The 55,177-nt window shown below is 71.4% G+C and carries 53 protein-coding genes and 1 riboswitch (2 of these 54 cut by a window edge); of the genes, 32 read left to right on the top strand and 21 right to left on the bottom strand.

Annotated features, from left to right (window positions below; translation table 11 throughout):
- The 4 genes from JOE48_RS15675 to JOE48_RS15660 form a co-directional block, all read right to left on the bottom strand.
- On the bottom strand, nt 1-233 hold the start of the coding sequence (locus tag JOE48_RS15675) for a MucR family transcriptional regulator (protein ID WP_210031229.1). It extends 316 nt beyond the left edge of the window; the window shows 233 of its 549 coding nt (coding positions 1-233); the start codon lies at nt 231-233; its stop codon lies beyond the left edge, outside the window.
- A 422-nt stretch (nt 234-655) separates the two neighbouring features.
- Nucleotides 656-1,867 carry an ABC transporter permease gene (locus JOE48_RS15670; RefSeq protein ID WP_210031227.1) on the bottom strand — a complete coding sequence of 404 codons (1,212 nt, stop codon included), beginning with the start codon at nt 1,865-1,867 and terminating at the stop codon, nt 656-658.
- Between the two features lie 247 nt (nt 1,868-2,114).
- Nucleotides 2,115-2,609 (bottom strand): DUF4112 domain-containing protein, encoded by a 495-nt coding sequence (locus JOE48_RS15665; RefSeq protein ID WP_210031224.1) that lies wholly within the window; start codon nt 2,607-2,609, stop codon nt 2,115-2,117.
- A gap of 90 nt (nt 2,610-2,699) precedes the next feature.
- The gene (locus JOE48_RS15660) at nt 2,700-3,854 is read right to left on the bottom strand and encodes an aminotransferase (RefSeq protein ID WP_210035817.1); all 1,155 of its coding nucleotides are present in this window, start codon (nt 3,852-3,854) and stop codon (nt 2,700-2,702) included.
- 365 nt (nt 3,855-4,219) lie between these two features.
- On the opposite strand from JOE48_RS15660, the gene JOE48_RS15655 reads away from it, so the two are divergent.
- The 5 genes from JOE48_RS15655 (at nt 4,220) to JOE48_RS15635 (ending at nt 14,636) form a co-directional block, all read left to right on the top strand.
- Nucleotides 4,220-4,390 (top strand): hypothetical protein, encoded by a 171-nt coding sequence (locus JOE48_RS15655; protein ID WP_210031222.1) that lies wholly within the window; start codon nt 4,220-4,222, stop codon nt 4,388-4,390.
- Nucleotides 4,391-4,686: 296 nt separating this feature from the next.
- A complete protein-coding gene (locus tag JOE48_RS15650; protein ID WP_210031220.1) occupies nt 4,687-6,078 on the top strand; it encodes an MdtA/MuxA family multidrug efflux RND transporter periplasmic adaptor subunit in 1,392 nt (463 codons plus the stop codon).
- Between the two features lie 238 nt (nt 6,079-6,316).
- A complete protein-coding gene (locus JOE48_RS15645; protein WP_210031218.1) occupies nt 6,317-9,445 on the top strand; it encodes an MdtB/MuxB family multidrug efflux RND transporter permease subunit in 3,129 nt (1,042 codons plus the stop codon).
- Nucleotides 9,442-12,900: an efflux RND transporter permease subunit gene (locus tag JOE48_RS15640; RefSeq protein WP_210031217.1), complete on the top strand. Its 3,459-nt coding sequence runs from the start codon at nt 9,442-9,444 to the stop codon at nt 12,898-12,900. The genes JOE48_RS15645 and JOE48_RS15640 overlap by 4 nt, the downstream gene beginning before the upstream one ends.
- A 197-nt stretch (nt 12,901-13,097) precedes the next feature.
- Complete coding sequence (locus tag JOE48_RS15635) at nt 13,098-14,636, top strand: efflux transporter outer membrane subunit (RefSeq protein WP_210035815.1); 1,539 nt, start codon at nt 13,098-13,100, stop codon at nt 14,634-14,636.
- A gap of 27 nt (nt 14,637-14,663) precedes the next feature.
- Here JOE48_RS15635 and dmeF read toward each other — a convergent pair whose 3' ends face one another.
- A complete protein-coding gene (dmeF, locus tag JOE48_RS15630) occupies nt 14,664-15,647 on the bottom strand; it encodes a CDF family Co(II)/Ni(II) efflux transporter DmeF (RefSeq protein WP_210031207.1) in 984 nt (327 codons plus the stop codon).
- Between the two features lie 116 nt (nt 15,648-15,763).
- On the opposite strand from dmeF, the gene zwf reads away from it, so the two are divergent.
- Nucleotides 15,764-17,290 (top strand): glucose-6-phosphate dehydrogenase, encoded by a 1,527-nt coding sequence (gene zwf, locus JOE48_RS15625; RefSeq protein ID WP_210031205.1) that lies wholly within the window; start codon nt 15,764-15,766, stop codon nt 17,288-17,290.
- A gap of 339 nt (nt 17,291-17,629) precedes the next feature.
- On the opposite strand, the gene JOE48_RS15620 is transcribed toward zwf, so the two are convergent.
- The 3 genes from JOE48_RS15620 to JOE48_RS15610 all read right to left on the bottom strand — a co-directional run bounded on the left by JOE48_RS15620 (nt 17,630) and on the right by JOE48_RS15610 (nt 20,669).
- Complete coding sequence (locus JOE48_RS15620; RefSeq protein WP_210031204.1) at nt 17,630-18,595, bottom strand: homoserine kinase; 966 nt, start codon at nt 18,593-18,595, stop codon at nt 17,630-17,632.
- Between the two features lie 91 nt (nt 18,596-18,686).
- Complete coding sequence (ispH, locus tag JOE48_RS15615; protein ID WP_210031202.1) at nt 18,687-19,691, bottom strand: 4-hydroxy-3-methylbut-2-enyl diphosphate reductase; 1,005 nt, start codon at nt 19,689-19,691, stop codon at nt 18,687-18,689.
- A gap of 132 nt (nt 19,692-19,823) precedes the next feature.
- Complete coding sequence (locus JOE48_RS15610; RefSeq protein ID WP_210031200.1) at nt 19,824-20,669, bottom strand: C40 family peptidase; 846 nt, start codon at nt 20,667-20,669, stop codon at nt 19,824-19,826.
- Nucleotides 20,670-20,955: 286 nt separating this feature from the next.
- Here JOE48_RS15610 and JOE48_RS15605 point away from each other — a divergent pair, with 286 nt between their 5' ends.
- Nucleotides 20,956-21,288: a hypothetical protein gene (locus JOE48_RS15605; protein WP_312893237.1), complete on the top strand. Its 333-nt coding sequence runs from the start codon at nt 20,956-20,958 to the stop codon at nt 21,286-21,288.
- A 35-nt stretch (nt 21,289-21,323) separates the two neighbouring features.
- Here the strand turns inward: JOE48_RS15605 and JOE48_RS15600 are convergent, their stop codons facing one another.
- Entirely contained in the window at nt 21,324-22,010 is a 687-nt protein-coding gene (locus JOE48_RS15600) for an SDR family oxidoreductase (RefSeq protein ID WP_210031196.1), read from the bottom strand.
- A 481-nt stretch (nt 22,011-22,491) separates the two neighbouring features.
- Nucleotides 22,492-22,770, bottom strand: a complete 279-nt coding sequence (locus JOE48_RS15595; protein WP_210031195.1) for a hypothetical protein — start codon at nt 22,768-22,770, stop codon at nt 22,492-22,494.
- 274 nt (nt 22,771-23,044) lie between these two features.
- Here JOE48_RS15595 and JOE48_RS15590 point away from each other — a divergent pair, with 274 nt between their 5' ends.
- Nucleotides 23,045-23,254, top strand: a complete 210-nt coding sequence (locus JOE48_RS15590) for a cold-shock protein (protein ID WP_210031194.1) — start codon at nt 23,045-23,047, stop codon at nt 23,252-23,254.
- Nucleotides 23,255-23,390: 136 nt separating this feature from the next.
- Here JOE48_RS15590 and JOE48_RS30350 read toward each other — a convergent pair whose 3' ends face one another.
- The 3 genes from JOE48_RS30350 to JOE48_RS15575 form a co-directional block, all read right to left on the bottom strand.
- The gene (locus JOE48_RS30350) at nt 23,391-23,606 is read right to left on the bottom strand and encodes a hypothetical protein (protein ID WP_245252842.1); all 216 of its coding nucleotides are present in this window, start codon (nt 23,604-23,606) and stop codon (nt 23,391-23,393) included.
- 461 nt (nt 23,607-24,067) lie between these two features.
- On the bottom strand, nt 24,068-24,223 hold the full coding sequence (locus JOE48_RS15580; RefSeq protein WP_210031193.1) for a hypothetical protein: 156 nt from the start codon (nt 24,221-24,223) through the stop codon (nt 24,068-24,070).
- A gap of 433 nt (nt 24,224-24,656) precedes the next feature.
- Nucleotides 24,657-25,367, bottom strand: coding sequence for an MgtC/SapB family protein (locus JOE48_RS15575; protein ID WP_210031192.1), 711 nt, complete (start codon nt 25,365-25,367; stop codon nt 24,657-24,659).
- A 254-nt stretch (nt 25,368-25,621) separates the two neighbouring features.
- Here JOE48_RS15575 and JOE48_RS15570 point away from each other — a divergent pair, with 254 nt between their 5' ends.
- The 10 genes from JOE48_RS15570 to crcB all read left to right on the top strand — a co-directional run bounded on the left by JOE48_RS15570 (nt 25,622) and on the right by crcB (nt 34,820).
- Nucleotides 25,622-26,626 carry a MoxR family ATPase gene (locus JOE48_RS15570; protein WP_210035812.1) on the top strand — a complete coding sequence of 335 codons (1,005 nt, stop codon included), beginning with the start codon at nt 25,622-25,624 and terminating at the stop codon, nt 26,624-26,626.
- 236 nt (nt 26,627-26,862) lie between these two features.
- Nucleotides 26,863-27,717 (top strand): DUF58 domain-containing protein, encoded by an 855-nt coding sequence (locus tag JOE48_RS15565; RefSeq protein ID WP_210035811.1) that lies wholly within the window; start codon nt 26,863-26,865, stop codon nt 27,715-27,717.
- 24 nt (nt 27,718-27,741) lie between these two features.
- Complete coding sequence (locus JOE48_RS15560; RefSeq protein ID WP_210031190.1) at nt 27,742-28,215, top strand: DUF4381 family protein; 474 nt, start codon at nt 27,742-27,744, stop codon at nt 28,213-28,215.
- 7 nt (nt 28,216-28,222) lie between these two features.
- Nucleotides 28,223-29,260 carry a VWA domain-containing protein gene (locus JOE48_RS15555; RefSeq protein ID WP_210031187.1) on the top strand — a complete coding sequence of 346 codons (1,038 nt, stop codon included), beginning with the start codon at nt 28,223-28,225 and terminating at the stop codon, nt 29,258-29,260.
- Between the two features lie 124 nt (nt 29,261-29,384).
- Nucleotides 29,385-30,314 carry a vWA domain-containing protein gene (locus JOE48_RS15550; protein WP_210031184.1) on the top strand — a complete coding sequence of 310 codons (930 nt, stop codon included), beginning with the start codon at nt 29,385-29,387 and terminating at the stop codon, nt 30,312-30,314.
- A gap of 13 nt (nt 30,315-30,327) precedes the next feature.
- Nucleotides 30,328-31,248: a tetratricopeptide repeat protein gene (locus JOE48_RS15545; RefSeq protein ID WP_210031182.1), complete on the top strand. Its 921-nt coding sequence runs from the start codon at nt 30,328-30,330 to the stop codon at nt 31,246-31,248.
- A 20-nt stretch (nt 31,249-31,268) separates the two neighbouring features.
- Nucleotides 31,269-32,690, top strand: a complete 1,422-nt coding sequence (locus JOE48_RS15540; RefSeq protein WP_245252841.1) for a hypothetical protein — start codon at nt 31,269-31,271, stop codon at nt 32,688-32,690.
- Nucleotides 32,691-32,923: 233 nt separating this feature from the next.
- Nucleotides 32,924-33,355 (top strand): EF-hand domain-containing protein, encoded by a 432-nt coding sequence (locus tag JOE48_RS15535; protein ID WP_210031178.1) that lies wholly within the window; start codon nt 32,924-32,926, stop codon nt 33,353-33,355.
- Between the two features lie 180 nt (nt 33,356-33,535).
- Nucleotides 33,536-34,045 (top strand): hypothetical protein, encoded by a 510-nt coding sequence (locus JOE48_RS15530; protein WP_192710462.1) that lies wholly within the window; start codon nt 33,536-33,538, stop codon nt 34,043-34,045.
- A gap of 214 nt (nt 34,046-34,259) precedes the next feature.
- Nucleotides 34,260-34,346, top strand: a riboswitch (Fluoride riboswitch).
- An 84-nt stretch (nt 34,347-34,430) separates the two neighbouring features.
- Entirely contained in the window at nt 34,431-34,820 is a 390-nt protein-coding gene (gene crcB / locus JOE48_RS15525) for a fluoride efflux transporter CrcB (protein ID WP_210031177.1), read from the top strand.
- A 118-nt stretch (nt 34,821-34,938) separates the two neighbouring features.
- Here the strand turns inward: crcB and JOE48_RS15520 are convergent, their stop codons facing one another.
- Nucleotides 34,939-35,769 (bottom strand): pyruvate, water dikinase regulatory protein, encoded by an 831-nt coding sequence (locus JOE48_RS15520; RefSeq protein WP_210035809.1) that lies wholly within the window; start codon nt 35,767-35,769, stop codon nt 34,939-34,941.
- A 463-nt stretch (nt 35,770-36,232) separates the two neighbouring features.
- On the opposite strand from JOE48_RS15520, the gene JOE48_RS15515 reads away from it, so the two are divergent.
- The 3 genes from JOE48_RS15515 to JOE48_RS15505 all read left to right on the top strand — a co-directional run bounded on the left by JOE48_RS15515 (nt 36,233) and on the right by JOE48_RS15505 (nt 38,259).
- The gene (locus tag JOE48_RS15515; RefSeq protein ID WP_210031175.1) at nt 36,233-37,390 is read left to right on the top strand and encodes a uroporphyrinogen decarboxylase; all 1,158 of its coding nucleotides are present in this window, start codon (nt 36,233-36,235) and stop codon (nt 37,388-37,390) included.
- A gap of 7 nt (nt 37,391-37,397) precedes the next feature.
- The gene (hemJ, locus tag JOE48_RS15510) at nt 37,398-37,829 is read left to right on the top strand and encodes a protoporphyrinogen oxidase HemJ (protein ID WP_210031174.1); all 432 of its coding nucleotides are present in this window, start codon (nt 37,398-37,400) and stop codon (nt 37,827-37,829) included.
- 82 nt (nt 37,830-37,911) lie between these two features.
- Nucleotides 37,912-38,259: a lysozyme inhibitor LprI family protein gene (locus tag JOE48_RS15505; protein WP_210031172.1), complete on the top strand. Its 348-nt coding sequence runs from the start codon at nt 37,912-37,914 to the stop codon at nt 38,257-38,259.
- 388 nt (nt 38,260-38,647) lie between these two features.
- Here JOE48_RS15505 and hisG read toward each other — a convergent pair whose 3' ends face one another.
- The 5 genes from hisG to JOE48_RS15480 all read right to left on the bottom strand — a co-directional run bounded on the left by hisG (nt 38,648) and on the right by JOE48_RS15480 (nt 43,597).
- A complete protein-coding gene (gene hisG / locus JOE48_RS15500) occupies nt 38,648-39,640 on the bottom strand; it encodes an ATP phosphoribosyltransferase (RefSeq protein WP_210031167.1) in 993 nt (330 codons plus the stop codon).
- Nucleotides 39,637-40,779 (bottom strand): ATP phosphoribosyltransferase regulatory subunit, encoded by a 1,143-nt coding sequence (locus JOE48_RS15495; protein WP_210031165.1) that lies wholly within the window; start codon nt 40,777-40,779, stop codon nt 39,637-39,639. The genes hisG and JOE48_RS15495 overlap by 4 nt, the downstream gene beginning before the upstream one ends.
- Nucleotides 40,780-40,936: 157 nt before the next feature.
- Complete coding sequence (locus tag JOE48_RS15490; protein WP_210031163.1) at nt 40,937-41,179, bottom strand: hypothetical protein; 243 nt, start codon at nt 41,177-41,179, stop codon at nt 40,937-40,939.
- Nucleotides 41,180-41,246: 67 nt separating this feature from the next.
- Nucleotides 41,247-42,809, bottom strand: a complete 1,563-nt coding sequence (hisS, locus tag JOE48_RS15485; protein WP_210031161.1) for a histidine--tRNA ligase — start codon at nt 42,807-42,809, stop codon at nt 41,247-41,249.
- A 284-nt stretch (nt 42,810-43,093) separates the two neighbouring features.
- Nucleotides 43,094-43,597 carry a DUF3429 domain-containing protein gene (locus tag JOE48_RS15480; RefSeq protein WP_210031159.1) on the bottom strand — a complete coding sequence of 168 codons (504 nt, stop codon included), beginning with the start codon at nt 43,595-43,597 and terminating at the stop codon, nt 43,094-43,096.
- A gap of 391 nt (nt 43,598-43,988) precedes the next feature.
- On the opposite strand from JOE48_RS15480, the gene rho reads away from it, so the two are divergent.
- From rho to JOE48_RS15435, 9 genes are all read left to right on the top strand, one after another.
- The gene (gene rho, locus JOE48_RS15475) at nt 43,989-45,338 is read left to right on the top strand and encodes a transcription termination factor Rho (protein ID WP_210031158.1); all 1,350 of its coding nucleotides are present in this window, start codon (nt 43,989-43,991) and stop codon (nt 45,336-45,338) included.
- Between the two features lie 387 nt (nt 45,339-45,725).
- Complete coding sequence (locus tag JOE48_RS15470) at nt 45,726-46,337, top strand: Maf family protein (RefSeq protein WP_210031156.1); 612 nt, start codon at nt 45,726-45,728, stop codon at nt 46,335-46,337.
- A 12-nt stretch (nt 46,338-46,349) separates the two neighbouring features.
- On the top strand, nt 46,350-47,336 hold the full coding sequence (locus JOE48_RS15465; protein WP_210031153.1) for a cation diffusion facilitator family transporter: 987 nt from the start codon (nt 46,350-46,352) through the stop codon (nt 47,334-47,336).
- The gene (locus JOE48_RS15460; RefSeq protein WP_210031152.1) at nt 47,333-48,199 is read left to right on the top strand and encodes a shikimate dehydrogenase; all 867 of its coding nucleotides are present in this window, start codon (nt 47,333-47,335) and stop codon (nt 48,197-48,199) included. Before JOE48_RS15465 ends, JOE48_RS15460 begins: the two co-directional genes overlap by 4 nt.
- Nucleotides 48,196-48,834 carry a dephospho-CoA kinase gene (gene coaE, locus JOE48_RS15455; RefSeq protein WP_210031151.1) on the top strand — a complete coding sequence of 213 codons (639 nt, stop codon included), beginning with the start codon at nt 48,196-48,198 and terminating at the stop codon, nt 48,832-48,834. The genes JOE48_RS15460 and coaE overlap by 4 nt, the downstream gene beginning before the upstream one ends.
- A gap of 65 nt (nt 48,835-48,899) precedes the next feature.
- Nucleotides 48,900-49,130 (top strand): hypothetical protein, encoded by a 231-nt coding sequence (locus JOE48_RS15450; protein WP_210031149.1) that lies wholly within the window; start codon nt 48,900-48,902, stop codon nt 49,128-49,130.
- Between the two features lie 333 nt (nt 49,131-49,463).
- Complete coding sequence (gene dnaQ, locus JOE48_RS15445; protein WP_210031147.1) at nt 49,464-50,186, top strand: DNA polymerase III subunit epsilon; 723 nt, start codon at nt 49,464-49,466, stop codon at nt 50,184-50,186.
- Between the two features lie 204 nt (nt 50,187-50,390).
- Nucleotides 50,391-51,617 carry an alpha/beta hydrolase family esterase gene (locus tag JOE48_RS15440; protein WP_210031145.1) on the top strand — a complete coding sequence of 409 codons (1,227 nt, stop codon included), beginning with the start codon at nt 50,391-50,393 and terminating at the stop codon, nt 51,615-51,617.
- 144 nt (nt 51,618-51,761) lie between these two features.
- The gene (locus JOE48_RS15435; RefSeq protein WP_210031142.1) at nt 51,762-52,640 is read left to right on the top strand and encodes a TIGR01459 family HAD-type hydrolase; all 879 of its coding nucleotides are present in this window, start codon (nt 51,762-51,764) and stop codon (nt 52,638-52,640) included.
- A gap of 14 nt (nt 52,641-52,654) precedes the next feature.
- Here JOE48_RS15435 and JOE48_RS15430 read toward each other — a convergent pair whose 3' ends face one another.
- A complete protein-coding gene (locus tag JOE48_RS15430; RefSeq protein WP_210031140.1) occupies nt 52,655-53,398 on the bottom strand; it encodes a dienelactone hydrolase family protein in 744 nt (247 codons plus the stop codon).
- Nucleotides 53,399-53,585: 187 nt separating this feature from the next.
- Between JOE48_RS15430 and JOE48_RS15425 the strand changes: the two genes are divergently transcribed.
- The gene (locus JOE48_RS15425; protein ID WP_210031138.1) at nt 53,586-54,410 is read left to right on the top strand and encodes a 2-keto-4-pentenoate hydratase; all 825 of its coding nucleotides are present in this window, start codon (nt 53,586-53,588) and stop codon (nt 54,408-54,410) included.
- 120 nt (nt 54,411-54,530) lie between these two features.
- Nucleotides 54,531-54,770 (top strand): hypothetical protein, encoded by a 240-nt coding sequence (locus JOE48_RS15420; protein WP_210031137.1) that lies wholly within the window; start codon nt 54,531-54,533, stop codon nt 54,768-54,770.
- 305 nt (nt 54,771-55,075) lie between these two features.
- On the opposite strand, the gene JOE48_RS15415 is transcribed toward JOE48_RS15420, so the two are convergent.
- Nucleotides 55,076-55,177 carry the 3' portion of an ABC transporter substrate-binding protein gene (locus JOE48_RS15415; protein WP_210031135.1) on the bottom strand. Its footprint extends 888 nt past the window's final position, so only the last 102 of its 990 coding nucleotides appear in the window; its start codon lies beyond the right edge, outside the window; it ends in the stop codon at nt 55,076-55,078.

Here is a 55,177-nt window from a genome sequence, read left to right as displayed (position 1 = left end):
ATCAGGCCGTCCGGGCGGATCGACTTGCGGATCTGGGCCGGTGTCGGCCGCTCGACAGTCTCGGAAGCGGGCGCCGCGGGGCCGGCGCCGATCGAATTCAGCGCGTCGTGGATGCTGGCGATCAGCGCCGGTAATTCGGCCGAGGGAAGCGAGTTGTTGGAGACGTAGGCCGCGACGACGTCCACGGTCCGTTCGATGTAATCCTGTTGGTATGTCGGCACGGCGTCAGACATTCTCTCTTTCCTTGGCTTCAAAGCCTGATGAGGTCCCCTCTTTTCGCGAGTTAAGACGTGGCCTGGAAAAAGCAAGGCGATCGTTTTAATTCTCTGTGACCAACCAAAAGTCTAAGTATGCATAGACCCGTTCTGTATACAGGGTAAGGTTGCATTCGCGGCACTTCGAGGGCTCTTCCGGATTGCGTTAGCGTGTCCGGAAGCGCGAATGCTGCGCCGGTTCGGCGGGCGGGTTTTCGTTGACGGCAGAGACCTTTACACCCGAGCACAGCGGGTGTTTTCGCTGGTCCTTCATCGCGGCTCCCCGGTCTCAACGAGGATCTGCGCAGTCGTCACGCAAGATTTCGCGAGGAGCGCCGGACCCCGCGTCGTTTCGTCCGGTCCCGCGCCGCATGCGCGGCCCGGAAAACTTCAGGTTCCCGTCAGGCGAAGGTCTTGCGTGGGTCGAACGCGTCCCGCACCGCCTCTCCGGCGAAGACCAGCAGGCTCAGCATCACGGCGATGACCAGAAAGCCGGTCAGCCCCAGCCAGGGGGCCGTCAGGTTGTCCTTGCCCTGGGCGAGGAGTTCGCCGAGCGAAGGCGAGCCCGGCGGCAGGCCGAAGCCGAGGAAATCCAGCGAGGTCAGCGTGGTGATCGAGCCGTTCAGGATGAACGGCAGGAAGGTCAGCGTCGCCACCATGGCGTTCGGCAGCAGGTGGACGGCCATGATCCGGATATTCGACAGGCCCAGCGCCCGGGCGGCCCGGACATATTCGAAGTTCCGGGCGCGCAGGAACTCGGCGCGCACGACGCTGACCAGCGACACCCAGGAGAACAGCAGCATGATCCCGAGCAGCACGAAGAAGCCCGGGGCGATGAAGGCCGAGATGATGATGATCAGGTAGAGCGTGGGGATGCCGCCCCAGACCTCGATGAAGCGCTGGAAGGCGAGATCGACCCAACCGCCGAAATAGCCCTGCACGGCGCCGGCCACCACGCCGATCGCCGAGGAGATCGCCGCCAGGATCAGGCCGAACAGCACCGAGATGCGGAACCCGTAGATCACCCGCGCCAGCACGTCCCGGGTCGTGTTGTCGGTGCCGAGCCAGTGCCAGGGGATGTCGGCGCAGCTCGATCCGCCGAGCTTCTCCGCCACCGGCCGGCACTGCGCATCCGAAAGCATCCAGGTCGGCGGCGACGGCGAGGGCGTCGGCAGGTCCTCGTTGATCGTGTCGTAGGAGAACCGGATCGGCGGCCACAGCGCCCAGCCGTTCTCGGCGATCTCCTTGCGGATCTCGGCGGAACGGTAATCGGTCTGCGCGAGGAAGCCGCCGAATTTCTCCTCCGGATAATCGACCAGCACCGGGACGAGCCATTCGCCCTTGTAGGACAGCAGGATCGGCCGGTCGTTGGCGATGAACTCGGCGAACAGGCTGAGGATGAACAGGGCGGCGAAGATCAGGAACGACCCATAGCCGAGGCGGTTGCGGCGGAAATTGTCGAGGCGCCGCCGGTTGAGCGGCGACAGGCCGCGGCGTCCGGCCGGGGCGGGCGGCGGGGACACGCCCTCATCCGGACGCAGGACGATCGGCTGGGCGCCGGGCATCGGCGCGGGCACGACCTCGCTCTCGCCGGGACGGGCGACTTCGTTCATCGCTGGGGTCTCCCGAACCTCGCAGAGCGCATCCGCCCTTCCCCCTCTGCCGGGGAGGGTGGTCCGGCCGTCAGGCCGGGTCGGGCCGGGACGAAGTCCCGCAAGCGGGGAGCGACGTTGCCGGAGAGGTCGCAGCGGGCGCCAAGACCCGCAGCGTCGCGCCGCCCCTCTCCCCCCCTGCTGCGCAGGGTACCCGCCCCCGCAAAGGGGAGAGGGCAGGTGCCGAGATCTGAGAGCCCTGAGATGCTCAGCCGTCGATCCGCGTCGCGATGCCGTCGATCTCGGTCGGGCGCACGCCGCCGCTGCGCTCCAGCCAGCGGCGCAGCAGACGGACGTTGCGTCGGTTCGCCTTGAAGGCGGCATCGAACAAGTCGCCCGCAACCGGCACCGCGCCGATCAGCCCGTCGAACGCGACATTCAGCCCCATCCGGGCCAGCAGCCAGCGCGGCGCCCCGAGGCGCTTGGCCTCGTAGACGATGTACGACGAGATCACCATGCCGGCCACGTCGCCGATCACCGGCACGAGGCCGATCAGCGCGTCGAACCCGACCCGCCGGTTGATGCCCGGGATCACGAAGGCCGTGTCCATCAGGTGCGCCAGCGTCTCGAGCCGGGCGAGGCTCGCCTCCTGGCTGAGATCGGCCGACAGGAAGGGCGGCCGCGCGCCGGAGGGCGCCTTGCCGCCGGGAAAGGTCTCGGTCCGGGTGAAGTGCCCGGCCCGGGGAGCCTGGGTGAAATCCATGGTCGGGGTCCGTCGGGAAGCCATCCTGCCCAACGATGTGGCCCCCGCACCGGATCCCCGCAAGGAACGCGTCCGTCAGGAACCGCCGCGTCACGCCGCCCTCCCGGGAACGCCGCGCAGCCGGTCGAGGGCCGCGTCCAGGGTCGCGTCCGCCTTGGCGAAGCACAGGCGCACGAGGCTGCGCACGGAGGCGTCCGGGTAGAAGGCGCTGACCGGAATCGCCGCCACCCCGTGGCGGGTGACCAGCGCCTCGCAGAAGGCCGTGTCGTCGGCGTAGCCGCGGTCCGCGATGTCGATGTTGAGGAACCACGTGGCCTCGGCCGGCAGCACCCGGAAGCCGAGATCGCGCAGGCCGCCGGCCAGCCGGTCGCGGGAGGCGGCATAGCCCGCCCGCATGGCGTCGAACCACGCGGGCGGCTTGGCCAGGCCGTAGGCCACCGCCTCCTGGAGGTTCGGCGGCGTCGTGAAGGTGAGGAACTGGTGCGCCTTGGCGAGCCCGCGCATCAGCCGGGCATCGGCCATCACGAAGCCGACCTTCCAGCCGGTGAGCGAGAAGATCTTGCCGGCCGAACCGATCTTGACCGTCCGCTCGCGCATCCCGGGCAGCGCCATCAGCGGCCGGTGGCGGGCGCCGTCGAACACCACGTGCTCCCAGACCTCGTCGCACAGCGCCGTGACGTCGAAGCGCCGGCAGTAGCGGGCGAGCAGGTCGAGGTCCTCCGGGACGAACAGGGTGGCGCTCGGATTCAGCGGATTGTTCAGCACCACGACCCGGGTACGATCCCCGAACGCGTTCGCCAGGGCGGCCTCGTCGAGGCGGAAGGCAGGGGGCTGCAGGGCGACGATCCGCGGCACGCCGCCGGCACGCCGGACCAGCGGCAGGTAGGCGTCGTACATGGGCGCGAACAGCACGACCTCGTCGCCGGGCTCGATCAGGGCCAGCAGCGCGCCGGCGAGCGCCTCGGTGGCGCCGGAGGTCACCATCACCTCGGTCTCGGGATCGAGCGTGAGCCCCTGATGCTGCGCGTAATGGGCGGCGACCGCCTCCCGCAGGGACGGCAGCCCCATCATCGGCGGATACTGGTTCCAGCCGTCCAGGAGCGCCCGCGCGCCCCGTTCACGCACGTCCTCCGGCCCGGGATCGTCCGGAAAGCCCTGGCCGAGATTGATCGCGCCGTGAACCCGTGCCAGCCGCGACATGGTCTCGAACACGGTCGTGGGCAGGGTGTCGAAGACCGGGTTCATGCGGCGCGGCACGGCAGGTCGAGTGCGGCGGGAGATGTCGCGAGGGATCTCGGCATCGTCGGCCTGTAGCATGCGACGGAGGATGGACGGAATCCGGGCCCGTCACGCGCGGAACGTGCGCATCCGCACAGACGCCATCCGGCGGGCCCAACAACCGGCTGACGAATGTTGACTTTCATCACTCGTATCGTAGGTTGAGAACACGGTCGGAGCGGCGCTCTCGCCGGCGGGGCTTCGCCCCCTCGCCCCGTCAGCGGGGTGCCGCTCCGGTCCTCACGAAGGGCCATCGACTTGCGGGTCGGTGGCCCTTTCGTCATGTCCGGAGCCGGCCGTCCCGATCGCCGGAGCGGCATTCGGGAGCCGACATGCGGATGACGGCGCGCGACGTTCTCAGCTGCCTGATCCTGGCCGTCCTGCTCGGCGGTGCCGGGCTCGGCCTGCGCCGCGCCCTGCCGGTCACGCCCGTGGATGCGGCGTTCCGCGCGGTGCTCAGCGCCTACGCGGCGCCGGCCGGCGGCCCCCAGCAACACGATTGAAACCTCGCCGCCCTAGTGACGGCGCATTGGGCAGGCACCGAGGAGCCCGCACGATCGAGGCCGCCCGGTGGCCATGTCGCCGCGGTAAGGAGCCGTTCGGGTCCCGGACAGCTTTATGGGCTTACGCTCCTCCTGCGGGATCGGCGCCGCCGCCGTCCCGACGGGAGGGTGGGCTTCGGCGAGGTCTTCGGGCCGCGGCAGCATGCGGCACCGCGGAGACCGGACATGGGGGTTTGGACAGTGAGGGATAGGGTGCAATCGGTCGCGCACGTGACCGTCCTGTGCTCTAGTCAGGCATGAACGAGAGTTCACCGATCCGGACCGACACCGCCCGCGCCTACCAGCCCGGCGAAGCGCCCGCGCGCGACGTCCGCAGGCGGCGGTTCCGGCCGATCCGCTGGCTCGTGATCCTGGTGCTGGTCGCCGGCGCCGGGGCGATCGGCCATCGCTGGTACGAGGCCCGCACCGACAAGGGCGCGGAGCCCGCCACGGCCCACAAAGGCGGCGGCCGCGGCGGCCGGCATGGCGGCGCCGAGATGCCGCAGGCGGTGGGCATCGCGCATGTCACGACCGGCGACATGCCGGTGATTCTCCAAGGCCTCGGCACGGTGACGCCGCTCGCCACCGTGACGGTGAAGTCGCAGATCAGCGGCTATCTCACGCAGGTGAAGTTCCGCGAGGGCCAGACCGTCAAGGCGGGCGACGAGCTCGCGCAGATCGATTCGCGGCCCTACGAGGCGCTGCTCGCCCAGTACCAGGGCCAGCTCGCCCGCGACCAGGCGCTGCTGCAGAACTCGAAGCTCGACTTCCAGCGCTACCAGACCCTGAACCGGCAGGATTCGATCTCGAAGCAGAACGTCGACACGCAAGGCGCCCTCGTGAAGCAGAACGAGGGTACGGTCGCGGCCGACCAGGCGCTGGTCGATCAGCAGAAGCTCAATATCGCCTACACGCACATCACGTCGCCGGTGGAGGGCCGGGTCGGCCTGCGCCAGGTCGACCAGGGCAACTACATCTCGGCCGCCTCGACGGCGATCGTGGTGGTGACCCAGCTTCACCCGATCTCGGTGGTGTTCACCCTGCCGGAGGACGACGTGGCGCGGGTGATGCGGCAGGTGCGGGCGGGCGCCAAGCTGACGGTGCGGGCCTATGACCGCGGCGACGCCCACGAGATCGCCAACGGCCGGCTCGACACGGTCGACAACCAGATCGACACGACCACCGGGACGGTGAAGCTGCGCGCGCTGTTCGACAATGCCGACGAGGAGCTGTTCCCGAACCAGTTCGTCAACGCCAAGCTGACCGTCGACACGGTGCGGGGCGCGACGCTGGTGCCGAATTCCAGCCTGCTCCAGGGCACGCCGGGCACCTACGTCTACCTGATGGACGGGGACAGCAAGGTCACGGTCCGGCCGATCAAGACCGGCGAGACCGACGGGACCAGCACGGTGGTGGCTTCCGGTTTGAACCCGGGCGACCGAGTGGTCACGGACGGCACCGACCGGCTGAAGGACGGCGCGCCGGTGCGGATCACCGAGGGCGCGCAGGCGGCCGGGGGTGACAAGGCCGCCGAGGCCAAGCCGGACGGCAAGGGTGAGGTGAAGCCCGGCGCGCCGGCCGACGCGGCGGCGGATTCCCAAGGGACAGCGGAGGGCGGTCGTCGGCACCGGCGCCGTCAGGCGCAGTGAGCGCGGTTCTGGCGCGCGATAGCCGCCTCACTCCCTCCCCCCTCTGCGGGGGAGGGTGGCCCCTGCGTCAGCAGCGGTCGGGTCGGGACGAAGTCCCGCGAGGGGGGAGCGACGCTTCCGAACTGGGCGCGCCCCTCATGAAGGGCGGTACCCTCTCCTGCACCGGCGCGCCCCTCTCCTCCCCTGCTTCGCAGGGTACCCGCCCCCGCAGGGGTGGGAGGGAGAAGGCGCGCCTGTCATGAACCCGTCCCGCCTCTTCATCCTCCGCCCGGTCGCCACGACGCTGCTGATGCTGGCGATCCTGATCGTCGGCGGCGTGTCGTACCTGAACCTGCCGGTCTCGGCGCTGCCGGCGGTCGACTATCCGACGATCCAGGTCCAGACCTTCTATCCGGGCGCGAGCCCCGAGGTGATGACCTCCTCGGTCACGGCCCCCCTGGAGCGGCAGTTCGGTCAGCTCGCCAACCTCAACCAGATGACCTCGCAATCCTCGGCGGGCGCCTCGGTCATCACCCTGCAGTTCAGCCTGGACCTGTCCCTCGACATCGCCGAGCAGCAGGTCCAGGCGGCGATCAACGCCGCCGGCAACCTGCTGCCCTCCGACCTGCCGGCGCCGCCGATCTACGCCAAGGTCAACCCGGCCGACGCGCCGGTCCTGACGCTGGCGCTGACCTCCAAGACCCTGCCGCTCACCCAGGTGCGCGACCTCGCCGAGTCGCGGCTCGCCCAGAAAATCAGCCAGGTGGCGGGCGTCGGCCTCGTGAGCATCTCCGGGGGGCAGCGCCCGTCCGTGCGGGTCCGGTTCAACGCAAGGGCGCTCGCCGCCTACGGGCTGAACATCGACGACCTGCGCACGACCATCACCAACCTCAACGTCAACACGCCCAAGGGCACGATCGACGGGCCCAAGCAATCCTACGCGATCAACGCCAACGACCAGATCCGCGACCCGAAGGCCTACGATTCGGCGATCATCGCCTACCGCAACGGCGCCCCGGTGATGCTCTCGGAGGTCGCCGACGTGGTCGAGGGGCCGGAGAACACCAAGCTCGGCGCCTGGGCCGACGCGACGCCGGCGGTGATCCTCAACATCCAGCGCCAGCCGGGCGCCAACGTCATCGCCACGGTCGACAAGATCAAGTCGCTGCTGCCGCAGATGCAGGCGAGCCTGCCGGCCGCCGTGGCGGTGGCGCCGCTCACCGACCGGACCACCACGATCCGCGCCTCCGTGGAGGACGTGCAGTTCGAGCTCGGCCTCGCCATCGCCCTCGTGGTGCTGGTGATCTTCCTGTTCCTGCGCAGCCTGTCGGCGACCCTGATCCCGAGCCTGTCGGTGCCGCTGTCGCTGGTCGGCGCCCTGTCGGTGATGGACCTCTACGGCTTCTCCCTCGACAACCTGTCGCTGATGGCGCTGACCATCGCCACCGGCTTCGTGGTCGACGACGCCATCGTGGTGATCGAGAACATCGCCCGCCACGTCGAGGCCGGCGACTCGCCGCTCGAAGCGGCGCTCAAGGGCTCCCGCGAGATCGGCTTCACCATCATCTCGCTCACCGTCTCGCTGATCGCCGTGCTGATCCCGCTCCTGTTCATGGGCGACGTGGTCGGGCGGCTGTTCCACGAATTCGCCATCACACTGGCGGCCACGATCATCATCTCGGCGGTGGTGTCGCTGACCCTGGTGCCGATGCTGTGCGCGCGGCTCCTGAAGCACGTGCCCGAGGCCGAGCCCCGCCACCGCCGGGAGGGCGCGATCGCCCGCCTCGGCCGCCGCGCCATCGACGGCACCATCGATTCCTACGGCCGCTCGCTGCGGGTGGTGCTGGACCACCAGGGCCTGACGCTCCTGGTGGCCCTGGGCACGCTGGCGCTCACCGCCTACCTGTTCGTCGTGATCCCCAAGGGCTTCTTCCCCGTGCAGGACACGGGCGTGATCCAGGGGATCACGCAGGCCGACCAGTCGGTCTCCTACGCCGCGATGGCCGAGCGCCAGCAGCGCATGGCCGAGATCGTCCTCAAGGATCCGGACGTCGCCAGCCTGTCGTCGTTCATCGGGGTCGACGGCCAGAACGTCACGCTCAATTCCGGCCGGATGCTGATCAACCTGAAACCCCGGGAGGAGCGCACCGCCTCGGCCAGCGCGATCATCCGGCGGATCTCGGCAGCCGCCGCCAACCAGCCCGGCATGCGGCTGTACATGCAGCCGGTCCAGGACCTGACCATCGACACCGCGGTCTCGGCGACCCAGTACCAGGTGATCCTCGAGAGCCCGAACATCGACGATTTCGAGACCTGGGTGCCGCGCTTCACCGAGGCGCTGGCGAAGTCGCCCGTGGTCACCGACGTGGCCAGCGACCACCAGGGCCAGGGGCTCGCCGCCTACGTGACCATCGACCGGCCCACCGCCGGCCGCTACGGCATCACCCCGGCGACCATCGACAACGCCCTCTACGACGCCTTCGGCCAGCGGATCATCTCGACGATCTTCACCCAGTCGAACCAGTACCGGGTGATCCTGGAGGCCGACCCGAAGCTGCACACGACCCTGCGCAGCCTCGAGGCGATCTACCTGCCCTCCTCCACGGCGGCGAACGGGCAGGTGCCGCTCTCCGCGGTGGCGCGGATCAGCGAGCGGCGGGCGCCGCTGCTGATCTCGCATCTCGGCCAGTTCCCGGCCACCACGGTGTCGTTCAACCTCGCCCCGGGCGCCGCCCTCGGGCAGGGCGTCGAGGCGATCGACCAGGTCAAGGCCGAGATCGGCCTGCCGCCCTCGTTCCGGGTGGTGCCGCAGGGCTCGGTCTTCGCCTTCCAATCGGCGCTCGGCAACGAGCTGTTCCTGGTCCTGGCGGCGATCGTGACCGTCTACATCGTTCTGGGCGTGCTCTACGAGAGCTTCATCCACCCGATCACGATCCTCTCGACCCTGCCGTCGGCGGGGATCGGGGCGCTGCTCGGCCTGATGCTGTTCGGCCTGTCGCTCGACATCATCGCGGTGATCGGCATCGTGCTCTTGATCGGCATCGTGAAGAAGAACGCGATCATGATGATCGACTTCGCGCTCCAGGCGGAGCGCGAGGACGGGCTGGAGCCGCGCGAGGCGATCTTCCAGGCCTGCCTGCTGCGCTTCCGGCCGATCCTGATGACGACGCTGGCGGCCCTGTTCGCCGCGGTGCCGCTGATCCTCGGCACCGGCGTCGGCTCGGAATTGCGCCAGCCGCTCGGCATCTGCATCGCGGGCGGCCTGATCGTCAGCCAGGTGCTGACCCTGTTCACGACGCCGGTGATCTATCTGGCGTTCGACCGGCTGGAGCGGCGGATTTCCGGGCGGCGGGGGCCCGACCTCGCGGCCGGCGAGGCGCTGCCGTGAACATCTCCGAGCCGTTCATCCGGCGGCCGGTCGCGACCACGCTGCTCACGATCGGCGTGCTGCTCGCCGGCCTGTTCGCGTTCCTGAAGCTGCCGGTGGCGCCGCTGCCGCAGATCGACTTCCCCGTCATCCTCGTCCAGGCGCAGATGGCCGGCGCCTCGCCCGACACCATGGCGGCCACCGTGGCGGCGCCCCTCGAGCGGCGGCTCGGCGCCATCGCGGACGTCAACGAGATGACGTCGACCAACACCCTGGGCTCCACCCGGATCGTGCTGCTGTTCGGCCTCAACCGCGACATCGACGGGGCGGCCCGCGACGTCCAGGCGGCGATCAACGCGGCGCGCGCCGACCTGCCGGCGGCGCTCCGGCAGAACCCGACCTACCGGAAGTTCAACCCGGCCGACACGCCGATCATCATCCTCGGCATGACCTCGCAGACCCTGACCCGCGGCCAGGTCTACGATTCCGCCGCCACCGTGGTGCAGCAGAAGCTGTCGCAGCTGCCCGGCGTCGGCAATGTCGATATCGGCGGCTCGTCCCTGCCGGCGGTGCGGGTCGAGCTCGATCCCACGGCGCTGTTCAACTACGGCATCGGCCTCGAAGGCATCCGAGCGGCTCTGGCCTCCGCCAATGCCAACTCGCCCAAGGGCGAGATCGACGTCGGCGACCGGCGCTACCAGCTCTACGCCAACGACCAGGGCCGCAAGGCCGCCGACTACCGCGACATCATCGTGGCCTACCGCAACGGCGCGGCGGTGAAGCTCACCGATGTCGGCCAGGTGCTCGACGGGGTCGAGGACAAGCGCAACCTCGGCATCGTCAACGGCGAGCCGGGCGTGCTGCTGTTCGTCTACAAGCAGCCCGGCGCCAACGTGGTCGAGACCATCAACGCCGTGAAGGAGGCGCTGCCGCAGATCACCGCGGCGCTCCCCGGCGGCATCGACATCAAGCTCACGGGCGACCGCAGCGCCACGATCCGCGCCTCGCTCTCGGCCACCGAGGAGACGCTGCTGGTGGCGGTCGGCCTCGTGATCCTGGTGGTGTTCGGCTTCCTGCGCTCCTGGCGGGCCACGCTGATCCCGGCGGTCGCCGTGCCGATCTCGATCATCGGCACCTTCTCGGCGATGTACCTGCTCGGCTACTCGCTCAACATCCTGTCGCTGACCGCGCTGATCATCGGCACCGGCTTCGTGGTCGACGACGCCATCGTGGTGCTGGAGAACGTCCAGCGGCACATCGAGGAGGGCAAGCCCCGGCTCCAGGCGGCTTTGATCGGCGCCCGGGAGGTCGGCTTCACGGTGATCTCGATGAGCCTGTCGCTCATCGCGGTGTTCCTGCCGATCCTGCTGATGGGCGGCCTCGTCGGCCGGATCTTCCAGGAATTCTCCGTCACCCTGTCGCTGTCGATCCTGATCTCGCTGGTGCTGTCGCTCACCACGACGCCGATGATGTGCGCCCGGCTGCTGCGGGCCGAAGGTCACGGTCCGGACGGCGCCCCCGCCGCAGGGCGCCGGCCGAACTGGCTGATCCGGATCCTGGAGGGCGGCTTCAACCGGCTGCTCGGCGCCTACGCGCGGACCCTCGCGGTGGCGCTGGCCCATCCGCGCCTCGTGCTGCTGAGCCTGCTCGCCACGGTCGGCCTCAATGTCTACCTCTACGTGATCGTCCCGAAGGGCTTCTTCCCCGAGCAGGATACCGGCCAGATGATGGGCGGCGTCCAGGCCGACCAGCGCATCTCGTTCCAGTCGATGGAGAAGAAGCTCAAGCAGGCGACCGCGATCGTCGGCGCCGATCCGGCGGTCGAGAGCGTCGTCGGCTTCACAGGCGGGCGCGGCACCAACTCGGCCAACGTGTTCGTCGGGCTGAAGCCGCTGGGCGAGCGGGCGCCGATCTCCACCGTGATGGCGCGGCTGCGGCCGAAGCTCGCCCAGGTTGCGGGCGCGCGGCTCTACGTCTTCCCCCGCCAGGACCTGCAGATGGGCGGCCGCCAGAGCTTCGCACAGTACCAGTACACCCTCCAGGGCGACACCGCCGAGGAGTTGTTCGCCGCCGCCCCGAAGCTGCTCGCCGCCCTGCAGAAGGACCCGACCTTCGCGGACGTGACCTCCGACCAGCAGGAGGGCGGGCTGGAGAGCCGGGTGGTGATCGACCGGGCGACCGCGTTCCGCTACGGCATCACCCCCAACAAGATCGACAACACCCTCTACGACGCCTTCGGCCAGCGCCAGGTCTCGACGATCTACAACCCGCTGAACCAGTACCACGTCGTGATGGAGATCGCGCCGCGCTACCTGGAGACGCCGGAGACGCTCAAGCAGATCTACGTCTCGACCTCCGGCGGCAACGCGGCCGGCTCGGCGACCACCAACGCGGTCGCCGGCACGGTCGCGGCGGGCGGCAGCGTCAACACCAACGCGGCAACCGGCACGAGCAGCCCGGGTAGCGCGTCGTCCGCCACCAGTGCGGGCGCCGCCACCGGCACCGGCGCGGTCGGCGCCGCCTCCGGCAGCACCGGCGCGGCGGCCGCGGCGGCTTCGGCCAGCACGGCCGACACGGCGTCGAATGCCGCCGCCATCGCCTCCGACTCGGCCCGCAATGCCTCCTCCAACGCGATCGCGGCCTCCAAGGGCGGCGCCTCGTCGAGCGCCCCGGTCTCGGCCGCCAAGGAGACGATGGTGCCGCTCTCGGCCTTCGCGCGGATCGAGCCGGGGAACGCCCCCGTGCAGGTCAGCCACCAGGGCCTGTTCGTGGCGACCACGATCTCGTTCAACCTCGCGCCGGGCAAGAGCCTGTCGGACGCCACCGAGGCCATCGACCGGGCGATGGCCTCCCTGCATCTGCCGGCCACGATCCACGGCGAGTATGCCGGCGCGGCCAAGAACTACGTCGCCTCGGCCTCGCGGCAGCCGCTGCTGATCCTGGCGGCGATCCTGGCGGTCTACGCCGTGCTGGGGATCCTGTACGAGAGCTTCGTGCACCCGCTGACGATCCTCTCGACCCTGCCCTCGGCCGGCGTCGGCGCGGTGCTCGCCCTGCTGGTGACCGGCACCGACTTCACCATCATCGCGCTGATCGCCGTCTTCCTGCTGATCGGCATCGTGAAGAAGAACGCGATCATGATGATCGACGTGGCGATCGACGCCGAGCGGACCCGGGGCGCGAATCCCGTGGACGCGATCCGGGACGCCTGTCTCCTGCGCTTCCGGCCGATCATGATGACGACGCTGGCGGCCATGCTCGGCGCCGTGCCGCTGATCCTGGCCAACGGCGAGGGCGCGGAGCTGCGCCGGCCGCTCGGCATCGCCATCGTCGGCGGCCTGATTGTGAGCCAGATCCTGACCCTCTACACCACCCCCGTCGTCTACCTCACCCTCGATCGCCTCCGGCACAGGGTGCTCAACCGTCGCAGGCGCGCCGGACGGGGCGGAGAAGCGGCGCTGCCGGCCGGGGAATGATGGTTAAGGTTTCACGTGAAACAGCGGCGGCGATGAGCGCGCGCGCGCTCACCCCTCCTCCCCCCTTTGCGTGGGAGGGTGGCCCGCGCGTCGGCGAGGGTCGGGCCGGGATGCAGTCCCGCAAGAGGGGAGCGACGGTGCCGCAAAGGTCGCCACAGGCGCCGAAACCTGCCCCGTCGCGCTGCCCCTCTCCCCCCCTGCCGCGCAGGGTAGCCTCCCCCGCAGAGGGAGGTTGGAAAGCGTCGCGCACCTTCGCATCCCTCCTCCTCGCTGCCCCGCTCCTCGCCGGCTGCGTGGTCGGGCCCGATTATGCCCGGCCCTCCGTGGAGACGCCGTTCGCCTACAAGCAGGGCGGTGTCCGGGAGGACAGCCCGGCCTATGTCGCGGCGCGCAAGAAGGGCTGGCGCGAGGCCCGTCCGAGCGATGCGGTCGAGCGCGGCGACTGGTGGCGGGTGTTCCGGGATCCGACGCTCGACCGGCTGATCCGGCTGGTCGATGTCGACAACCAGTCGCTCCGGCAGGCGGTGGCGAATTACCGGCAGGCCCGGGCGCTGGTCGCCTCCGCGCAGGCCGCCCTGTATCCGACGGTGATCGGCGCGCCGAGCATCACCCGGACCGGCAGCGGCACCACGACGCGGACCAACGTGGCGCTGATCGGCCAGGCGAGCTGGGAACTCGACCTGTTCGGCGGCACCCGCCGCAACATCGAGAGCGAGGCGGCGCTGGCGCAATCCGACGCCGCCACGATCGCGCTGACCCGCCTGTCCATCCAGGCCGAGATCGCGGCCGATTACCTGACGGTGCGCTACGCGGATGCCCTGCAGAAGGTGCTCGACGAGAATGTCGAGAACTTCAAGAAGACCCTGGCGATCACCGAGAACCAGTACGCCGCCGGCGTGGCGGCCCGCTCCGACGTGATCACCGCCCAGACCCAGGTCCAGACCATCCAGGCCCAGGCCATCGCGGTGCGGCTGACCCGGGTGCAATACGTCAACGCCATCGCCACCCTGATCGGGCGGCCCCCCTCCGAGGTGTCGATCCCGGTGGCCGGCATCGGGCGCAATCCCCCCGGGGTACCGGTCGGGATCCCGGGCGATCTCCTGGAGCGCCGGCCGGACGTGGCCCAGGCCGAGCGGCTCGTCCAGGCGCAGAGCGAGCGTATCGGCGTGGCGGTGGCGGCCTTCTTCCCGACCGTGACGATCTCGGCCCAGGGCGGCATCTCGGGGGCGACCCGCAACGGCCTGCTCTCGGCGGCCAATCAGGTCTGGTCGGTGGCGGCCTCCGGCAGCGAGGTGCTGTTCGACGGCGGCGCCCGCACGGCGGCCTTGCGCTCGGCCGAGGCCGGCTACGACGCCGCGGTGGCCAATTACCGGCAGGTGGTGTTGGCCGCCTTCGCGGAGGTCGAGAACCAGATGGCGGCGTTGCGCATCCTCGGCCAGCAGCAGGGGGCGCAGGACACCGCCGTGGACCTGTCGCGCAAGGCCGTGGAGATCACCCTCAACGAGTACCGGGCCGGCACCCAGAACTTCACCACCGTTGTGACCGCGCAGAACCTGCTGGTGACCAACGAGGTCAACGCCCTTCAGGTGCGGCTGAGCCGCTTCACCGCGGCGGTGACGCTGATCCGGGCGCTCGGCGGCGGCTGGGACGTGCGCGCCTTGCCGAGCGATTCCGAGCTGAAGGGCCCGAGCCTGCCGATCGACCGGGGCGGTCAGGCGGTCCGCCCGGACGAGTAGGGCAGACCGGGACGGCGCGGACGGTTCTCAGGCCAATGCCGCATGCCCCGGGCAGGGCTGGACCTCCACGGTGACGTGGCTCAGTCCCCTCACCCCGGCGAGCCGGGCCTTGTAGTGGGCCGGCGGCCGGGGATCGTCGCTGACGAGGGCGATCACGGCGGCGCGGTGGCCCGGCCCGACCTGCCAGAGATGCAGGTCGCTGATCCGGTCGCCGTCAATCTCCAGCCGCTCCCGGATCTCCCGGGTGGCGGCGGGCGAGGGCCGGGCATCGAGAAGCACGAGGCCGGCCGTGCGGAGCAGGCTCCACGACCATGCCAGGATCACCGCCGTGCCGACCAGCCCCATGGCCGGATCGAGCCAGGCGAGGCCGAGATAGCGCCCGCCGAGCAGGGCCGCGATGGCCAGGACCGAGGTGAGCGCGTCGGCGAGCACATGGATGTAGGCGGCCCGGAAGTTGGTGTCGTGCCCGCCGTGTCCGCCATGTCCCCCGTGAGCGTGTCCCCCGTGGGCGTGTCCCCCGTGGGCGTGGTCTCCGTGACCCTCGTCGTCGTCGTGATCGTCGTGGAGCAGCCAGACGCTGGCGACGTTCACGGCGAGCCCCAGGATGGCGATCGGGATCGCCGGCCCGAAGCCGATCGCCACCGGGTGCAGCAGACGGTCGAGGCTCTCGGCGCCGATCAGCAGCGCGATGAGCCCGAGGATGATCGCGCTGGCGAAGGCCGCCAGATCCCCGAACTTGCCTGTGCCGAAGCTGAAGCGGGGATCCTCCGCGTGCCGTCGGGCGAAATGATAGGCGAGGGCGGCGATGCCGAGCGCGGCCGCATGGGTCGACATGTGCCAGCCGTCGGCGACCAGCGCCATCGAGCCGAACCACGTGCCGCCGATGATCTCGGCGACCATGGTGGCGGCGGTCAGCCCGACCACCGCCCAGGTCCGGCGCGCGTGCCGCTCGTGCCGGTTGCCCAGGAAGACGTGGCTGTGAGCCCAGGGTTCGAGGGAATGGGTATGCATGCGGGGTTCCTTGATCCTAGACTCGGCGCAGCATAGCCCAACGGGCACCGGAACGGCCCTCGCCGCGGCGGGTTGTCAGGCCGGTTTGCTGCACCGCAGCCACACGGGAGTCAGGGATGGCCGAGCCGACGACAGCCCTCAAGGACACGGCAGCCTGCGGCACCGAGCCGGCGCCGCCCTGCACGCTGGTGATCTTCGGGGCCGGCGGCGACCTGACCAAGCGCCTGCTGATGCCCTCGCTCTACAACCTCGCGGGCGCCGGGCTCCTGGCCGAGGGCTTCTCGATCCTCGGCATCGACCACAACGACGGCACCGACGAATCCCTCCGCGAAAACCTCACCCAGACGCTGGAGGCGTTCAGCAAGGACCCGACCTCCGAGTTTCACGCCGACCATATCGACCCGACGAGCTGGGGCTTCATCCGCGAGCGCCTGCACTACCTCAAGGGTGATTTCGAGAAGCCCGAGACCTACGCCGCCGTGAAGCAGCGGGTCACCGGCAACGCGGTGTTCTACTGCGCGGTGGCGGCCCGCTTCTTCGGGACGATCGTGGACGGGCTCGGGCAGGCCGGGCTGCTCCGCCAAGAGGGCGACAGCTTCCGCCGCGTGGTCATCGAGAAGCCGTTCGGCTCCGATCTCGACTCGGCCCGGGCCCTCAATGCCCGGATCCTCAAACAGGGCGACGAGAGCCAGTTCTTCCGGATCGACCATTTCCTCGGAAAGGAGACGGTGCAGTCGATCATGGCGTTCCGGTTCGCCAACGGGCTGCTGGAGCCGGTCTGGCGGCGGGAATACATCGACAGCATCCAGATCACCGCCGCCGAGACGGTCGGCGTCGAGGAGCGCGGTGGCTTCTACGAGCCGACCGGGGCGCTGCGCGACATGGTGCCGAACCACATGTTCCAGCTGCTCTGCATGGTCGGCATGGAGCCGCCGAACTCCTTCGACGCCGAGGCCGTGCGCACCGAGAAGGCGAAGCTCGCCGAGGCGGTGCGGCCGATCCCACCGGAGGATGCGGTGCGCGGCCAGTACACGGCCGGCACCTCGGAGGGACGCGACGTTCCGGCCTACCGGGACGAGCCGCACGTCGCCAAGGATTCGGTCACCGAGACCTACATCGCGTTGAAGCTCAACATTGAGAACTGGCGCTGGGCCGGCGTGCCGTTCTACATCCGCACCGGCAAGCGCATGACCGGGCGGCGCACCGAGATCGCGATCCTGTTCAAGCCGGCCCCGTTCAAGATGTTCGAGGACACGCCGACCGCCGACCTCGGGCCGACCGTGATGCGGATCCTGATCGATCCCGACCACGGGGTCAGCACCGAGTTCAACGTCAAGGTGCCGGGGCCGCAGATGAAGATCGGCCGGGTACGCTCCGGCTTCCGCTACAAGGACTTCTTCGCCGACCGGCCGAATGTCGGTTACGAGACGCTGCTCTACGATTGCATGACCGGCGACGCGACGCTGTTCCAGCGCGCCGATAACATCGAGGCCGGCTGGGCGGCGGTGGAGCCGCTGCTCAAGGGCTGGCCGCAGGCGGATGTCGCGTTCTATCCGGCCGGAAGCCCCGGCCCGAAGGAGGCCGACGACCTCCTGGCCCGGGACGGGCGGCACTGGCTGGGGTTGGACGGGGAGACGGATTGAGCGGCCGATTCGTTCGGTCGAGAACGGGAGCAATCGGCTCCGCGCCGCTCCCTTCCCGCGCTCCCTTCCCGGCGGACGAAGGACTGCGCACAGTGCAGTTTTCATCGCCCGTGCGCGCAGATCGCCTGGTCGTCGTCTCTGTAGGAAAGCATCGCAGTCGCGAACCCCGTCATTCCGGGCTCCGCTGCGCGGCCCCGGAATGACGGGGTGGCCTCCTTCAAACCGGTCGCGGCAGATGGATCCGTGCTCGCCGCCGCTTGAACGGCTTCATCAACCCGGTTGTCCAGCGGTTCGCCAGTTCGGCTGGAAGGGCTCGGCCCCCGCGGGGCTCATTCGGTCTCAGCCCGGCCGCCCGTAATCCCGGGCGTCCCGCGCCTGCCGGTGGAAGGTGAGCCGACGATCGAATTCCCGCGGGTCCTTGGGCTTCACCAGGGCGCCCGGCGGCACGTTCAGCCAGTCGACCAGGCGGGTCAGCATGAAGCGCAAGGCCGCGCCCCGGCACAGGATCGGCAGGGACGCGACCTCGGCGGGCTCGAGCGGCCGCACCGCCTCGTAGCCGGCGATCAGGGCCGCCGCCCTGTCGCGGTGGAAGGTGCCGTCGGGGTCGAAGCACCACGCGTTGAGGCAGACCGCGAGGTCGTAGGCGAACGCATCCGTGCAGGCGAAGTAGAAGTCGATCAGGCCCGACAGCGCGTCGCCGATGAAGAACACGTTGTCGGTGAACAGGTCGGCATGGATCACGCCGCCCGGCAGGTCCAGCGGCCACTGCGCCTCGAGAACGGCGAGGTCGGCCCGGGTGCGCGCCGCGAGGCCGGGCTCGACCGAATCGGCCTGGGCCTCGGCCTGCGCGAACAGCGGCCGCCAGGACGAGACCGAGAGGCTGTTGTCCCGCACCATGGCGAAGTCCCGGCCGGCTTCGTGGAGCGCGGCCAGCGCCCGGCCGAGCTCTCGGCAATGCTCCGCGCCCGGTGCCTTGACCGAGACGCCCTCCAGGAAGCTCACGATGGCGGCGGGCCGGCCGCAGAGCTGCCCAAGGGCCTGACCGGCCCGGTCCCGCACCGGCTGCGGGCAGGCGAGGCCGCGGGCCGAGAGATGCTCCATCAGGCCGATGAAGAACGGCAGGTCCTGTTCCCGGACCCGCTTCTCGTAAAGGGTCAGGATGTAGGAGCCGCCGGTGGTGTGCAGGAAGAAGTTCGAGTTCTCGACGCCCTCGGCGATGCCCTTGTAGGAGAGCAGGCCGCCGATCGCGTAGGCCGACAGGAAGTCGGCGAGCGCAGCGTCGGATACCTCGGTGTAGACGGCCACGTGTTCGCGCTCTGAATTTTTGGAACTTCGATACGACGAGGGGCGCCGAAGCGCCCCCGCATAAAGCCTGCCACGCCTGTGTCCAGGCCGCCTACTCGGCGGCCTCGCTGCGCAGCTCCCGCGGCAGCGGGAAGACCATGTCCTCGATCACCGTCGAGACGGTGTCGACGATCACGTCGTAGCGGGCCGCGAAGGCGTCGATGATCTCCTCGACCAGCACCTCGGGGGCCGAGGCGCCGGCGGTGAGGCCGAGCTTGCGGATGCCCTCGAAGGCCGGCCAGTCGATTTCCTCGGCGCGGAGCACCAAGCGGGTGATCGGGCAGCCGACGCGCTCGGCGACCTCGCGCAGGCGCTGCGAGTTCGACGAGTTCGACGAGCCCACGACGATCAGGGCGTCGACCAGCGGCGCCACCTGCTTCACCGCCTCCTGGCGGTTGGTGGTGGCGTAGCAGATGTCGTCCTTGTGGGGCCCGGTGATGTTCGGGAACTTCTTCTTCAGCGCCTCGACGATGTGCCTTGTGTCGTCCACCGACAGGGTCGTCTGGGTGACCCAGGCGAGGTTGTCGGGATTGGCCGGGGTCAGGGCCGCGATCTGCTCGAGATCTTCCACCAGGGTGATCGAGCCCTTGGGCAGCTGGCCCATCGTGCCCACCACCTCCGGATGGCCGGAATGGCCGACCAGCAGCACGTGGCGGCCGCGCTTGTGGTGGATCTCGGCCTCGCGGTGGACCTTGGTGACCAGCGGGCAGGTGGCGTCGATCGTGGTCAGCCCGCGCGAATCAGCATTCGCCGGCACGGTCTTGGCAACGCCGTGGGCCGAGAAGATCACCGGGGCGGCGCCGTCCGGCACCTCGTCGAGCTCGCGGACGAACACGGCGCCCTTCCGCTTCAGGCTCTCGACCACGTACTTGTTGTGCACGATCTCGTGGCGGACGTAGACGGGCGGCCCGTAGATGGCGAGCGCCCGCTCCACCACGTCGATGGCCCGCACCACGCCGGCACAGAAGCCGCGCGGGGCGCAGAGCAGGATCTCCAGCGGCGGCTTGCCGGCGGCGGTGCCCGGAACGGGCTCAGAAATCGCGATATCGGCGGTCATGCTGGGGATGTGGCGAGGGCGGGGCTGTCCTGTCAACATTCCTGGCCCATGAACAGGGCAGGAACCGGGCAGGAAGACGGCCGCGGGGCGCCTCTGTAGCACGATTGCCGCGCGAATTGGACCCCGGCCGGGTCAAAGGCGCCGGAAGCCGGTCACGGCACCGAAACTGTTGGCCTGGATCCGGGCCCTGGCCTCGGCCAGCGGCTCGGCCGCCACCGCCATGTGGTGGCCGTTGGCGTGGATCAGCGTCTCGGCATCGAGCATCAGCCCGACATGGCCGCGCCAGAACACGAAGTCGCCCCGGCGCAGGGCCGCGCCATCGCGGGGCAGCGCCTGGCCGAGGTCCCGCTCCTGCAGGTCGGCATCGCGCGGGCAGGGTAGCCCCGCCGCGTCGAGGCAGAGCTGCACGAGGCCCGAGCAATCGAGCCCGAGGCTGGTGCGCCCGCCCCACAGATACGGCGTCCCGAGAAGCCGGGCGGCCGTGGCCGCGTAGTCCGGCTCGCGAGCCGTCACCGGCGCGCAATGGCGGGCGAAGACGAAGCCGCCGGGGGTCTCCAGATATCCGTCCGTCTCCCCGGTCACCACGAGGCGCGCCCCGAGGCTTATATGGGCGCGGACCGGCCGCTTCAGGTCCGGCTCGGGATACAGGAAGGTGCGCAGGGCCGTGACCCGGTGGGTCGGCTCCGGCGCGGCCGGGCCCAGGCTCGCGGCCGGCAAGTAGCCGACATAGCCGTCGCGCACGAGCTGCACGAAGGCGAAGCCGTCCGCCTCGTCGTAGAGGTCGACGGCGTCGCCGAGGAGCGCCTCGGTGTCGAGCCCGGCCGCTTGGGATGGCGCCCGCCGCAGCGGCGCCGCCGGCGCCGTCACCCGGCGCGGCGCGGCCGCCACGTAGCGCGCCGCGGCGACCCGGCCGCGCAGGCGCAGATCGGCGAGGTCGGCACGCGCCGGGGTGAGCCGGGGATCGAGAATCGCGGTCATCGGGCGATGCTAGCACGGGCGGCCTTAATGACGGCCTCGCCGGTGAGACGGTGGCGACGGACGTCGCACGAAGTGTGCTGCGCTCCTATGCCGCATCCTGTGCGAGGCCGGAAGGATTCTGCCGAAGGATTGTTCGTGTGCTTGAGCCGGCCGCTCCCGCCCTGCCCATTCCTGCAGCAGGCGCCCCCCAGGCATGTGTCCGGCACGGCGGTCAACGGTTTTTGATGCACTGCACAACCCGGCTGGAAAGCGCTATGTCTTCCGGATGAAGACCGCGAGTCGCCCCGTGAAGAAGACGCAGAAGAGCTTCGCCGACCTGCCCCCGATCCGGGTTCGCCGCGAGCCGCCGACCGTGAACGAGGCGGTCGCCGCCGCGCAGGACCTCGCCGACGATGTCGAGCAGCAGGTCGAGATCGCCGCGGGCCTGATCGGCCTGCCCGCCGACGAGGTCCGCCCGCACGTCCTGGCGGCCAAGAGGGCCAAGCCCGAGCGCGTTTCTGAGCGGATCCTGACCCATGCGAGCCCGAGCCGGGCGCCCCGCACCGTCGTCGTCGAGCGGCGCACCCGCCCGACCGTGGTGATCGAGCGCCGGGTCCGGCCTCTCGACCCGCGCCGCTGAGCGACCCGGCCCGGGGCCGCGTCACCACAGCCGTGTCACCACGGCAGTGTCTTGCCCGTGTAGTCGAGGTAATGGGCGCCCGGCCGGCCGAGCCGGTCCGCGATCACGTCGGCGAGCCCCGTGACGCTGGTCTCCACGTCGATGTCGGCCTCCGCCCCGCCCATCTCGGTGCGCACCCAGCCCGGGTGCAGGATCAGCACCGACAGGTTCTCGGCCCGGTGGCGGATCTCGAAGCTGCGCGCCAGGGTGTTCAGCGCCGCCTTGCTGGCCCGGTAGGTCTCCCAGCCGCCGCTGTCGTTGAGGCCGACGCTGCCGAGGACCGAGCTCATCAGCGCGAGGCTGCCGCCGGGGGCAAGGCGGTCGAGGAACGCCTCGGCGAAGCGGATCGGGCTGACCGCGTTGGTGAGGAAGACCTGCGCGGCCACCGCCCGGGGCACCGCGTGGAGCGGATCGTGCGCCTGCGTGGCGACGCCGGCCACCACGAAGATCAGGTCGAAGCACTGGCCCGCCAGGCGGTCGTGGAGGGCGGCGACGCCCGCATCGTCGTCGATGTCGGCGGTCTCGATGCGCAGCGCCTCCGCGCTCAGGCGGCCGAGCTGGGCGGACGGCGTGCGCTGGGTTGCGGTGACGCGCCAGCCGCGCGCCAGGAAGGTCTCGACGAGGCCGAGCCCGAGGCCGCGGGAGGCCCCGACGATCAGCGCGCTCTTCTGGGACTGGGTCATGGTCGGTCTCCGGACATCGGCCGGATAAGGTCCGATCGGGCCAGGAGGTTTCGTGACCCGGCAGGCCCCGGCTTGGGCAGGCCCCGATCGGGCCGCGTTCCAGGGTTCGAACGCAGCCGGCTTGACCGGGGAAGGTCCGGGTCGCGTGGATGTCCGCCGGTCCGCTTCGGAACGCCCGGTGCGTTGAAGCGGACGTCACCGTCACGTGGGGAGAAGCGTGAAGACTGGCCCGGCCATCGAGCGGCCGAGGCTGACCGGAAGCGCCGCTTGCGTCCCGCCGGCGCGCCGATGCGGGCCTGTCTGCGCGATGGCGTCCGAGACGGGATATCGACGGCCCGCCGTTGACGGGCGCGCGTCCCGGGTCAGGCACGCGCCGGACGCCGCCATCCCGATGGGCGAGATCCGGCCAACCGGCGGCCGCGCGACTTCTCAGTCGCCGCGATCCTGTTGTCCGGTCGGCCTCGCCGGCGGAAGGCCGCGCTCAGGGATCGGGGGTTGGCTCCTCCTCGAGCAACGCGATCGAGGCCGCGATCGGACCGTCGAGCGGTCCCACATGGGCGACGAAGCGGGCACGGGACCAGAGTTCGACGCGGTCTCCGTCGCTCAGATGAAAGGCGCATTCCGCAGCTTCCGCGTCGGTGGCGGCCTCGATCGGTATGGTCGCGCTGACGCTGCCATCCGGCGCGAACCGGTAGGCCCGGTAGGGTGTGAGTGCGCAGGACGAACGGCGGCCGGCTGGAAAGCTCACGACGTCTGCCATTCGCGTGCCTGTTCGCTGCAGTCGAGAACACGAGCCCCGGCGGCGCGCGCGCGGCACGGAAACCGCCGAGGCCGACATCCTGCGCCTCGGTGCGCCGCAAAGATAGCTCGGATGATGCGGCAGCCGGAACGAAGGCCGGTCGCGCTGTCAAGGTTCCTGCAATCATCCCTTCGGCGTCATCTGATCTGGGCCATGCATGGAACGGGCAGACGACCCAGGGGGTTCGAACTTCACGGCACGCCGCGTTGGCGTGCTGGCGACCAGGGTTACCGCTATGGCTACCGGTACTGTGAAGTGGTTCAACGAGACCAAGGGCTACGGATTCATCCAGCCCGACGACGGCGGCAAGGACGTGTTCGTCCATATCTCTGCTGTCGAGCGCGCTGGGATGCGCAATCTGATCGAGGGTCAGAAGGTCGACTACGATGTCGAGGCTGACCGGCGTAGCGGCAAGGAGAGCGCTGCCAACCTGAAGAGCGCCTGAGGCTTTCGTTGTCGGGATGGCGCGTGTGCGTCATCCCGCTTCGTCCGAACGGATCTGACATCCGCGCCGCGCGCCGCGTCGCGTATCAGCGCGCCGGTGACGTTGACGTCCCCCTCGACCCCGCTCACCAGCGCCGTCAGCGGGCCGGGATCTCCGGGCCGGGGTTCAGCAGGGTGGCCTCGCCGTCGGACGCCTTCCAAACCTGCAGCGATCCCTCGCGAACGAACATGGCGAACGCCTCGATCACCTCCCATCGATCGAAGGCCTGCGCTCCGTCCACGGCACGGCCCACGATGCAGGCCGCGTCGGGAGCCCCTGCGACCGGTGCTCGGCTCTCCAACGAGAAGATCACGCCCGAGCGATCGGGCCTCAGCGCGGCCGGCAGCGCTTCGATCCGGCGCCAGAGGCAATGCCATCGGGCACAGATCTCCGGGCGCTCGGGGTAGATCCCGCATCCCGTTCCGGTGTTGTGGCGGCACAGGATTCCCGCGGGCTTGTCGAGGACCGGGATCTCCAGAACCCGGCAACACAGCGTGCACGAACCGCAGGATCGATCCGAAACCGAGGGCGGGGCCGATCGCGGTGGCGCTGCTCGTCCGCCGGCGCGGTCGCCTGTTTCGATCGTGATCGGCCTGCTCTCACTGTCGGGTTGCGGCACGTTGGGGTGCGGAACGTCCTGCGCGCGGTGATGCTCAGGGCGCCGGCCGCGAGCATCGCGTCACCGGCGCTCCTCGAAGGCGCGGGCCTCGGAGGGGATCAGAGCGCGACCGATCGACGCCCGCGATCCGGGCAGACGCCGCCCGGGACGCGACCTCAGGCCTTCGGCGGTTGCCGGTTGGTCTTGAAGTTTCTGGTCTTCGGTTCAGGCCTGAGAAGCTCAGGCTTGTTGGCCAGGAGTCGCTTCACCCGCTCGTTGAAATCCTCGGGGGTGACGGCCTGCGCTTTGCCGGTCGTGAATTCGCGTGCCATCTCGGCTCCGTTTCGTCGCCCAGGGCACGGATTTGCGCGGCGGGATCGTGGGGCTATGCGCCTTCTTGCGCCGGAACACCACTGCCCGTTCGGGGTCGCAGGGCGGTCTGCCGAACGCGACAGGCGCCCATCCGACGGGTCGTGACGTCCGAGCGGGACGCGAAAAGCGTGCGCCTCAAGGTCTCCGGGGGCGGCCCGCGAGGATTGAAGCCCCGCGCGAGCGTTCAACAGGCGCGCGTTTCAGAACCCGGACGTCCGAAGTCGGGAGCGGCGCGACCGCGACGGTATGGAGGCGCGTGGCCAGGTCCCGTGCTCACCGTCCTCGGAGGTGCGTGACCTTGACCGACATTGGACGGTCGTCGCGCCGCGTGGACGACGCTTGAGGTGATATGCGCGCAGATACCGGGCCGATCGGGCTTCGACCCTGGAAACGTCAGTCGGCGGTCTGGATCGACCATGTGGCGTGGCGGATGCCCGGGGCGCGGGCGAGCTCGGCGGTGACGGCGTCGAGCTCCTCCGCCTTCACGGCGCTGGCCGTGAGGGTCGCCACCACGTCGACCGCGCGCTCGCCGCGCTCCTCGACCGCGACGCTGCTGACCGGGTAATGGGCCGCCTCCAGGCGCTCGACCAGCAGGTCCTGGGCCGGCCCGGCCTCGCCGGGTGCCGTGGTGACCTGGACCTCGTAGGTCGCCTCGGTGGCGGATTCGCGGATCGGCGCGCGGTTGATGGCGTTCACCAGCGGCCGCAGCGCCGTGTTGCAGGCCAGCACCGTCACCATCACGAACACGGCCTCCAGCGGCAGGTCGGCGCCGCAGAACGCGCCGACGGCGGCCGAGCACCACAGCGTGGCGGCCGTGTTGAGGCCGCGGACGTTCATGCCCTCCTTCATGATCACGCCGGCGCCGAGGAAGCCGATGCCGGAGATCACGTAGGCCACCGTGCGGACCCCCCCGTCCGGGCCGGTCAGCCGCATGCCGAGATCCACGAAGGCGCTCGCGCCCACCGCCACCAGCACGGCCGTGCGCAGGCCGGCCGTGCGCTGCCGGTACTGCCGCTCGGCCCCGATGATCGTGCCGAGCACGAAGGCCACGAGCAGGCCGATGCCGGATTTCAGTTCTTCGGGGAGGGCGGCGTAGCTGGTCATCCGCGGTCTCATGGGAGCGGGGAGGTGACGGAACCGTGACACCATGGCCCGGCCCGGACCGGACAGCGTGTCCGAAGCGGGATTGACGGCCGCACCGGGCAGCGGGCACACCGGCAAGAGCCTGAGGATCCCTTAAGAATTCGGGACCCGGCCGAGGAGACGTGCAGGATGCAGCACACGGCCCACACGATGGCCCGGGAAACGGCCGCGGCAGCGGATTCGATCCGCGTCGGATCGTTCGCCGCATGAGTGGGATGCTGAGCGGGGCCCTTGCCGAACGCCGGCCCGAGAGCCTCCCGGATGCGGATCTGCACGGCCGCGTCATGGCGTTGCGCGAGGGGCTGGAGCGCGGCCTGATCGGCAGCGCCGGCCTCGTCGAGCGCCTGCTGATCGGGCTCCTGACCGGCGGCCACCTGCTGATCGAGGGCGCGCCGGGGCTGGCCAAGACCCGCGCGGTCAAGCGGCTCGCCGACGGGCTCGACGGCTCCTTCGCGCGCATCCAGTGCACGCCGGACCTGATGCCGGCCGATCTGACCGGCACCACCGTCTGGCGGCAGGACAGCGGCACGTTCGAGTTCCTGCCGGGGCCGCTGTTCCACGCCCTCGTGCTGGTCGACGAGGTCAACCGCGCCCCCCCGAAGGTGCAGTCGGCGCTGCTCGAATCCATGGCCGAGGGGCAGGTGACGGTCTCAGGGACCACCCATCGGCTGTCCGACCCGTTCATGGTCGTGGCGACCCAGAACCCGATCGAGCATGCCGGCACCTTCCCGCTGCCGGAGGCGCAGCTCGACCGCTTCCTCCTCCACGTCGTGGTCGACATGCCCGACGAGGCCACCGAGCGGGCGATCCTCGACCTGGTCGAGGGCGAGATCACCCACCATGTCGATGCCATGACCATGCGGTTGTCGCTGGCCGACGTGCGCGCCGCCCGGGAGGCCGCGCTCGCCACCTACGTGTCGCCGGCGCTCAAGGACTACCTCGTCCGGCTGGTGGCGGCGACCCGCACCGACGCGGCCGCCCCGGACCTGCGGGCGATGATCGAGCACCCGGCCTCGCCGCGCGGCACCCTGGCGCTGATGATGGCCGGCAAGGCCCGGGCCTGGCTGCGCGGCCGGGACCACGTCATCCCGGAGGATGTCACCGAGCTCGCCCGCGACGCCCTCTCCCACCGCATCGGCCTGACCTGGCGGGCGGCCGCCGAGGGCAGGACCGCGCGGGGGCTCGTCGGCGAGCTGGTGCAGCGGGTACGGGCGCTCTGACGGTGTTCGGCTTCGCGCGCCGCCGATCCCCTCCCCCCGCCACGGGAGCGGGTGGCCCCCGCGTGAGCGGGGGTCGGGAGCGGGGCGCGACGGTGCCGAATGAGGCTGCGGCCTTTCCATCAGGCGCGACCGTGCCTGAAACGGCGCTCGCCTCTTCCCCCCTGCTCCGCGGGGTACCCTCCCCCGCAGAGGGGGGAGGGATCAGCGGCGGCATCCACCTCTCCGGCGAGGCGCTGATGGGCCTGCGCCACCTCGCCCGGCGCGGCTCCGCGCCCGCGACCCGGACGCTGGCGGGCCTGCCCGGCGGCATCGTCACACGGCGCCGCGGGCGCGGCTCCGAGCCGGAGGATGTCCGGCTCTGGTCCGAGGGCGACGACCGCCGCTTCATCGACCGCAACGCCACCGCCCGCACCGGGCAGCTGCACGTCCGCACCCACCACGACGAGCGCGACCGCGCCGTGGTGCTGCTCGCCGATTTCCGATCCTCCATGCTGTTCGGCACCCGCCGGGCGCTCCGTTCGGTCGCGGCCGCCGAGGCCCTGGCGCTGCTCGGCTGGCGGGTCGCGGCCGATGGCGGCCGGGTCGGCCTCGCGGTGGCCTCGGCGGGCGCGCCGACCGTGCTGCGGCCGGCGGGCGGCGAGCGCGCCATGATCGCGGTCACCGGGGCGCTGGCCCAGGCCCATGCCGACGCCCTCGGGGCCGAATCCGGCGCGGAGCCGCCTCTCGAGGCGACGCTCGGCCTCGCCCGCAGCCTGCTGCCCGCCGGCGGCCACCTCGTCATCGCCAGCGCCCTCGACGATCCCGGCCCGGGCTTCGACGAATTGCTGACGCTGCTCGCCGAGCGGATCGCGATCCGGCTGATCCTGGTCAGCGACGCCTTCGAGCGGACCCGGCCGCCGGGCTATTACCCCTTCGCCCTCGCCGATGGCCGCCGCGGCACGGCGCTGCCGACGGCCGGCGCATCGGGGGACTCCGCCGAGGCCCGGCTCGCCGACTATGCCCGCCGGGGCATCGCGGGCGTGCGCCTCGACGTCGAGACCGGGCCGGAGGCCTACGCGCCGCTGATGGAGCGCCTCGATGCGGTGCTGTGAGGCCGGAACCGGCGGTCCCTCCCGATGAATCCCGTCACGCCCGCCGAGACGCCGCTGACCCTCGACCAGCTCCGCGGCCTGCACCTGCCCGGCGGCGCCGCGGGCGCCGTGCAGGGCGAGATCATCGCGGCGGCCGCCCTCGGCTTCCTCGCCGCCCTGCTGGTCGGGCTGGTGCGCTACGGGCGCGGCCGCGCAGGGGCCAGCCTCCGCCGGGCGGCTTTGGCCGAACTCGCCCGCAGCCGCGGCCTCGACCCGGAGGCGCGCCTCGTCGCCCAGGCGCGCCTGCTGCGTCGCCTCGGCCGGACCCTCGGCGGCGATGCCGAGGCCGGCGCCACGGGCGCGGACTGGGCCGCCCGCCTCGACGGGCTGTTCAGGACCGACTTCTTCACGCGGGGTGCCGGACGGGTGCTCGCCGACGGCCTGTACCGGCGGCAGGATCCCGACCTCGATGCCCTCGACGCCGAGCTCGGCCGCCTGATCGGACGGCTGCGGGCATGATCGCCGCATGACCGCCCTCCTGCCCGCCTGGCTCAGCGCTCTCCTGTCGGCCTTCGACCTCGCCGCGCCCTGGGCGCTGCTGGCCCTGCCCCTGCCGCTGCTGGCCGCCCGCCTGATCCCACCCGAGCCGGAGGGCGGCAGCGGGGCGCTCCGCGTGCCCGGCACGCTGGTCGGCGACGGGCGCACCGGCGCCGATCTGGCCGCTCGCGGGCGGCGGCGGGCCCTGCTGACCTGGACGCTGTGGATCGCCCTGGTGGCGGCGCTGAGTGGTCCGCGCCTCGTCCTGCCGGCCGCCGCGCTCCCAGCCTCGGGCCGCGAGATCATGATCGCCATGGACCTGTCGGGCTCCATGGAGCGGCGCGACTTCGCCCTCGACGGCGAGACCGTGAACCGGCTCACCGCGGTCAAGCGCGTGGGCACCGACTTCATCCGGCGCCGGGCCGGCGACCGGATCGGCCTCGTGATCTTCGCCGACCAGGCCTACGTGGCCGCCGCCCCGAGCTTCGACACCGCGGCGGTCGCCCGGGCGCTGGACGAGGCCACGATCGGCATCAGCGGCCGCTCCACCGGCATCGGCGACGGCCTCGGGCTCGCCCTGCGGCGGCTCGATCCCCGGGATGCCGGGGGCGAGGCCGCATCCGGGAGCAAGCCCGGCGAGAAGGCCGCGAAGGCCGTGATCCTGCTCTCGGACGGCGCCAACAATGCCGGGCAGACCGCCCCCAAGGACGTGGCAGAACTCGCCCGGGAGCTGGGCATCAAGGTCTACACGATCGCGCTGGGGCCCCGCGACATGGCCGATGCCGACGGCGAGCAGGACGTGGTCGACACCGAGACCCTGCGCGACATGGCTCAGGCTAGCGGCGGCGAGGCGTTCCGGGTCCGCACCACGGACGACCTCGTCCGGGTCGCGGATTCCATCGACCGGCTGGAGGGCGGCCGCGCCCTGGCGCCGCCCCTGCCGCTGCGCCGGGACCTCTGGCCCTGGCCGGCTGCCCTGGCGCTGCTGGCCGTCGCGGCGCTGCTCGCCAGCCGGAGGGGGGCGTGATGCGGGACGGATTTACGCCGACCGAGCGGGTCGCGACATGCTGCTGGCCCACGACGCTTCGCCCTCCCCCCTCTCCCGCAGGGGGGGGAGGGCGCACGGCGCGCGCGCTCTGCGGACCGGCCCGATGAGCCTCCTCGACGCCTTCGCGCTGCTGCGCCCCTGGTGGTTCCTGGCGATCCCGGTCGTCGCCCTGCTGGCGTTGCGCGCCGCGTGGCGCTCGGCGCCGCTCGGCGACTGGGCCCGGGCGGTCGATCCAGCGCTGATGGCCCATCTCGCCCGGACCGGCGCGGTGCTCGGCGGGCGGCGGCAGGCGAACCGCGCCGCCGCGCTCGCGGCCGGGCTGATCGCCCTCGCGCTCACCGGCCCCGCGGTGGAACGCGCCGACGGGCGCACCTTCCGCAACCTCGACGAGACCGTGCTCGTCGTCGACCTGTCCCGCTCGGTCGCCGAGGGCGGCAACCTCCAGGGCGTCCGGCAGGCCGCAGCCGCGGTGGCCGAGGCCGCCGGCACCCGGGCCGTGTCGCTCGTCGTCTATGCCGGCGACGCCTACCTCGCCGCCTCGCCCACCACCGACCGCGACAGCCTCGGCACCACCCTGTTCGCCCTGGACGCCGACACGGTGCCGGACCGCGGCTCCCATCCGGAGCGCGGCCTGGCGCTCGCCCGCCGTACGCTCGCGGAGGCCAGCGTGGTCGCGGCCGACGTGGTGCTGATCAGCGACGGCGACGGCATCGGCGAGGCCGCGACCCGCGAGGCGCGCGCCATCGCGGAGCACGGCTGGCGCCTCCATGCCCTGTTCGTCCCCGCCGACAAGCCGCTCCCGCCCGGTGCGCCGAAGCCCGACCGGACGGCGCTGGACGCCCTCGCGCGATCCGGCGGCGGCACGATCGCCGACATCGCGAGCCCCGGCCCGGTGCTCGACGCGGTCGGGGCCGGGCTCAGTCAGCACCTCGCGGCCGGCGGCTACGGCGTGCTGGCCTACGCGGATCTCGGGCGCTGGCTGCTGCTGCTCGCGGCCGTGCCGGCCCTGATCCTGTTCCGCAGAAGCGCCTGATGAGGAGCGCGCGATGCGGCTGACCCTTCCCAATCCCGGCTTCGCCGCCCCGCTCCGGGCCGGCCTGCCGCCGCGCTGGCGGCGCCGCGCCCGGCTCGCCGGGCTCGCGCTCGCCAGCCTCGGCCTCCTGGCGCTGCTCGCCGTCTCGCAGCCGCGCACCGGCTTCGGGCGGCTGCTGATGGGCCTGGGCCTGCCGGGCCTCGCCGCGCAGGTGCTCGACGATCCGGCTTGGCGCGCCGCCGCGCTCTATGAAGCCGGGCGCTACGACGCGGCGATCGCGCTGTTCCGCACCGGCGGCCGCCGGGCGAGCTACAATCTCGGCAACGCGCTGGCGAAATCGGGCGACCTCGCCGGCGCCCTCGCGGCCTACGACGAGGCCCTGCGCTTCAACCCCCGCGACGCCGACGCCCAGGCCAACCGCTCGCTGATCGCCCGGATGCAGGCCGAGGTGATCGACCGCGGCCCCGGCGGCGGCATCGCCAACGGCACCGCCCAGTACGGTGCCCGCTACAACAACACCGCCAACCAGGACCAGAACAACGACATCAACGCCGCTTCCAGCGGCGAGGGCCTGGCCGGCAACAAGGAATCCAACGCCAGCGCGTCGCTGCCGGGCAACAGCAAGGTCGCCCGCCGCGGCAAGGCCGAGCAGCAATCGATCGACGCCGGCAAGGGCCAGGCCCGCGGCTCGGCCGGCGACGCGGCCGGCCGCGGCCGCACCGGCGGCGGCGCCGCCATGGTGGCCGAGGCGCCCGAGCGCGAGGTCCGCCGGGTGACCAAGAGCTTCGAGGCACACGAGATTCGCCCGGATCGGCTCTGGCTCCAGACCCTGCCGGACGATCCCGGCCGCTATCTCAAGCTGCGCCTGCGCGCCGAGCAGACCCGCCGGGTCGAGGCCGGCACCGCGATTCCCGCCGGGAGCAACCCGTGGTGAGTTGTTTTGGGGTTTCCGAGATGCGCCGCCCCCCTCCCCCCTCTGCGGGGGAGGGGGACCCCCGAAGGCGGTCGGGCGAGGGGAGCGACGCTTCCGGAGAGGTCACGACCGGCGCTGAGACCTGCACGGTCGCGCTGCCCCCCTCCCCCCCTGCTCCGCAGGGTACCCTCCCCCGCCGAGGGGGGCGGGGGACGCCCGTCTGGCACCTCGCCCTGGTCCTCGCCCTCAACCCCCTCCCCGCCCAGGCCGAGATCGAGCCCGGCGACCTCACCCTCACGGTCACCGCGGAGCTGAACGGCAACAGCGCGCCCTTCTCCCGCGAGATGGTGCTGTTGAAGATCCACGGGGTCTACAAGCAGCCGATCCTGCTGGAGGAGGTGGTGCAGCCCTCGCTCGCCAACTTCTCGTGGACCCAGCTCGGCCGCGACCACTGGAGCCGGACCAAGCTCCCCGACGGCCAGAGCGCCATCGCGTTCGACCGCACCGTCGCGGTGTTCCCGCACCATGCCGGGCAATTCACCATCGAGCCGTTCATCCACAAGCTGACGGTCAACGATGTCGGCGAGCGGCGGCTGGTCGAGGTGCGCTCGAAGCCGATCCCGTTCCCGGTGGCGCCATGGACCGAGCCCACCGGCGGTCCCGACGCCAAGGAGCCCTGGTGGCTGCCCGCCAAGGACGTTGCGATCACGGATTCCTGGAGCCCCGACCCCGAGACCATCAAGGTCGGCGAGACCGCCCGCCGGATCGTCACCCTGGAGGCGCAGGGCATGGTGGCGGAAGGCCTGCCGCCGCGGCCGGTGATGCGCACCCGCGGCATCATCACCTTCGCGGGCCCCGTCACCCGCGAGACCCTGCTGACCCCCTCCGGACCGGTGGCGCGGGCCACCTACCAGTGGGACGTGAAGCCCGGCGTGCCGGAGATCATCCCCCTCGACGCCATCGCGATCCCGTGGTTCGACACCGCCACCCGGACGATGCGCGAGACCGAGATCCCGGCCCGGCAGATCGGCGGCGGCCTGCCCGATCGTGAGGCCGACCGGGCGCCGCCCGCGATCCCCTCGCCGCTCGTGACCGCCGCCGCGGCGCTCGCCGCCTTCGGGCTGGGCCTGGCGCTGATCGGCTTCGGTCTCGGCCGGCCGGCCTTGCGCCTGTCCGCTCCCGCCCGCCGGGCCCTGCGCGCGGCGGCCCGGTCGGGCGATCCGGCCGGGTTCCGCGCCGCGCTGGACGCGGCGATGCGGGACGCCCCGGACCTCGCCGGGATCTGGCGGGGGCGGCCGGACGTGGCGGCAGCCCTGGCGGCGCTCGACCGATCGGTCTTCGGAGCTTCGGGCGCTCCCGTCCCGGACCTGCCGGCCCTGGCCCGCGCGCTGTCGCGCCCGGAACGAGTCGCCGGGCCGCCCGGGCCGGAGCGGCTGGCGCCGCTGGACGGCCCCGCGCGCTGATCACGGGAGCGGGGATCGGCAGCGAAAGGGGAACCGCCTTCCGCTTTCCGAGGCGGGAACGGTCGCTCCGTCATCCCGGGGGCGCAGCGGAGCCCGGGCGCCGGGATGTTGCCGGAGCGCGGCCCCGCCCTGCCCGCCGTTGATGATCGTCAGCTTGTGAACGCGCCTCCGGGAACGGCACACCGCATGACGGCTTGGGCTGCCGACGCTGATTGCCACTGGAGATTTCGCGCATGCCCGCGATCCTGACCACACATGCCCGCGCGCTGGCCGCGACCCTCGCCCTCGGCCTGGCCGTCCCGGCCGCCCTGCCGGCCTCGGCCCTGGCCCGGTCCGCCGGCACCGAGCGCACGCTGAAAGCGGTCGACACCGACCATGACGGCACGATCGATCTGGCCGAGGCGCAGGCCGCCGCCGGCAAGGTCTTCGACGCCGCCGAGACCGACAAGGACGGCACCGTCGACGCCAAGGAACTGAAGGGCCGGCTCAGCAAGAAGGACCTGAAGGCCGCCGATCCCGATTCCGACGGCACCCTCGACCGCAAGGAATACCTCGCCTTGGTCGAGCAGCGCTTCAAGGCTGCCGATCCCGACAACGACGGCACGCTCGACGCCAAGGAACTCAAGACCCCGGCCGGACGGAGCCTGCTGCAGCTCCTCAAGTAAGCCCGGCCGCCCGGACGGACACCGTTGCACAGTTCGTGAGCAAGTATTATTCCTGTGCAACGGCTCAAGTTATAATCAGGCATCAATATTTTGCACGATCTTGCATCATCTGTCGGGCCTCCGTAGGTTCTCAATGTCCGAGCATCAAAGCATCGGCTTGAACCACCAGGGAGGCGCGCGATGGCACGCGTGAACGAGGTCAAGGACAGGTTCCGCGCGCGGCTGCAGGAGGCCGATGCCCGCAGCAACGACTTCCGCAAGAAGCTCCTGGAGGACGGCGCGCGGGCGCTGGAACCGGTGGTCGGGGTGCTGCACCTGATGGCCGAGGTCCTCAACGAGGAGGACAACGTCCACGGCAGCATCACCGGGCTCGAGGCCAAGATCGATCAGGACAACTTCATCAGCCTCTGCGCGCAGCTGCGCGGCACCGAGTCTGAGCAGAAGATCAAGATCAAGTACGGGCCCGAACTCGGCGGCAGCAACTACATCTCGGTCTCGGGCCTGAACCAGCGCTACAACGAGCGCCTCGTACCGGGGGCCGCGAGCTGCGCGATCGGCCGGACGGTCGGCAGCGACATCCAGCTCGACGAGCACCGGGGCGACGAGCTGGCCGAGGTGGTCCGCGAGGTGATCGAGGATTTCTACGCCGCCCAGATCGAGCAGCGCAGCCACTTCGCCTTCGCCCGCTGAGCCGGCGCGGGCCTCCCTCCGGACCCCGCTCCCCGCCCCCTTGTGGGGAGGCGTTGGAGGCGGGGGTGGCGCAAGCGGCACCGGAACGCGCGATCCCGAACCACCCCCATCCCTCCCCACAAGGGGGAGGGACAGGCGCTCGGTGAACATCGTCTCGCGGCGCGCGGGCGTTCGGAAAACCCGATTTCCCTGCCGCGCATCCTGCGCTAAGCCTGTCGGCGATGGGGATGGAGCTCCCCGACAACCGCCTGGCGGTCGCCACTCCTGGCCGCCCTGCCGGGCTGATGGCTCCTACCGAACGGGCGTGCCCTCCGCCGTCCGCGGTGGGGCCATGCGCCGAAGCCGCGACACGACGCGGCCGCCCGACCGAACAGGAAGGGCAGACATGATCAACACCCTCATCGTCATCCTCGGGGCCGGGCTCGGCGGCGGGGCCCGCCACGGGGTCAACGTCGCGGTGGCGCGGCTGCTGCCGGGCCTCGGCTTTCCCCTGGCCACGCTGATCATCAACGTTTTGGGCTCGTTCCTGATGGGCGTGCTCGCCGAGGGTTTTGCCCTGCGGGGCGCGGCCGGCCACCCGACGCGGCTGTTCCTGACCACCGGAATCTTGGGCGGCTTCACCACCTTCTCGACCTTCTCGCTCGACGCGATCAGCCTGTACGAGCGGGGTGAGACGGGCATGGCCGCCCTCTACGTCGTGGCCTCGGTCGCCGCCGGCCTCGTGGGCCTGGTGGCGGGCCTCGCCCTGGTGCGGGCGGTCCTGAGCGGCAGCTGAGACGTCCCGGTTTCGAAAGGTCGAGACCTTTCGCGGGTGCAGGGTGGAACCCTGCATAGACCCAGGGGCGCCGCCCCTGGCCTCCGCCAGGGGGCCGAGCCCTTTGGGAACCCGGGACTCAATCGGCGATGAACTTCAGCCGGTGGTCGCGGTGGAGGTCGACGATCGCCGCCGCGGTCTCCTCGATCGAGCGGCGGGTCACGTCGATCGTCGGCCAGCGGTTCTTGACGAACAGGCGGCGCGACATCGTGATCTCGTCCGCCACCGCCGAGCGGTCGACGTAGAGGGAGGATTCGTCGGCGTTGAGGCTGGACAGCCGGTTCTGGCGGATCTGCACGATCCGCTCCGGCGAGGCGAACAGGCCGACGACGAGGGGTTTCCGGGCGCGCTCGATCGCCGGCGGCAGCGGCATGCCCGGCACCAGCGGCAGGTTCGTGGTCTTGAGGCCGCGATTGGCGAGGTAGATCGAGGTCGGCGTCTTCGAGGTCCGGCTGACGCCGAGCAGGATCACGTCGGCCTCCTCCAGATCGTCCGGCAGGTTGCCGTCGTCGTGGGCCAGCGTGAAGTTCATCGCGTCGATGCGCTTGAAATACTCGGCGTTCAGCATGTGCTGGGCGCCGGGCCGCGCCGTGGTCTCGGCGCCCAGATAGGCGCGCAGCAGGTCATGGACCGGCCGCAGCACCGACAGGCAGGGCGAGCCGGTCTCGCGGGCGACGTCCTCCAGCCGCTCGCCGAGGTCGCCGCCGACCAGGGTGTAGAGGACGAGGCCCGGCGCCGCCCGGATCTCCGAGATCACCCGGTCGAGCTGCGCGGCCGAGCGGACCAGCGGGTACACGTGCTCGATCGCCGACACGCCCTCGTACTGCGCGGCCGCGGCGCGCCCGACATTGATCAGCGTCTCGCCGGTGGAATCGGAGACGAGGTGGAGGTGGAAGTAGCTGCGGCCCATTCCGATCGCCTCTGCGGTCGACTGGCGCGGCACCAACGTTATCCACCGCCGGCCGCCAGGGGAGTCGATGAATGTGGATAGGATGCCCGACCGGGCCGGTCCAGGCCGATTCTCTCGCGCGCTATCGACTCCGCCGTTCACAGGCAGGCGGGCGGGACGCGCGGAATCCGGGCCTCTGGGAGAATCCGGGACGCAACCGGGGCCCGTACACGACTCGGCGTTGCCAAGGTGCTGTCGGACCATCCGGTTCTCGCAAGATGGAGCGAATCCTTTAAAGCCTCGTTAACGGCGCGGCGTCGGGGACCGCCTGTGGACGCTTTTGTGCCCCCGCGATTCGGCCCCCCAATAGAAAAAACAGAGTCCTAGAATCTCTCTTTTCTTTTCGAAGGGGCCTGTGTGGGGATCGGCGCGCCGCGACTCGACAGGACGCGCGCCGACGGGCATGCGGGATGACGGAGACGGGATGGGAACGACCATGACGGGGACGGAGCGCGGGTCCGGGCGGAAGACGTCCGAGCGGAAGGTGCTGCGCGTCCTCGAGGGCGAAGCGATCGGACCGCCGCCCGCCTGGATGATGCGCCAGGCCGGCCGCTACCTGCCGGAATACCGGGCGACCCGGGCGGAAGCCGGCTCGTTCCTCGACCTCTGCTACAGCCCGGACTTCGCCGTCGAGGTGACGCTCCAGCCGATCCGCCGCTTCGGCTTCGACGCGGCGATCCTGTTCTCCGACATCCTCGTCGTCCCGCATGCGCTCGGCCAGGACGTGCGCTTCGTCGAGGGCGAGGGCCCGCGCCTCGACCCGCTCGACGGCCGCGAGGCGTTCGCGCAGCTGCGCGAGGCCGGCGACCCGGCGGTGATGACCCATCTCGCGCCGGTCTTCGAGACGGTGACGCGACTGCGCGCCGAACTGCCGGACGAGACCACGCTGCTCGGCTTCTGCGGCGCCCCCTGGACGGTGGCGAGCTACATGATCGGCGGCCGCGGCACCCCGGACCTCGCCCCCGCGCGGGCGCTGGCCGAGGGCGACACCGCCCTGGTCGATTCCCTGATCGACCGCCTCGTCACCGTGCAGACCGACTACCTCGTGCGCCAGCTCGAGGCCGGCGCCGACGCGGTGCAGATCTTCGAATCCCATGCCGGCACCCTGCCGCGTGCTGTTTCGGCTTCCGGCGGCACGGTCGAGCCCGTTGGCGACGTCGCCGAGAGCGCCCTGCCGGATGCGTCCGCGGATGCCCTCACCCGCTGGTCGCTGAGGCCGATCGCCCGGATGATCGCGGGCGTGCGCGAAAAAGTGCCGGGGGCCAAGATCATCGTGTTCGCCCGCGGCTCGGGCCTCGACGGCCATGCCCGGGTGGTGCCGGAAACCGGCGCCGACGCGGTCGGGGTCGATTGGGGCGTGGACCTGAGGGCCCTGCGGGCGCGGGTGCCGGCCACCATGGTGACGCAGGGCAACCTGCATCCGGACACGCTGATCGAAGGGGGCGCCCCCCTGGACGCGGCGGTGGACGCGGTGCTGGCGGCGACCGACGGCCTGCCGCACATCTTCAACCTCGGCCACGGCATCACGCCGCAGACGCCGGTGGCCCATGTCGAGCGCATGCTCGCGCGGCTGCGGGGCTGAGCCGCCTGTGCTGTACGACTGGATCAAGGCCGGCCACGTCATCAGCCTGATCGCCTGGATGGCCGGGATGCTCTACCTGCCGCGGCTGTTCGTCTACCACGCGAGCCTGCCGCCGGGCTCGGAGGCGCAATCGGCGACCTTCAAGGTGATGGAGCGCCGCCTGCTCAGGGCGATCATGAACCCCGCGCTGATCGCCACCTGGGTCTTCGGGCTGGCCCTCGCCGGGATGAGCGGCTTCTACGCGAGCCCCTGGCTGCAGGCGAAGTTCGTGCTGGTGCTCGCGATGTCAGGGATCCACGGCTGGCTCGCCCGGATGGTCAAGGATTTCGCCGCCGACCGGAACACCCGCGGCCACCGGTTCTACCGGGTGCTCAACGAGGTGCCGACGCTGCTGATGATCGGCATCGTCATCCTGGCGATCGTCAAGCCGGGCCTCTGATCCCGGGATCCTGTGATCCGGGTCCGATTCCCGCCGCCGCCGCCGCGCGGGAGCCTTTCGCCGGCCGGTTCGTTCTGAGCCCATGTCGAAACCGCTCGTCCTCCTGCTGCTGCTCGCCCCCCTCGGGTCCAGTCCCTCGGCCTACGCGGCGAGCTTTCCCTGCGACAAGGCCGGAGCGCCCGACGAGAAGGCCATCTGCGCGCACCTGCCCCTCAACGACCGGGACGTCGAGATGGCGACCCGGTTCGAGATCCTGAAGGCCGTGCTGCCGATGGGCGGACAGGGCAAGCTGCGCGACGACCAGGAGGCGTGGCTGCAGGAGCGCCGGACCTGCGGCGCCGACGTGACCTGCCTCACCGCGGCCTACGACGCGCGGCTCAAGGTGCTGCGCGGGGTGCTTTCAGAATTTGCCAAGCAGGGGCCGCAGTAGAGAAGGTCTTACTTCGGTACAACCGACACAATCTTGGCGACCATGGTTGCCGAGCCATTCTCAGAAATGCTGAATCATTCCAGGTGCGACACGGGCACGAGCTTTACCGCGTCGCGTTCTGAAGGATGCGCGAACGAGATCTCCGGCGAGAGCTGTGAAAGCCCTATCCGATCCTTCGACCAGGGCCCTGAAAACGCGAAAGGAGGCCGACGCCTCCTGACGCCGTGGGGCGGGGCCTGCCGGAACCCCGCAGGTCGCACCCGCCATCCACCAGGATGACGGTGCTGCGGCAGGCAGAATATCACCGTGCCGCCGGCACGAGAGATCGACGCCCCGGCTGGTGGGTCTTCCAGCTTTCCGGCCCCGCATCCGCCGATGAACCGGGCTGTCACAACCGCGCCAGAAGCCGCTCCGCCAGCGGGTTCTCGGCCGCGAAGGCGTAGTCCACGCGCCGCACCGTCACGGCCCGGGCCCCGGCCTCGACCAGGGCGCCCGCGAGGTCGAACACCGCGGCCTCCGGGCAGCGCAGCACGATCTCGCCGTCCGGCCCGCGCGGCGCGCCGTAGGGCAGCTCGGCCTCGTGCAGGCCCGCCAGGGTGGCGAGGTCGATCGTGCCGCTCTCCGGGAGGGCGGCGCGCACCTCCCGGGTGGTCCGGGCGCGCTCCTCGGCGGCGATGCGGCCGAGCACCGTGCGGAGTGCCGCCCGCTGGCCCTCGCCCCAGGGGGCCTTGAGCGAGGCGACGAGGTTGGCCTCCGAGCGCAGGATGATGCCGTCGTCCAGCACCTTCAGCGCATTGGCCGAGAGCGTCGCCCCCGTGGTGGTGATGTCGACCACGATCTCGGCCGAGCCCGCGGCCGGCGCGCCCTCGGTGGCGCCCAGGCTCTCGACGATCCGGTAATCGGCGACGCCCTTCTCGGCGAAGAACCGGCGGGTCAGGTTCACGTACTTGGTGGCGACCCGCAGGCGCCGCCCGTGGCGGGTCCGCATCCCGGCCGCGACCTCGTCGAGATCGGACATGTCGCGCACGTCGATCCAGGCCTGGGGCACGGCCACCACCACGGTGGCGTTGCCGAAGCCCAGCGGCGTCAGCAGCTCGACCTGGCCGCGCACGTCCGGCAGGGTCTCGCGGATCAGGTCCTCGCCGGTCACCCCGAGATGGGCGGCGCCCGAGGCGAGCTGCGCGGCGATCTCGGAGGCCGAGAGGTAGCGCACCTCGACGTCGGGGACGCCGAGCAGCTTGCCCCGGTAGTCGCGGGCGCCGGCTCCTTGTGCGAGCTTGAGCCCGGCCCGGCCGAAGAACGCGCTGGCATTCTCCTGCAGGCGGCCCTTGGACGGGACGGCGAGGATCAGCGGCATGGCGGTCGCGTCCGAGGCACTCATCGGCCGGCTCCCGCCACGCGCGCGATCCAGAAGGTGCAGCCGACCGCCGGCAGCGGCGCCGGGCTGCCGAGATGGCCGAGCAGGCCGTCGTAGCGGCCGCCGCCGACCAGGATCGGGCCGTCTCCTTCGGTCACCTCGAAGATGAAGCCGGTGTAGTAGTCGAGGTTGCGGGCGAAGTCGCCCTGGAAGCGGACGCGCTCGATCGGCAGGCCGCGGGCCGCGATGAAGCCGGTGCGCTCCTCGAACAGGTCGAGGGCGGCCGCGAGGGCGTCGTGCCGGATGCCGGCGTCGGCCACCAGCGCCCGCAGGTCGCGGGCGGCCGCGTCCGGATGGCCGGCGATCGCCCGGTAGCGGTCGAGGATCGCGCGGTTCTCGGCGTTGAGCCCGGCCCCGCCATGGGCCTGCGCGGAGGCCTTGGCGAGGAAGCGCTCGGCGATCTCGCCGGCGCTGCGCCCGCCCACCGCCGAGATCCCGGCGATCGCCAGCACGTCCTCCACGAAGGCGCGCACGCCCTGCGGGTCCTGGCCCTGGATCGCCGCCAGCAGGCCGGCATGGGGATCCTCGGGGCGGGTCCCCTCGGCGCCGTTGGTGACGGCGTCCAGCGAGCGTCCGGCCGCCAGCGCCCGGAGCGTCCGGCGCTTGGCGGCGGGCGGGACCGCGAGGCCGTCGAGGAGCGCCACGGTCAGGCCCATATCGCCGAGCCGCACCGCCGGATCGGTCCGGCCGAACAGCGCGAGGCCCTCCAGGGCGAGGCCCAGCACCTCGGCATCGGCCGCCGGCGTGTCGGTTCGCCCGATCGACTCGATGCCGGCCTGGAAGAACTCGTCGGGCTCGTCGGCGGCGAGCCGGAAGACCGGGCCACAATAGCTGTAATCGGCCGCCCGGCCGTCGGCCTCGGCCCGGTGCAGGCGGCAGACCGGAATGGTGAATTCGGGCCGCAGGCACAGCTCGGCACCGCCCGCATCCTGCGTGACGAAGATCCGCCGGCGGATATCCTCGCCCGACAGTTCCAGGAACGGCTCGAGGGGCTGCAGCACCGGCGGCGTCACCGGCCGGTAGCCCGCCGCCGCCAGATGCGCGGACAGCCGCGTGCGCGCCGCGTCCCCCGCCCCCGTCTCGCCTGCCTCCGGTCGTGTCATCGCAATCCACCTCGCGGGCGCTCTGTAGCAACCGCGACCGGACTTGGCGACACGCAGCGCGGCGGCGTCGGGCCGGCGCGCCGCGCAGAACTGCGCAGTCCCGGGCGGTTCTGCACCGGGACCCAATATCCGCTACGGAATCAAGGACGTGACCGGCTCAGAGCGGCCGGAGGCTGCCGAGGCGCGCCCCGCGCGGGCGCCGGACCGGCTTGCGGCGGGCGAGCACGGTCACGGCGGGCGCCCCCGCGATCCCGGCGCTGAGGATCGGCGCGCTCCCGGTCCCGGGGGTGGCCTGCGCGACGGCGCTGGGCAGCCGGTCGGGAACCGGACGGGCGGCCCAGACGGGTCCCGCGCCGGCGCAGATCAGCCCGGCCGACAGGATGAGGATCTTCGCGCACATCCCGCCATCTCCACGGCACCGATCGACGACAACGCCGCCGGAGCCGCCGCGTTCGATGCGGAGGGCCTTACTGCGCGGCGGCCGGGAAATGCCGGCTCAGCACGGCGCGGACCTGCGCCACCATGTCGGCCTCGGGACACGAGACCTGCGCGGGCCGTGCCGCCTTCCACTCGGCGTTGCTGGCGATGGACTCGGCCGCCTGGGCGCCCGCGATCAGGTCCTTGATCTGGACCTCGCCGGCCAGCCGCTCGTTCGAGCCCTGGATGATGGCCACCGGGGCGCGGCGGCGGTCGGCGTATTTCATCTGCGCCTTCATGCCGGCGGCGCCGAGATAGAGCTCGGCCCGGACGCCGTCGGCGCGCAGGAGCGCGACGAGGCGCTGGTAATCGGCCATGTTCTCCCGGTCGAGGACCAGCACCACCACCGGCCCGGGCGCCTCGGCGCCGGCGAGCAGCGGGCTGTTCACGAGCTGGAGCGCCGAGAACAGCCGCGAGACGCCGATCGAGAAGCCGGTGGCCGGCACCGGCTCGGCCCGGAACCGCCCGACGAGTCCGTCGTAGCGCCCGCCGCCCGCCACCGAGCCGAAGCGCACGGTCTGGCCGTCCTCGTTGGTGACCGGGAACGTCAGCTCGGCCTCGTAGACCGGGCCGGTATAGTACTCGAGGCCGCGCACCACGCTCGGATCGGCCCGGATCACGTCGTGGCCGTAGCCGGCGGCGGCGCAGAGGCGCATGATCGCGTGCAGCTCGGCGATGCCCTCCCGGCCGGTCTCCGAATCGCCGACCGCGTCGTGCCAGCCGGCGAAGAATTTTTCCCAGAACGCCATCTTGTCGGCGCCGTTCGCGGCGTCCGCCTGGAACGACACGTAGGCGAGGATCCGGCCGATCGCGGTCGCGTCGAGGCCCGCGCCCCTGGTGAAGTCGCCGCTCTCGTCCTTGCGGCCGGCGCCCAGGAGGTCGCGCACCCCGTCGACGCCGAGCCGGTCGAGCTTGTCGATCGCCCGCAGCACGGTGAGGCGCTGCCCGGCCTTGTCGGGACCGGCGAGCCCGATCGCCTCCATGACGCCGTCGAGCACCTTGCGGTTGTTGACCTTGACCACGTACTGGCCGCCGAGCCCGAGCCGGTTCAGCGTGTCGGCCATCAGCATGCAGGTCTCGGCATCGGCCGCGACGCTGCCGGCGCCGACGATGTCAGCGTCGAACTGCATGAACTGCCGGAACCGGCCTGGCCCCGGCTTCTCGTTGCGGAAGACGTAGCCGGCCCGGTAGCTCCGATAGGGCTTGGGCAGCGCATCGTAGTTCTCGGCCACGAACCGGGCGAGCGGCGCCGTCAGGTCGTAGCGGAGCGACAGCCACGCCTCGTCGTCGTCCTGGAACGAGAACACGCCGGCGTTCGGACGGTCGAGGTCGGGCAGGAACTTGCCCAGGGCCTCGGTGTACTCGACGAAAGGCGTTTCCAGGGCCTCGAAGCCGTAGAGCTCGAAGCTCCTGCGGATCGTCTCCAGCATCCGCCCCTGCGCGGCGATCTCGCCGGCGCGCCGGTCGACGAAGCCGCGCGGCAGGCGGGGCTTCAGGGTCTCGGCCTTCTCGGCCTTGGGTGTGTCGGGCTTGGGGGTGTTGGCCTTGGACATGTGCGCGCGTTCGCTTCCCGCGGACCCGGAGCCCGGGTCCGGCATCGGATCTGAGTCGTCTCCGCCGGGCGGAGATCCTGGGGCCGGGCTCTAGAGCATGCGATCGGAAAGGGGAATTCGGTTTCCGAAGGCCCTCGGCGCAAGGTCATCGCCGCCATCGCGCGCGGGACGTCGCGGGACGTACCGTCATGGACGACCTGAGTGTCAGGACCGGCCGCCCCGGCGTGTCTCGGTCCCGGGCTCCGCTGCGCGGCCGCGCGATGACGGGGCGGAAGCGGGCGCGATCAGTACGGCGCCGTGAGCTTGAGCCAGAGCAGGGCCGCGAGGCTGACCACGGCGATCGGCATCTGCAGCGGGCGCAGCCGGGCATGGGCCAGCGGCACCGTGCCGGCGCGCGCCGCGATCGGGTCGAGGATCCCGATCAGGGCGTAGCCGAGGATCAGCATCGCCAGCGCCGGCACCGCCTTGCCCATCACCGCCGCGAACAGGCTGAACAGGCCGAGCGCGTACAGCACCAGCATCGTCACGATCTGCGAGGCTTGCGGGCCGCCCTCGGTCCGGAAGCTGACGCCCCGGTGGACACCGGCCAGGAACAGCAGGATCGAGGCCGCGTAGATCAGGGTGAACAGGGCCACCAGGTAATCGAGCGGCTGCCCGTTGAGCCACCACGCCGCGGCGGCGCCGACCGCGATCGGCATCATCGGGCCGAAGCCGAAGACGATGTCGAGCCACGGGATCCGGCGCGGCTCGTGCGTGGTCAGGGTGCGTCCGGTGGCGTCGTCGCGCATGATGGTCGTGGGGGGCTTTCGGTGCGAGGATCTGCTGCAGTGCAGCGCCGGGACGGGCAACGGCCGCGCGCCGGCACGGTTCCGGAACCGGCCCGAAAGCCGCCGCGCGGCGTCGGCCTGTCTATCGCCGGCGGGACGCCGCGGCGAGGCCCGGGAGCGGGTCGCGCCCAGGGCCTTGAGATCGGGGAAAAAAGGCGTTATCTGTGCGGGGCCCTCACCACAAGGTCTGCGCCACAGCGCGCCCGTGAGCCGTGAGGGTCCTGCCAGACCGGTTTCGCCACCCTGATTCACGGGCCCCTCGCCGCAGCGCGGCCCGCCCTTCAGCGCCCGTCCCCCGGGTGCTTGGCTCAGAACCGGCCCTCCCACCTTCTTCGTCGGTTGCAAGACACCCATGACGCCACACCCCGACGACCTCGCCGATATCGAGACTGCGGAGCCGGCCGACGCGCCCGCCATGCCCGCCGCCCTCATCGGTGTCCGCGAGGTCAAGCTCCAGGACCTCAAGTCGAAGACGCCCACCGACCTGACGGCCTTCGCCGAGGAGGTCGAGGTCGAGAACGCCTCGACCATGCGCAAGCAGGAGTTGATGTTCGCCATCCTGAAGCAGCTCGCTGCCAAGGAGGTCGAGATCATCGGCTCGGGCACCGTCGAGGTGCTGCAGGACGGCTTCGGCTTCCTGCGCTCCTCCGACTCGAACTACCTGCCCGGCCCGGACGACATCTACATCTCGCCGACCCAGATCCGCCGCTTCGGCCTGCGGACCGGCGACACCGTCGAGGGCCCGATCCGCGGCCCCAAGGACGGCGAGCGCTACTTCGCGCTCCTCAAGGTCAACACGATCAATTTCGAGAACCCCGAGAAGATCAAGCACAAGGTCCATTTCGACAACCTGACGCCGCTGTTCCCGACGAAGCGGTTCAAGCTCGAGCTGGACAACCCGACCAAGAAGGATTTCTCGCCGCGGATCATCGACATCGTGGCGCCGATCGGCAAGGGCCAGCGCGCCCTGATCGTGGCGCCGCCGCGCACGGGTAAGACCGTGCTGATGCAGAACATCGCGCAGTCGATCACCCTGAACCACCCCGAGTGCTACCTGATCGTGCTGCTCATCGACGAGCGGCCCGAGGAGGTCACCGACATGCAGCGCTCGGTGAAGGGCGAGGTCATCGCCTCGACCTTCGACGAGCCGGCCACCCGCCACGTTCAGGTCGCCGAGATGGTGATCGAGAAGGCCAAGCGCCTCGTGGAGCACGGGCGCGACGTGGTGATCCTGCTGGATTCGATCACGCGCCTCGGCCGCGCCTACAACACCGTGGTGCCGTCCTCCGGCAAGGTGCTGACCGGCGGTGTCGACGCCAACGCCCTGCAGCGGCCCAAGCGCTTCTTCGGCGCGGCCCGCAACATCGAGGAGGGCGGCTCGCTCTCGATCATCGCCACCGCGCTGATCGACACCGGCTCGCGCATGGACGAGGTGATCTTCGAGGAGTTCAAGGGCACCGGCAATTCCGAGATCATCCTGGACCGCAAGGTCTCCGACAAGCGCATCTTCCCAGCGATCGACATCACCCGCTCGGGCACCCGCAAGGAGGAGCTGCTGGTCCCGCCGGACGCGCTCAAGAAGACCTACGTGCTGCGCCGCATCCTCAACCCGATGGGCGTCACCGACGCGATCGAGTTCCTGCTCGACAAGCTGCGCCAGACCAAGAGCAACGGCGACTTCTTCGACTCGATGAACACCTGAGGCGGGGGCCGCACACCCTCCTTCCGCGCACGGGTTCAAGACCGAGGCTCGTGACGGAGCGCCACGCGCCCCTCTCCCGCGCGGGAGAGGGGACCCGCGCCGCATCCTGCGGCCGTATCACCGCCGCTGATGAGTGACTCCGCACGCCTGCGAGGGGACGGAAATCCTCGGATCCGTTGTCCCGCCGCGGCACGGAACACGGTGGCCCCGATTTCCGGCCGTTGACCTTCCCCTAACCGGTCCCTGCCAGGATCATCACCAGGCGCCAAGTCGCGTATCGGCGCCGCGACAGCCCCGCCGCCCGGTCGATCCCGGCGGCGGGGCTCGTCGCAGCCCGGCTCCCGGCTCCCGGCTTGCACGCACGCCCGGATCCGTGACACTGGCGCGATGCCCCGCTCGCCCTGGACCGGTCCGCAACCGCTCCTCCTCGCCTCGACCAGCCCGACCCGGCGTCTCCTGCTGGAGAGCGCCGCCCTGCCGGTCGAGACCGCGTCGCCCGATGTCGACGAGCGCGCCCTCGAGGCGGCGAGCGCCGGCCTGTCCGCGCCCGACCTCGCCCTACTGCTCGCCCGCGCAAAGGCGGAATCGGTGGCGGCACGCTTCCCGGGGCGGATCGTGCTCGGCGCCGATCAGGTGCTCGATTGCGACGGCACCGTGTTCCACAAGCCGGCCGATGCCGCCGCCGCCCGGGCGCAGCTCGCCCGGCTCGCCGGCCGCAGCCACGCCCTGCATTCCGCCGTGGTCCTGGCCGGGGCGGTGCGGGACGCCTTCGTGGAGACCGCCCGGCTGACCCTGCGCCCCCTCGATGAACGGGCGATCGCGGCCTATGTGGAGTGTGCCGGCGCGGAGCGCGTGCGGTCGAGCGTCGGCGGCTACCAGCTCGAAGGGCCGGGGATCCACCTGTTCGAATCGGTGGTCGGGGACCACAGCACCGTGCTGGGCCTGCCGCTGCTGCCGCTCCTCGCGCGCCTGCGCGCCGCCGGCTGTCTGGATTTCTGAAGGGAGCATCGTTTGGCCGGGCATGACCATTCGCACGGCGGCCATTCGCACGGCAGCCATGGGCACGGCGGTCATGGGCACGGCGGTCACGGCGGCCACGTCCATGCGCCAAAGAATTTCGGGCCGGCCTTCGCGATCGGCATCGTGCTCAACACCGCCTTCGTGGTGGTGGAGGCGGCCTACGGCTATCTGAGCAATTCGATGTCGCTGGTGGCCGATGCCGGCCACAACCTCTCGGACGTACTGGGCCTCGCGGCGGCCTGGATCGCCGCCATCCTGGTGCGCCGGCGGGCCACCGCGCGCTTCACCTACGGCTATCGCGGCTCCTCGATCCTGGCCGCCCTGTTCAACGCCGTGTTCCTGCTCATCGCCATGGGGGCGGTGATCTGGGAGGCGCTGGTCCGGCTGGTCCATCCCGAGCCCGTGGCGGGCACGACCGTGATGGTGGTGGCCGCGATCGGGATCCTGGTGAACGGCCTGACCGCGTGGCTCTTCGCCAGCGGCGCCAAGGGCGACATCAACGTCCGCGGGGCGTTCCTCCACATGGCGGCCGACGCCGCCGTCTCGGCCGGGGTCGTGGTGGCGGGCCTCGTGATCCAGCTCACCGGACTCGCCTGGCTCGACCCGGCGGTCAGCCTCGTGATCGCGGCCCTGGTGGTCTGGGCGACCTGGGGCCTGCTGCGCGACAGCGTGGCCATGTCCCTCGACGCCGTGCCGCCCGAGATCTCCCCGGATGCGGTGACGGGCTTCCTCCTCGGCCGGCCCGGCGTCGCCGGCCTCCACGACCTGCATATCTGGCCCATGAGCACCACCAGCGTCGCCCTGACGGTCCATCTCGTGATGGCGGAGGGCGATCAGGCCCACCGCCTGCCCGGCAACGGCTTCCTCACCGAGACCGCCGAGGGCCTGCGCGCGCGCTTCGGCATCGGCCACGCGACCCTGCAGATCGAGGAGGCCGGCGGCCCGGCCTGTCGCCTCGCGCAGGATTGCGCGGCATGAGCGGCGTGCCGGACTCGCGCGGCACCGATCGCCGCGCCTTCGTGGTCGGCCACCCGATCGCGCATTCGCGCTCGCCGCTGATCCACGGCCATTGGCTCGCCGAGCACGGGATCCCCGGCTCCTACCAGCGCCTGGACGTGGCCCCGGCGGCGTTTCCGGACTTCATCCGCGCCCTGCCCGCCTCCGGCTACCGGGGCGGCAACGTCACCATCCCCCACAAGGAGGCGGCCTTCGCGCTGGTCGACACGCTCACGCCGCGGGCGAAAACGATCGGGGCGGTCAACACCCTGGTGGTCGAGCCCGACGGCCGGATCCGTGGCGACAACACCGACGCGCCGGGCTTCTGCGCCCATCTCGACCAGAGCCTGGGCACGGCCTGGCCGGAACGCGCGGGCGGCACCGCCGTGGTGCTCGGGGCCGGCGGCGCCGCGCGGGCGATCGTCGTGGGCCTTGCCGAGCGCGGGGTCCGGCGCATCCGGGTCGCCAACCGCACGGTATCCCGAGCCGAGGCGGTGGCGGCCCTGGCGCCGGGCATCGGCGAACCCCTCGCCTGGGACGACCTGCCGGCGGCGCTGGCGGAGGCCGGGCTCCTCGTCAACACGACCTCGCTCGGCATGAAGGGGCAGCCGCCCCTCGCCCTCGACCTTGCCCCGATGCCGGCGGACGCGGCCGTGGCCGACATCGTCTACGCGCCCCTGGAGACCGGCCTCCTCGCCACCGCGCGTCGGCGCGGGCTCGCGGCCGTGGACGGGCTCGGCATGCTGCTGCACCAGGCGGTGCCCGGCTTCGAGGCCTGGTTCGGCCTGCGCCCCGCGGTCACCCCGGCCCTGCGCGACCGGATCGTGGCGGATCTCACCCGATGAGGCCGAAAGCCGGTTCCGGGCCCGTCATCCTCGGGCTGACCGGTTCGATCGGCATGGGCAAGTCGGCCACCGCGGCGATGTTCGCGCGGCTCGGCATCCCGGTCCACGACGCCGACGCCGCCGTCCACGCCCTCTACGGGCCCGGCGGCGCGGCCGCGACGGCGATCGGACTGGCTTTTCCCGGCGTGCTCGACGCGGAAGGCGGCGTCGACCGGACGCGCCTGCGTGAGGCCGTGCTCGGCGCCCCCGACCGGATGGCGGCCCTCGAGAAAATCGTCCACCCGCTGGTCCGGGCGGCGAGCACGGAATTCCTGGCCCGGCACGCGGACGCGCCGCTCGTCGTCCTCGACATCCCGCTCCTCTACGAGACCGGCGGCGCGGGCCGCTGCGACGCGGTCGTGGTGGTGAGCGCCCCGCCCGAAATTCAGCGCGCCCGGGTCCTGGCCCGTCCCGGCATGGACGCGGCGGCCTTCGCGGCGATCCTGGCCAAGCAGCTGCCCGATTCCGAGAAGCGCGCCCGGGCGGATTTCGTCATCGACACGAGCCGGGGTTTTCCCGCCGCCGAGGCCGCGGTGGCGCGGATCGTGGCCGCCCTCACGGAGGGGCGTGCGCCGCCGCACCGGGTCGGCGGGTGATCCGGCTTGGCCGTTGCATATCTGTGGTTGCAGTCCGGGGGTCGACCGAGTGCAGGATGGATGTGATGGCGCGGCGTCTCAGAGGAATCGGTCCGGTTCGGTCCGGCTGCGTCCTGACCCTCGCTGTCCTGACCCTTGCTGTCCTGGCGCTGCTCGCCGCCGCGCCGGCCCAGGCCCAGTACGCCACGGCCTGCCCGGCGCCGAAGAAACTCGCCGCGGGCGCCTGCGTCACCGCCTGTCCGGCCGGCTACGAGGACCAGGGCCGCGTCTGCGTCTACCGCAACATGTCCCGTTGAGGGGCAGAGCCATCGCTCCCGGACGTCGCATTGTCCCCTGCACGCGGGAGTCGGGTTGACGTTCAAGCCGCCACCCCCTCGTTCCGGGACGCCGCAGGCGAGCCCAGAATGCAGAGCCGCCGGCAGCGCGAAGTCCGGCTCCTCCTGCGGTCCTGGATCCCGGGCTTCGCTGCGCGGCCCCGGAATGACGGGGTGGTTGATGAAGGCGCCTCCGGCATTTCGGCACAATCGCCTCTGACGCGATGACCCCCCCCCCCTGTGAGGGGCACGGGAGCTTAACCGCGCCGGGCTATCGGGCTAGGGTCCGTCACCCATCTGCGAGCCGCGAGACCCATGCTGCGCGAGATCGTCCTCGACACCGAGACCACCGGCACGGAGGCGAAGGGCGGCGACCGGCTGATCGAGATCGGCGCCGTCGAGCTCCTCAACCACATCCCCACGGGCCGGACCTTCCACCGCTACTGCAACCCGCAGCGGGCGGTCTCCGAGGGCGCGTTCAACGTCCACGGCCTGTCCGACGCGTTCCTGGCCGACAAGCCGCTCTTCGCCGAGATCCTGGGCGAGCTCCTGGACTTCCTCGCCGAGGGGCGCCTCGTCATCCACAACGCGCCCTTCGATGTCGGCTTCCTCAACATGGAATATGCCCGGCTCGGGGCCAACGCCCCGCCGCCGATCCGGCTGGAGGACGTGGTCGACACCCTGCCGATGGCCCGGCGCAAGCATCCGGGGGCGGCCAACAACCTCGACGCCCTCTGCACCCGCTACGGCATCGACAACACGAAGCGCACCAAGCACGGGGCACTCCTCGACGCGCAGATCCTCGCGGAGGTCTATGTCGAGCTGCTCGGCGGCAAGCAGACCAGCCTCGGGCTCCTCGCCGCAGAGGCCGCCGTCCCGAGTGCCGGATCGGCGACGCGACAGGCGATCCCCGCTGCGCCCCGTCCCTATCGCAGCCGCCTGACGGATGCGGAGCGCGCCCGCCACGACGGCTTCCGGGCCAGCCTCGGTCCCGCCGCGATCTGGGCCGATTACATCGGCGCGGACGACCCAGCCTGATCCGCCGACCCCCGCGTGACGCCGGACCGCCTGTCCGGAGGGTTGCGCCGGGGGCTGTTGCCGCAGCGCACATCGGCGTTTATTGCAATGCACAAAAGAGGGTCGATGCCCCATCTGGCGAGAGGGCGAGGTCCGGTCATGCGGTGGCGCAGGCGTGCCGGTTCCGACCGCGACAGCAATCCTGAGGCAACGAGGCGCGCACGCATGACCGAGGATTTCGGTAGCCGCGACGAGAAGGGCGGCGCTTCGCCGTTCACCGACATGATCGAGGCGACACGCCTCACCGGCCTCGGCCGCCTCGAGGAGGCGACCGCCCTGATCCAGCGCAGCTTCGCGGGCCCCAGAGCCGCGCCCCCAGCCGGCGCCCCAGCGCAGCGCGACGAATCCGCCGGCGAGAACCGGGCCGAGGCCACGCGAAGTTCCGCGCCCGAATCCGGCGCCCGGGTGCGCGAGGTGGTCGGCGACATGGTCGGTCAGGTCGTGCGCGGCCTTGCGCCGGTGCTGAAGGGCTTTGGCAATTCCCTGCGCCAGCCCGCGCCGGCCGCCGACCGGAAGCCCGCCTCCGGCGGCGGCTTCGAGCTCCTCAGCTACGCGGATTCCGCCGGCACCCGCGACTACAAGCTGTTCATCCCGAGCCATCCGGAAGCGTCGGCGCCGTTGATCGTGATGCTGCACGGCTGCACGCAGAACCCGGACGATTTCGCCGCCGGCACCGGCATGAACGTCCTGGCCGAGCGGGCCGGCGTGTTCGTCGCCTACCCGGCCCAGAGCCGTCAGGCCCACGCGCAGCGCTGCTGGAACTGGTACGAGCCCCGGGATCAGGCCCGCGGCTCAGGCGAGCCGGCGATCATCGCGGGCCTCACCCGCGCGATCATGGCCGAACACCCGATCGACCCGGCCCGCGTCTACATCGCCGGCCTCTCGGCGGGGGGCGCGGCCGCGCTCAACATCGCCCGCGCCTATCCGGACCTCTACGCCGCCGTGGGTGTCCATTCGGGCCTCGCGGCCGGCTGCGCCCGCGATCTCGGCTCGGCGCTGATGGCCATGCAGGTCGGCGCGCCGGGGCTCGGCACGACGACGCCATTCGGCGCACCGGATGCGGCGCGGCGGGTGCCCACGATCGTCTTCCACGGCGAGGATGACGGCACGGTGAGCGTGCGCAACGCCGATCAGGTCCTGGCGCAGGCCAGCATCGCCGGGCTGACGGCGCGGTCCGAGACCATCGAGGGCCGGGGCCATCCCTTCACCCGCACCCGCTACCTGGACGAGACCGGCCGCGCCGTCGTCGAGGATTGGCGGGTGCGCGGCGCCGGCCACGCTTGGTCGGGCGGCCGCCCGGAGGGCAGCTACACCGATCGCGAGGGACCCGACGCCTCGCGCGCCATGCTCGACTTCTTCGCCGAGCACCGGCTGGGCCCGCAACGCCGGTAACGGGTTTCCAAAGGGCACAGCCCTTTGGCGGGTCGCCGGGGCGGAGCCCTGGCATTTGAACAGGCTCCGCCCGCTTGCAGGGCTCCGCCCTGCACCCGCAAAAGGTCCCGGAGCTTTTGAAACCTGAGACCTCCACGGACGATCATGACCGCCATCCCGACCCTGAACGGCCTCGCCGAGATCGCCGACCGGTACGACCTGATCCTCTGCGACGTCTGGGGCGTGCTGCATGACGGCCAGAAGGCCCATCGGGCCGCCGGCGAGGCGCTGATCCGCTTCCGCAATCTCCCCGGAGACCGGCCCCGCCGGGTCGTGCTCGTCTCGAACGCGCCCCGGCCCGGGGACGGCGTCGGCCGCATCCTCGACCGGTTCGGCGTGCCGCGGGAGGCCTACGACGCGATCCTGACCTCGGGCGACCTCACCCACGACCTCATCGCCGCCCGCCCGGGCGCCCGGATCCGGCATCTCGGGCCGGAGCGCGACCTCGGCATCTTCCAGGGCCTCGACCTCAGCCTCGTCCCGGAGGCGGAGGCCGACCTGATCGTCTGCACCGGCCTGTTCGACGACCGCAGCGAGACCGCGGACGATTACCGGCCGGAGCTCGAGCGGCTCGCCGCCCGCGGGCTGACGCTGATCTGCGCCAATCCCGACCTCGTGGTCGAGAGCGGCAACCGGCTGATCCCCTGCGCGGGCCTGATCGCGGCGGCCTACGCGGAGATCGGCGGCGCGGTGGTCTATGCCGGCAAGCCGCACCGGCCGGTCTACGAGGCGGCCCTCGCCAAGGGCCGCGACCTCGCCGGCGCCCCCGTCGATCCGGCCCGGGTGCTGGCGATCGGCGACGCGATCCGCACCGACATCGCCGGCGCCCGCGGCTTCGGCATCGCGAGCCTGCTGGTGGCACGGGGCATCCACGCGGAGGAACTCGGCGTCACCGCCGAGCACCACCGCCTCGGCGACGTGGCGGACTGGCTCGGCCGGCAGGCGGTGCGCCCGGACGCGGTGATCGAGCGGCTCGTCTGGTAGCGGCCCGCGCGGGCTCACCCGTCGCGGCGGAGCGTCCGGTCGAACAGGCCGAGCAGCGCCGTCCAGCCGCGCGCGGCGGCGGCCCGGTCGTAGACCGGGAAATCCGGCATCATCCAGCCATGCTGGGCGGGATAGGTCTCCGCCCCGTAGCGGATGCCCGCCGCCGACAGCGCCCCTTCCAGCCGCGCGGCCATTGCGGGCGGGTAGCTGCCGTCGTTCTCGGCCGCCGCGATGTAGAGCTCGGCCCTCAACTGCGGCGCGAGGCGGTGCGGGCTCGTCGCCTCGTCGGTGGCGAGATGGCCGCCGTGGAAGCTCGCCGCGGCCGCGAACCGGTCGGGATGGGTCGCGGCGGCGGTCAGCGCCATGCGGCCGCCCATGCAGAAGCCGACCGCGCCGACCTTCCGGCCGGTGACGTCGCCGCGCGTGTCGAGATGGGCGAGCAGGGCGCCGGTATCCGCCGCCGCCTTGACGTTGTCGGTCGTGGCCATCAGCGGGCCCAGGATCGCGCGGAAGTCGCCCTTGAACACCTCCGCGGGCACGAACGGCGCGTAGGGCCCGTAGCGGTAGAACAGGTCCGGCAGCAGCACGAGATAGCCGCCGGCCGCGAGCTGCCGCGCCATGTCGACCATGGCCGGCCGGATGCCGCCGGCATCCATGTAGAGGATCACGGCGGGCCAGGGTCCGGCGCCGTCCGGGGTGACGACCTGCGTCGGACACAGGCCGTCCCGGGTCTGGATCGCGACCTGCTCGACGCTCATGCGGTGTTCCTCAACGGGGCCGGACCCTTCTGCGCCCGGTCTCCGGAAACCGCCAGGGGCGCGCGTGACCGGTCGGTCCGGTTTGTCTAGGGCCCGTCCAGAGCGGATGGTCTCCCGCGCGCGTCGAACCTCGGCGCCTCCGGCGCGGCTCCGGAGCCAAACAGCCCGACCCAGGAAGCCCCTGTCGATGACCGAGCCCCTCTCCGCCGCGCACCACGCCCGGACCATCCTGGCCGCGCACGAGCATCGCCGCCAGATCCCGCCGCTGACCGGGTGGGATCGGAGCCTCGACCTGCCGGCCGCCTACCGGATCGCCGAGGAGGTCCGGCGCCTGCGCGCGGCCCGGGGCGAGCGGGCGGTCGGCCGCAAGATCGGCTTCACCAACACGACCCTCTGGGACCGCTACGGCGTCCACGCGCCGATCTGGGGTCACGTCTACGACACCACCCTGCGGGACCGCGACGCGCTGCCGGGTCCGGTCGCTCTGGCGGCCTTCGTGGAGCCCCGGATCGAGCCCGAGATCGTGTTCGGGCTGGCCCGCGCGCCCGAGCCCGGCATGGACGCACAGGCCCTGATCGGCTGCCTCGACTGGGCGGCCGCCGGCTTCGAGATCGTGCAGTCGCTCTATCCCGGCTGGCGTTTCGCGGCCCCCGACACGGTCGCGGCCTTCGGGCTGCACGGGCTGCTGGTGGTCGGCGAGCGGGTGCGGATCGTTCCCGCAGACGGGCAGGCCTGGATCGGCCGCCTCGCGGATTTCACCGTCGATCTGCTGCGGGACGGGGCGATTGCGGACCGGGGCGGCGGCCGGAACGTCCTCGGCACCGGCCCCCTCGCGGCCCTCGGCCATCTCGTCGATGTGCTGGCTAACGATCCGGCCGCCCCGCCGCTCGCGGCCGGCGAGATCGTCACCACCGGCACCCTGACCGACGCGCTGCCGATCGTCCGCGGCCAGAGCTGGCGCGCGCGGCTGGACGGGCTTCCGCTTCCCGGCATCGACCTTGCGATAATCTGAACGGTCTGAATGATCTGAAGAGCCCGGCCCGGGTTGATGTAGGATATGCGTGCCGAGTCCCGGAGTGGCTGCCGGAATCAGGCATTGGCGATAGTTAGCCGACATGCCACATGCGGAAACATGCCTGGTCGCCCGCGGAGACGTTACACAGCCTTCCTCGTCTCCGTCGCGGCGGAACGGTCGCGCGGCAATGGGGCGAGCACCCTCGTCTATGCGGTGATGAAGCCCGGTCCCGAGGAGGCGCTGGAGGCCGTGCGTGCGCGGGTCGATTCCCGGGCGGCCCTGGCCATCGTGGGCAGCCTGTCCGCCCGGATCGCCAAGGCGCTCAAGCTGAAGCCCGACGAGCCGCATCCGGTGTGACGCTCCCAGGCTGCGATCCCCGTAGAGTCTGAACCCATCCGGGTTGGGCGTGAGGTGGCTGCGCTCGATCCAAGTCGGACGCACAAGTAATCTTCGTTGCGTCCCGAAAGCCGCCATGCCGCTGCCGGATGTCGGCTTGGCGTAATGGTCAGGCAGGTGCCTTCCACAGCCATGGAGATGTTTCGGTATCACTCCCAAACATCCTGGGAACAAAACCTGCCGCTGCACCGGATAGACAGGTCCGTCGCACATGAGTCTGTTCAGTTTGCATTTGCATCGACCCAGGTGCACGAAAGCTGGATCGACTATTCGATAACTCTGTCGGCAAAGCTCTCAATGTTTAGAGGAAAACGCAAGCCGAGCGTATTCGCCGACCTTCGGTTCAGGACCAACTCGAACCTGTTCGG

The sequence above is a fragment of the Methylobacterium sp. PvR107 genome (assembly GCF_017833295.1).
Lineage (GTDB): Bacteria > Pseudomonadota > Alphaproteobacteria > Rhizobiales > Beijerinckiaceae > Methylobacterium.
The sequence above is the reverse complement of the archived record's forward strand: the minus strand, read 5'-3'. Positions and strand labels throughout refer to the sequence as shown.

What these genes read in the sequence shown, in the direction of transcription:
- JOE48_RS15660 (WP_210035817.1), bottom strand. Translation starts at nt 3,854, where the DNA reads ATGAACCCGGTCTTCGACACCCTGCCCACGACCGTGTTCGAGACCATG.
- JOE48_RS15570 (WP_210035812.1), top strand. Translation starts at nt 25,622, where the DNA reads ATGCTGAGCGGGGCCCTTGCCGAACGCCGGCCCGAGAGCCTCCCGGAT.
- JOE48_RS15590 (WP_210031194.1), top strand. Translation starts at nt 23,045, where the DNA reads ATGGCTACCGGTACTGTGAAGTGGTTCAACGAGACCAAGGGCTACGGA.
- JOE48_RS15580 (WP_210031193.1), bottom strand. Translation starts at nt 24,223, where the DNA reads ATGGCACGCGAATTCACGACCGGCAAAGCGCAGGCCGTCACCCCCGAG.
- JOE48_RS15505 (WP_210031172.1), top strand. Translation starts at nt 37,912, where the DNA reads ATGTCGAAACCGCTCGTCCTCCTGCTGCTGCTCGCCCCCCTCGGGTCC.
- JOE48_RS15610 (WP_210031200.1), bottom strand. Translation starts at nt 20,669, where the DNA reads ATGACCGCGATTCTCGATCCCCGGCTCACCCCGGCGCGTGCCGACCTC.
- JOE48_RS15550 (WP_210031184.1), top strand. Translation starts at nt 29,385, where the DNA reads ATGAGCCTCCTCGACGCCTTCGCGCTGCTGCGCCCCTGGTGGTTCCTG.
- JOE48_RS15480 (WP_210031159.1), bottom strand. Translation starts at nt 43,597, where the DNA reads ATGCGCGACGACGCCACCGGACGCACCCTGACCACGCACGAGCCGCGC.
- JOE48_RS15670 (WP_210031227.1), bottom strand. Translation starts at nt 1,867, where the DNA reads ATGAACGAAGTCGCCCGTCCCGGCGAGAGCGAGGTCGTGCCCGCGCCG.
- JOE48_RS15600 (WP_210031196.1), bottom strand. Translation starts at nt 22,010, where the DNA reads ATGACCCAGTCCCAGAAGAGCGCGCTGATCGTCGGGGCCTCCCGCGGC.
- JOE48_RS15520 (WP_210035809.1), bottom strand. Translation starts at nt 35,769, where the DNA reads ATGGGCCGCAGCTACTTCCACCTCCACCTCGTCTCCGATTCCACCGGC.
- hisG (WP_210031167.1), bottom strand. Translation starts at nt 39,640, where the DNA reads ATGAGTGCCTCGGACGCGACCGCCATGCCGCTGATCCTCGCCGTCCCG.
- JOE48_RS15420 (WP_210031137.1), top strand. Translation starts at nt 54,531, where the DNA reads ATGCCTGGTCGCCCGCGGAGACGTTACACAGCCTTCCTCGTCTCCGTC.
- JOE48_RS15560 (WP_210031190.1), top strand. Translation starts at nt 27,742, where the DNA reads ATGAATCCCGTCACGCCCGCCGAGACGCCGCTGACCCTCGACCAGCTC.
- JOE48_RS15595 (WP_210031195.1), bottom strand. Translation starts at nt 22,770, where the DNA reads ATGGCAGACGTCGTGAGCTTTCCAGCCGGCCGCCGTTCGTCCTGCGCA.
- hisS (WP_210031161.1), bottom strand. Translation starts at nt 42,809, where the DNA reads ATGTCCAAGGCCAACACCCCCAAGCCCGACACACCCAAGGCCGAGAAG.
- dmeF (WP_210031207.1), bottom strand. Translation starts at nt 15,647, where the DNA reads ATGCATACCCATTCCCTCGAACCCTGGGCTCACAGCCACGTCTTCCTG.
- dnaQ (WP_210031147.1), top strand. Translation starts at nt 49,464, where the DNA reads ATGCTGCGCGAGATCGTCCTCGACACCGAGACCACCGGCACGGAGGCG.
- JOE48_RS15515 (WP_210031175.1), top strand. Translation starts at nt 36,233, where the DNA reads ATGGGAACGACCATGACGGGGACGGAGCGCGGGTCCGGGCGGAAGACG.
- JOE48_RS15440 (WP_210031145.1), top strand. Translation starts at nt 50,391, where the DNA reads ATGACCGAGGATTTCGGTAGCCGCGACGAGAAGGGCGGCGCTTCGCCG.
- JOE48_RS15425 (WP_210031138.1), top strand. Translation starts at nt 53,586, where the DNA reads ATGACCGAGCCCCTCTCCGCCGCGCACCACGCCCGGACCATCCTGGCC.
- JOE48_RS15565 (WP_210035811.1), top strand. Translation starts at nt 26,863, where the DNA reads ATGGGCCTGCGCCACCTCGCCCGGCGCGGCTCCGCGCCCGCGACCCGG.
- JOE48_RS15430 (WP_210031140.1), bottom strand. Translation starts at nt 53,398, where the DNA reads ATGAGCGTCGAGCAGGTCGCGATCCAGACCCGGGACGGCCTGTGTCCG.
- JOE48_RS15470 (WP_210031156.1), top strand. Translation starts at nt 45,726, where the DNA reads ATGCCCCGCTCGCCCTGGACCGGTCCGCAACCGCTCCTCCTCGCCTCG.
- JOE48_RS15490 (WP_210031163.1), bottom strand. Translation starts at nt 41,179, where the DNA reads ATGTGCGCGAAGATCCTCATCCTGTCGGCCGGGCTGATCTGCGCCGGC.
- rho (WP_210031158.1), top strand. Translation starts at nt 43,989, where the DNA reads ATGACGCCACACCCCGACGACCTCGCCGATATCGAGACTGCGGAGCCG.
- JOE48_RS15645 (WP_210031218.1), top strand. Translation starts at nt 6,317, where the DNA reads ATGAACCCGTCCCGCCTCTTCATCCTCCGCCCGGTCGCCACGACGCTG.
- ispH (WP_210031202.1), bottom strand. Translation starts at nt 19,691, where the DNA reads ATGACCGCCGATATCGCGATTTCTGAGCCCGTTCCGGGCACCGCCGCC.
- crcB (WP_210031177.1), top strand. Translation starts at nt 34,431, where the DNA reads ATGATCAACACCCTCATCGTCATCCTCGGGGCCGGGCTCGGCGGCGGG.
- JOE48_RS15665 (WP_210031224.1), bottom strand. Translation starts at nt 2,609, where the DNA reads ATGGATTTCACCCAGGCTCCCCGGGCCGGGCACTTCACCCGGACCGAG.
- JOE48_RS15450 (WP_210031149.1), top strand. Translation starts at nt 48,900, where the DNA reads ATGGCGCGGCGTCTCAGAGGAATCGGTCCGGTTCGGTCCGGCTGCGTC.
- JOE48_RS15460 (WP_210031152.1), top strand. Translation starts at nt 47,333, where the DNA reads ATGAGCGGCGTGCCGGACTCGCGCGGCACCGATCGCCGCGCCTTCGTG.
- coaE (WP_210031151.1), top strand. Translation starts at nt 48,196, where the DNA reads ATGAGGCCGAAAGCCGGTTCCGGGCCCGTCATCCTCGGGCTGACCGGT.
- JOE48_RS15650 (WP_210031220.1), top strand. Translation starts at nt 4,687, where the DNA reads ATGAACGAGAGTTCACCGATCCGGACCGACACCGCCCGCGCCTACCAG.
- JOE48_RS15555 (WP_210031187.1), top strand. Translation starts at nt 28,223, where the DNA reads ATGACCGCCCTCCTGCCCGCCTGGCTCAGCGCTCTCCTGTCGGCCTTC.
- JOE48_RS15540 (WP_245252841.1), top strand. Translation starts at nt 31,269, where the DNA reads ATGCGCCGCCCCCCTCCCCCCTCTGCGGGGGAGGGGGACCCCCGAAGG.
- JOE48_RS15655 (WP_210031222.1), top strand. Translation starts at nt 4,220, where the DNA reads ATGCGGATGACGGCGCGCGACGTTCTCAGCTGCCTGATCCTGGCCGTC.
- JOE48_RS15495 (WP_210031165.1), bottom strand. Translation starts at nt 40,779, where the DNA reads ATGACACGACCGGAGGCAGGCGAGACGGGGGCGGGGGACGCGGCGCGC.
- JOE48_RS15530 (WP_192710462.1), top strand. Translation starts at nt 33,536, where the DNA reads ATGGCACGCGTGAACGAGGTCAAGGACAGGTTCCGCGCGCGGCTGCAG.
- JOE48_RS15435 (WP_210031142.1), top strand. Translation starts at nt 51,762, where the DNA reads ATGACCGCCATCCCGACCCTGAACGGCCTCGCCGAGATCGCCGACCGG.
- JOE48_RS15535 (WP_210031178.1), top strand. Translation starts at nt 32,924, where the DNA reads ATGCCCGCGATCCTGACCACACATGCCCGCGCGCTGGCCGCGACCCTC.
- zwf (WP_210031205.1), top strand. Translation starts at nt 15,764, where the DNA reads ATGGCCGAGCCGACGACAGCCCTCAAGGACACGGCAGCCTGCGGCACC.
- JOE48_RS15575 (WP_210031192.1), bottom strand. Translation starts at nt 25,367, where the DNA reads ATGACCAGCTACGCCGCCCTCCCCGAAGAACTGAAATCCGGCATCGGC.
- JOE48_RS15545 (WP_210031182.1), top strand. Translation starts at nt 30,328, where the DNA reads ATGCGGCTGACCCTTCCCAATCCCGGCTTCGCCGCCCCGCTCCGGGCC.